This is a genomic window from Leuconostoc sp. C5 (assembly GCF_056530425.1).
Window position 1 is genome coordinate 1,715,172 of sequence record NZ_CP134351.1, and the last position, 57,671, is coordinate 1,772,842.

At 38.0% G+C, this 57,671-nt stretch carries 59 protein-coding genes and 2 other annotated features (2 of these 61 cut by a window edge); of the genes, 7 read left to right on the forward strand and 52 right to left on the reverse strand.

The window, feature by feature from the left end; all coding sequences use genetic code 11:
• The 6 genes from RHP56_RS08760 to RHP56_RS08785 form a co-directional block, all read right to left on the reverse strand.
• Positions 1 to 46: the start of a DUF956 family protein gene (locus tag RHP56_RS08760; protein WP_002815784.1), read on the reverse strand. The gene continues 314 nt to the left of window position 1, outside the view; only the first 46 of its 360 coding nucleotides appear in the window; it begins with the start codon at positions 44 to 46; the stop codon falls past the left edge of the window.
• A 78-nt stretch (positions 47 to 124) separates the two neighbouring features.
• Positions 125 to 1,039, reverse strand: a complete 915-nt coding sequence (locus RHP56_RS08765) for a PTS system mannose/fructose/sorbose family transporter subunit IID (protein ID WP_011680364.1) — start codon at positions 1,037 to 1,039, stop codon at positions 125 to 127.
• A 14-nt stretch (positions 1,040 to 1,053) separates the two neighbouring features.
• Positions 1,054 to 1,860, reverse strand: a complete 807-nt coding sequence (locus RHP56_RS08770; RefSeq protein WP_011680365.1) for a PTS mannose/fructose/sorbose transporter subunit IIC — start codon at positions 1,858 to 1,860, stop codon at positions 1,054 to 1,056.
• Between the two features lie 39 nt (positions 1,861 to 1,899).
• Positions 1,900 to 2,844 (reverse strand): mannose/fructose/sorbose PTS transporter subunit IIA, encoded by a 945-nt coding sequence (locus RHP56_RS08775; RefSeq protein WP_011680366.1) that lies wholly within the window; start codon positions 2,842 to 2,844, stop codon positions 1,900 to 1,902.
• 252 nt (positions 2,845 to 3,096) lie between these two features.
• Positions 3,097 to 4,056 (reverse strand): type I phosphomannose isomerase catalytic subunit, encoded by a 960-nt coding sequence (locus RHP56_RS08780; RefSeq protein ID WP_462794691.1) that lies wholly within the window; start codon positions 4,054 to 4,056, stop codon positions 3,097 to 3,099.
• 34 nt (positions 4,057 to 4,090) lie between these two features.
• Positions 4,091 to 4,834, reverse strand: a complete 744-nt coding sequence (locus RHP56_RS08785) for a nitroreductase family protein (protein WP_014325098.1) — start codon at positions 4,832 to 4,834, stop codon at positions 4,091 to 4,093.
• A gap of 92 nt (positions 4,835 to 4,926) precedes the next feature.
• On the opposite strand from RHP56_RS08785, the gene RHP56_RS08790 reads away from it, so the two are divergent.
• Positions 4,927 to 5,409: an FUSC family protein gene (locus tag RHP56_RS08790; RefSeq protein ID WP_011680369.1), complete on the forward strand. Its 483-nt coding sequence runs from the start codon at positions 4,927 to 4,929 to the stop codon at positions 5,407 to 5,409.
• 9 nt (positions 5,410 to 5,418) lie between these two features.
• Here the strand turns inward: RHP56_RS08790 and RHP56_RS08795 are convergent, their stop codons facing one another.
• The 16 genes from RHP56_RS08795 to RHP56_RS08870 form a co-directional block, all read right to left on the reverse strand.
• Positions 5,419 to 6,237, reverse strand: coding sequence for an HAD-IIB family hydrolase (locus RHP56_RS08795; RefSeq protein WP_014325099.1), 819 nt, complete (start codon positions 6,235 to 6,237; stop codon positions 5,419 to 5,421).
• A gap of 66 nt (positions 6,238 to 6,303) precedes the next feature.
• Positions 6,304 to 7,341 (reverse strand): lipid II:glycine glycyltransferase FemX, encoded by a 1,038-nt coding sequence (locus RHP56_RS08800; RefSeq protein WP_014325100.1) that lies wholly within the window; start codon positions 7,339 to 7,341, stop codon positions 6,304 to 6,306.
• 6 nt (positions 7,342 to 7,347) lie between these two features.
• Positions 7,348 to 7,998, reverse strand: coding sequence for a redox-sensing transcriptional repressor Rex (locus RHP56_RS08805; RefSeq protein ID WP_011680372.1), 651 nt, complete (start codon positions 7,996 to 7,998; stop codon positions 7,348 to 7,350).
• Positions 7,999 to 8,095: 97 nt separating this feature from the next.
• Positions 8,096 to 9,112 (reverse strand): tRNA (adenosine(37)-N6)-threonylcarbamoyltransferase complex transferase subunit TsaD, encoded by a 1,017-nt coding sequence (gene tsaD, locus RHP56_RS08810; RefSeq protein ID WP_011680373.1) that lies wholly within the window; start codon positions 9,110 to 9,112, stop codon positions 8,096 to 8,098.
• The gene (gene rimI, locus RHP56_RS08815) at positions 9,105 to 9,515 is read right to left on the reverse strand and encodes a ribosomal protein S18-alanine N-acetyltransferase (RefSeq protein WP_011680374.1); all 411 of its coding nucleotides are present in this window, start codon (positions 9,513 to 9,515) and stop codon (positions 9,105 to 9,107) included. The genes tsaD and rimI (RHP56_RS08815) overlap by 8 nt, the downstream gene beginning before the upstream one ends.
• Positions 9,493 to 10,050 carry a ribosomal protein S18-alanine N-acetyltransferase gene (rimI, locus tag RHP56_RS08820; RefSeq protein WP_011680375.1) on the reverse strand — a complete coding sequence of 186 codons (558 nt, stop codon included), beginning with the start codon at positions 10,048 to 10,050 and terminating at the stop codon, positions 9,493 to 9,495. The genes rimI (RHP56_RS08815) and rimI (RHP56_RS08820) overlap by 23 nt, the downstream gene beginning before the upstream one ends.
• Positions 10,034 to 10,744, reverse strand: a complete 711-nt coding sequence (tsaB, locus tag RHP56_RS08825; protein WP_011680376.1) for a tRNA (adenosine(37)-N6)-threonylcarbamoyltransferase complex dimerization subunit type 1 TsaB — start codon at positions 10,742 to 10,744, stop codon at positions 10,034 to 10,036. Before tsaB ends, rimI (RHP56_RS08820) begins: the two co-directional genes overlap by 17 nt.
• A 116-nt stretch (positions 10,745 to 10,860) precedes the next feature.
• Positions 10,861 to 12,576: a phosphoenolpyruvate--protein phosphotransferase gene (ptsP, locus tag RHP56_RS08830; protein ID WP_011680377.1), complete on the reverse strand. Its 1,716-nt coding sequence runs from the start codon at positions 12,574 to 12,576 to the stop codon at positions 10,861 to 10,863.
• Between the two features lies 1 nt (position 12,577).
• The gene (locus RHP56_RS08835) at positions 12,578 to 12,847 is read right to left on the reverse strand and encodes a phosphocarrier protein HPr (RefSeq protein WP_002815800.1); all 270 of its coding nucleotides are present in this window, start codon (positions 12,845 to 12,847) and stop codon (positions 12,578 to 12,580) included.
• 259 nt (positions 12,848 to 13,106) lie between these two features.
• Positions 13,107 to 14,597, reverse strand: coding sequence for a carboxypeptidase M32 (locus RHP56_RS08840; protein ID WP_048592403.1), 1,491 nt, complete (start codon positions 14,595 to 14,597; stop codon positions 13,107 to 13,109).
• Between the two features lie 150 nt (positions 14,598 to 14,747).
• Entirely contained in the window at positions 14,748 to 15,761 is a 1,014-nt protein-coding gene (locus RHP56_RS08845; RefSeq protein WP_102753435.1) for an L-threonylcarbamoyladenylate synthase, read from the reverse strand.
• Positions 15,758 to 16,750 (reverse strand): peptide chain release factor N(5)-glutamine methyltransferase, encoded by a 993-nt coding sequence (gene prmC / locus RHP56_RS08850; RefSeq protein WP_102753434.1) that lies wholly within the window; start codon positions 16,748 to 16,750, stop codon positions 15,758 to 15,760. Before prmC ends, RHP56_RS08845 begins: the two co-directional genes overlap by 4 nt.
• On the reverse strand, positions 16,747 to 17,817 hold the full coding sequence (gene prfA / locus RHP56_RS08855) for a peptide chain release factor 1 (protein ID WP_059442331.1): 1,071 nt from the start codon (positions 17,815 to 17,817) through the stop codon (positions 16,747 to 16,749). The genes prmC and prfA overlap by 4 nt, the downstream gene beginning before the upstream one ends.
• Before the next feature lie 89 nt (positions 17,818 to 17,906).
• A complete protein-coding gene (locus RHP56_RS08860) occupies positions 17,907 to 18,509 on the reverse strand; it encodes a thymidine kinase (RefSeq protein WP_025268476.1) in 603 nt (200 codons plus the stop codon).
• Positions 18,510 to 18,723: 214 nt separating this feature from the next.
• Positions 18,724 to 19,635, reverse strand: coding sequence for an NlpC/P60 family protein (locus RHP56_RS08865; protein WP_102753433.1), 912 nt, complete (start codon positions 19,633 to 19,635; stop codon positions 18,724 to 18,726).
• Positions 19,636 to 19,741: 106 nt separating this feature from the next.
• Entirely contained in the window at positions 19,742 to 20,359 is a 618-nt protein-coding gene (locus RHP56_RS08870; protein WP_102753432.1) for a non-canonical purine NTP pyrophosphatase, read from the reverse strand.
• Between the two features lie 247 nt (positions 20,360 to 20,606).
• Between RHP56_RS08870 and RHP56_RS08875 the strand changes: the two genes are divergently transcribed.
• Together RHP56_RS08875 and RHP56_RS08880 are read left to right on the forward strand one after the other, a co-directional pair.
• Entirely contained in the window at positions 20,607 to 21,965 is a 1,359-nt protein-coding gene (locus tag RHP56_RS08875; RefSeq protein ID WP_102753431.1) for a Mur ligase family protein, read from the forward strand.
• A complete protein-coding gene (locus tag RHP56_RS08880; RefSeq protein ID WP_050884427.1) occupies positions 21,965 to 22,696 on the forward strand; it encodes a type 1 glutamine amidotransferase in 732 nt (243 codons plus the stop codon). The genes RHP56_RS08875 and RHP56_RS08880 overlap by 1 nt, the downstream gene beginning before the upstream one ends.
• Before the next feature lie 42 nt (positions 22,697 to 22,738).
• Here RHP56_RS08880 and RHP56_RS08885 read toward each other — a convergent pair whose 3' ends face one another.
• From RHP56_RS08885 to RHP56_RS08895, 3 genes are all read right to left on the reverse strand, one after another.
• Entirely contained in the window at positions 22,739 to 22,912 is a 174-nt protein-coding gene (locus RHP56_RS08885) for a hypothetical protein (RefSeq protein ID WP_002815813.1), read from the reverse strand.
• Between the two features lie 84 nt (positions 22,913 to 22,996).
• Positions 22,997 to 24,841, reverse strand: a complete 1,845-nt coding sequence (locus RHP56_RS08890; RefSeq protein ID WP_102753430.1) for an APC family permease — start codon at positions 24,839 to 24,841, stop codon at positions 22,997 to 22,999.
• Positions 24,842 to 24,970: 129 nt separating this feature from the next.
• Positions 24,971 to 26,101: a PTS sugar transporter subunit IIC gene (locus RHP56_RS08895; RefSeq protein ID WP_011680387.1), complete on the reverse strand. Its 1,131-nt coding sequence runs from the start codon at positions 26,099 to 26,101 to the stop codon at positions 24,971 to 24,973.
• Between the two features lie 431 nt (positions 26,102 to 26,532).
• Here RHP56_RS08895 and RHP56_RS08900 point away from each other — a divergent pair, with 431 nt between their 5' ends.
• Positions 26,533 to 27,528 (forward strand): AI-2E family transporter, encoded by a 996-nt coding sequence (locus tag RHP56_RS08900; RefSeq protein ID WP_014325110.1) that lies wholly within the window; start codon positions 26,533 to 26,535, stop codon positions 27,526 to 27,528.
• A gap of 34 nt (positions 27,529 to 27,562) precedes the next feature.
• Here RHP56_RS08900 and metE read toward each other — a convergent pair whose 3' ends face one another.
• The 12 genes from metE to RHP56_RS08960 all read right to left on the reverse strand — a co-directional run bounded on the left by metE (position 27,563) and on the right by RHP56_RS08960 (position 41,912).
• On the reverse strand, positions 27,563 to 29,863 hold the full coding sequence (gene metE / locus RHP56_RS08905) for a 5-methyltetrahydropteroyltriglutamate--homocysteine S-methyltransferase (protein ID WP_102753700.1): 2,301 nt from the start codon (positions 29,861 to 29,863) through the stop codon (positions 27,563 to 27,565).
• A 167-nt stretch (positions 29,864 to 30,030) separates the two neighbouring features.
• Positions 30,031 to 30,924 (reverse strand): methylenetetrahydrofolate reductase, encoded by an 894-nt coding sequence (locus RHP56_RS08910; protein WP_002815819.1) that lies wholly within the window; start codon positions 30,922 to 30,924, stop codon positions 30,031 to 30,033.
• Positions 30,925 to 30,944: 20 nt separating this feature from the next.
• On the reverse strand, positions 30,945 to 31,067 hold the full coding sequence (locus RHP56_RS08915; RefSeq protein ID WP_002815820.1) for a hypothetical protein: 123 nt from the start codon (positions 31,065 to 31,067) through the stop codon (positions 30,945 to 30,947).
• Positions 31,068 to 31,154: 87 nt separating this feature from the next.
• Positions 31,155 to 31,423 (reverse strand) — a binding site (T-box leader).
• Positions 31,424 to 32,140, reverse strand: a complete 717-nt coding sequence (locus RHP56_RS08920; protein WP_011680390.1) for a gamma-glutamyl-gamma-aminobutyrate hydrolase family protein — start codon at positions 32,138 to 32,140, stop codon at positions 31,424 to 31,426. It abuts the feature before it with no gap.
• Between the two features lie 8 nt (positions 32,141 to 32,148).
• Positions 32,149 to 33,744 (reverse strand): peptide ABC transporter substrate-binding protein, encoded by a 1,596-nt coding sequence (locus tag RHP56_RS08925; RefSeq protein ID WP_048592417.1) that lies wholly within the window; start codon positions 33,742 to 33,744, stop codon positions 32,149 to 32,151.
• A gap of 113 nt (positions 33,745 to 33,857) precedes the next feature.
• A complete protein-coding gene (locus RHP56_RS08930) occupies positions 33,858 to 35,150 on the reverse strand; it encodes an O-acetylhomoserine aminocarboxypropyltransferase/cysteine synthase family protein (RefSeq protein WP_014325114.1) in 1,293 nt (430 codons plus the stop codon).
• Positions 35,151 to 35,343: 193 nt separating this feature from the next.
• On the reverse strand, positions 35,344 to 36,471 hold the full coding sequence (locus tag RHP56_RS08935) for a 5-methyltetrahydropteroyltriglutamate--homocysteine S-methyltransferase (RefSeq protein WP_042252339.1): 1,128 nt from the start codon (positions 36,469 to 36,471) through the stop codon (positions 35,344 to 35,346).
• Between the two features lie 424 nt (positions 36,472 to 36,895).
• Positions 36,896 to 37,372 carry an S-ribosylhomocysteine lyase gene (locus RHP56_RS08940; RefSeq protein WP_002815828.1) on the reverse strand — a complete coding sequence of 159 codons (477 nt, stop codon included), beginning with the start codon at positions 37,370 to 37,372 and terminating at the stop codon, positions 36,896 to 36,898.
• 201 nt (positions 37,373 to 37,573) lie between these two features.
• Positions 37,574 to 38,701, reverse strand: a complete 1,128-nt coding sequence (locus tag RHP56_RS08945) for a vitamin B12 independent methionine synthase (protein ID WP_025268485.1) — start codon at positions 38,699 to 38,701, stop codon at positions 37,574 to 37,576.
• Between the two features lie 51 nt (positions 38,702 to 38,752).
• Positions 38,753 to 39,892 (reverse strand): trans-sulfuration enzyme family protein, encoded by a 1,140-nt coding sequence (locus RHP56_RS08950; protein WP_011680396.1) that lies wholly within the window; start codon positions 39,890 to 39,892, stop codon positions 38,753 to 38,755.
• Positions 39,889 to 40,998, reverse strand: a complete 1,110-nt coding sequence (locus RHP56_RS08955) for a trans-sulfuration enzyme family protein (protein WP_011680397.1) — start codon at positions 40,996 to 40,998, stop codon at positions 39,889 to 39,891. The genes RHP56_RS08950 and RHP56_RS08955 overlap by 4 nt, the downstream gene beginning before the upstream one ends.
• Positions 40,995 to 41,912: a homoserine O-succinyltransferase gene (locus RHP56_RS08960; RefSeq protein WP_102753611.1), complete on the reverse strand. Its 918-nt coding sequence runs from the start codon at positions 41,910 to 41,912 to the stop codon at positions 40,995 to 40,997. Before RHP56_RS08960 ends, RHP56_RS08955 begins: the two co-directional genes overlap by 4 nt.
• 54 nt (positions 41,913 to 41,966) lie before the next feature.
• Positions 41,967 to 42,265 (reverse strand) — a binding site (T-box leader).
• 155 nt (positions 42,266 to 42,420) lie between these two features.
• On the opposite strand from RHP56_RS08960, the gene RHP56_RS08965 reads away from it, so the two are divergent.
• On the forward strand, positions 42,421 to 42,747 hold the full coding sequence (locus RHP56_RS08965) for a thioredoxin family protein (RefSeq protein ID WP_050884419.1): 327 nt from the start codon (positions 42,421 to 42,423) through the stop codon (positions 42,745 to 42,747).
• 93 nt (positions 42,748 to 42,840) lie between these two features.
• Here the strand turns inward: RHP56_RS08965 and RHP56_RS08970 are convergent, their stop codons facing one another.
• The 11 genes from RHP56_RS08970 to RHP56_RS09020 form a co-directional block, all read right to left on the reverse strand.
• Positions 42,841 to 43,698: a S1C family serine protease gene (locus RHP56_RS08970; RefSeq protein ID WP_010280582.1), complete on the reverse strand. Its 858-nt coding sequence runs from the start codon at positions 43,696 to 43,698 to the stop codon at positions 42,841 to 42,843.
• Between the two features lie 91 nt (positions 43,699 to 43,789).
• A complete protein-coding gene (locus RHP56_RS08975; protein WP_010280580.1) occupies positions 43,790 to 45,088 on the reverse strand; it encodes a sensor histidine kinase in 1,299 nt (432 codons plus the stop codon).
• Positions 45,069 to 45,770: a response regulator transcription factor gene (locus RHP56_RS08980; protein WP_011680398.1), complete on the reverse strand. Its 702-nt coding sequence runs from the start codon at positions 45,768 to 45,770 to the stop codon at positions 45,069 to 45,071. The genes RHP56_RS08975 and RHP56_RS08980 overlap by 20 nt, the downstream gene beginning before the upstream one ends.
• A gap of 80 nt (positions 45,771 to 45,850) precedes the next feature.
• Complete coding sequence (locus RHP56_RS08985) at positions 45,851 to 46,216, reverse strand: type II toxin-antitoxin system PemK/MazF family toxin (RefSeq protein ID WP_002815839.1); 366 nt, start codon at positions 46,214 to 46,216, stop codon at positions 45,851 to 45,853.
• A gap of 38 nt (positions 46,217 to 46,254) precedes the next feature.
• Positions 46,255 to 47,376, reverse strand: coding sequence for an alanine racemase (alr, locus tag RHP56_RS08990; RefSeq protein WP_011680399.1), 1,122 nt, complete (start codon positions 47,374 to 47,376; stop codon positions 46,255 to 46,257).
• A complete protein-coding gene (gene acpS, locus RHP56_RS08995; protein ID WP_002815841.1) occupies positions 47,373 to 47,783 on the reverse strand; it encodes a holo-ACP synthase in 411 nt (136 codons plus the stop codon). Before acpS ends, alr begins: the two co-directional genes overlap by 4 nt.
• 70 nt (positions 47,784 to 47,853) lie before the next feature.
• On the reverse strand, positions 47,854 to 49,140 hold the full coding sequence (gene dltD / locus RHP56_RS09000; RefSeq protein WP_102753610.1) for a D-alanyl-lipoteichoic acid biosynthesis protein DltD: 1,287 nt from the start codon (positions 49,138 to 49,140) through the stop codon (positions 47,854 to 47,856).
• A 4-nt stretch (positions 49,141 to 49,144) separates the two neighbouring features.
• Positions 49,145 to 49,381, reverse strand: coding sequence for a D-alanine--poly(phosphoribitol) ligase subunit DltC (gene dltC, locus RHP56_RS09005; protein WP_010292689.1), 237 nt, complete (start codon positions 49,379 to 49,381; stop codon positions 49,145 to 49,147).
• Between the two features lie 70 nt (positions 49,382 to 49,451).
• Positions 49,452 to 50,660, reverse strand: coding sequence for a D-alanyl-lipoteichoic acid biosynthesis protein DltB (gene dltB / locus RHP56_RS09010; protein WP_102753609.1), 1,209 nt, complete (start codon positions 50,658 to 50,660; stop codon positions 49,452 to 49,454).
• Positions 50,653 to 52,182: a D-alanine--poly(phosphoribitol) ligase subunit DltA gene (gene dltA, locus RHP56_RS09015; RefSeq protein WP_050884413.1), complete on the reverse strand. Its 1,530-nt coding sequence runs from the start codon at positions 52,180 to 52,182 to the stop codon at positions 50,653 to 50,655. The genes dltB and dltA overlap by 8 nt, the downstream gene beginning before the upstream one ends.
• Before the next feature lie 14 nt (positions 52,183 to 52,196).
• On the reverse strand, positions 52,197 to 52,337 hold the full coding sequence (locus RHP56_RS09020; protein WP_002815850.1) for a teichoic acid D-Ala incorporation-associated protein DltX: 141 nt from the start codon (positions 52,335 to 52,337) through the stop codon (positions 52,197 to 52,199).
• A gap of 145 nt (positions 52,338 to 52,482) precedes the next feature.
• Between RHP56_RS09020 and RHP56_RS09025 the strand changes: the two genes are divergently transcribed.
• Both RHP56_RS09025 and RHP56_RS09030 read left to right on the forward strand, forming a co-directional pair.
• Complete coding sequence (locus RHP56_RS09025; RefSeq protein ID WP_050884412.1) at positions 52,483 to 53,679, forward strand: PTS transporter subunit EIIC; 1,197 nt, start codon at positions 52,483 to 52,485, stop codon at positions 53,677 to 53,679.
• The gene (locus RHP56_RS09030) at positions 53,669 to 54,505 is read left to right on the forward strand and encodes an alpha/beta hydrolase (RefSeq protein WP_042252365.1); all 837 of its coding nucleotides are present in this window, start codon (positions 53,669 to 53,671) and stop codon (positions 54,503 to 54,505) included. The genes RHP56_RS09025 and RHP56_RS09030 overlap by 11 nt, the downstream gene beginning before the upstream one ends.
• 22 nt (positions 54,506 to 54,527) lie before the next feature.
• Here RHP56_RS09030 and RHP56_RS09035 read toward each other — a convergent pair whose 3' ends face one another.
• The 4 genes from RHP56_RS09035 to rpoC all read right to left on the reverse strand — a co-directional run.
• Positions 54,528 to 55,079: a sigma-70 RNA polymerase sigma factor region 4 domain-containing protein gene (locus RHP56_RS09035; RefSeq protein WP_011680405.1), complete on the reverse strand. Its 552-nt coding sequence runs from the start codon at positions 55,077 to 55,079 to the stop codon at positions 54,528 to 54,530.
• A 38-nt stretch (positions 55,080 to 55,117) separates the two neighbouring features.
• Positions 55,118 to 55,867, reverse strand: coding sequence for a 23S rRNA (guanosine(2251)-2'-O)-methyltransferase RlmB (gene rlmB, locus RHP56_RS09040; protein ID WP_010287895.1), 750 nt, complete (start codon positions 55,865 to 55,867; stop codon positions 55,118 to 55,120).
• Positions 55,864 to 56,271 carry a Mini-ribonuclease 3 gene (locus RHP56_RS09045; protein WP_102753796.1) on the reverse strand — a complete coding sequence of 136 codons (408 nt, stop codon included), beginning with the start codon at positions 56,269 to 56,271 and terminating at the stop codon, positions 55,864 to 55,866. The genes rlmB and RHP56_RS09045 overlap by 4 nt, the downstream gene beginning before the upstream one ends.
• 215 nt (positions 56,272 to 56,486) lie before the next feature.
• Positions 56,487 to 57,671: the 3' portion of a DNA-directed RNA polymerase subunit beta' gene (gene rpoC, locus RHP56_RS09050; RefSeq protein ID WP_011680407.1), read on the reverse strand. 2,478 nt of this gene lie beyond the right edge of the window; the window shows 1,185 of its 3,663 coding nt (coding positions 2,479–3,663); the start codon falls outside the window, past its right edge; its stop codon occupies positions 56,487 to 56,489.

A 57,671-nucleotide genomic window follows, 5' to 3' on the forward strand; every position in this document is an offset into this window, starting at 1 on the left:
TGCCTTGCGTTGTATATTCTGCTTTTGCGTTTAAAGACTGTACCATGAATATGTTCCCCTATTATTTTCTATGTACCATTAAAAGTGCTTGCCAGATTGACAAGCACTTTTAACATGAATGCTATTACATTATGTTTAAGGCATGCATTACGATACCAAAGATAAAGATACCAATAATCATAACGATTGGTGATACTTTTTTCTTCAACAACCACATTGCCAAGAATGTCAGTAAGAGTCCCATCAACCCAGGAATCAAACTGTCTAAGTTACTCTGTAACGTATTAGGGGCTAACTTTGTCAATGATAATCCGGAAGCTTGCTCACCTAAGATCTTCTGCAACTGTGCGCCGGTAACATTCCCATTTGGGAAATTAATGTAGGCACCCTTTGCCAACTTCTTTGCTGGCAGTTCAAGAATAAATTTGATCGATACCCAGCGCTCAACCAAGACAGCCAAGATGAACATACCAAGTATTGAAGCACCCTTTGTAATGTCCTTCAATAACCCACCAGACAAATCTTGCGTAATGGCACTTCCAGCTTTATAACCAAATTCTTGTGTATACCACAAGAATGCCATACGAATAATGTTCCAAAGAACAAAGAATAAAATTGGTCCCAGAATATTACCACTAATTGCCAATGATGCGCCCAGTGCACCCAGAATTGGTCGGATTGTGAACCAAAAGACCGGATCACCAATACCTGCCAAAGGACCCATCATACCAATCTTAACACCCTGAATAGCAGTATCATCAATTGGCGCACCATTGGCACGTTCTTCTTCCAAAGCTAATGTCACACCAAGAATAGGTGAAGCAACATAAGGATGCGTATTGAAGAATTCCAAATGGCGCTGCAAGGCTAGCGCACGATCTTCTTTTGACTTATACAATTTTTTGATCGCAGGAATCATGGAATAAGCCCATCCAACGTTTTGCATACGTTCATAGTTCCAAGAACCTTGGAGGAATTGTGAACGCCATGCAACTGACATACGATCTCTTTTAGTTAATTCAATTTTTCTTTCAGCCATCATCTTGCCCCTTTCTAGTACTTGTTCAAAATGTCGCCGACTGGATCACTACCACCGCCGCCATTTGAACCGTTACTGTTACCACCCATTTTTGACAAGTTGATGTAGATCAAAGCAAGTGCAACACCAATTGCTCCTAACGCGATCAACGTTAGTTCACTAACAGCTGCTAACGCAAAACCAATAGCGAAGAATGGCCATACTTCACGAGTTGCCATCATGTTAATAACTAATGCATAACCAACGGCGACAACCATTCCACCACCTATAGCCATGCCACCAGTTAACCATTCTGGCATAGATGTCAAAGCTGCTCTCACTGCCGCAGCAGGTACAGCAATTAAAATAGCAGCAGGTACAGCTATACGTAGACCTTGTAGTACAAGTGCAAATAGATGCAAGCGTTCAATAGTACCAATTTTTCCTTCTTTAGCAGCAGCATCAGCTCCGTGAGTCAATCCAACCGCAACAGTACGAACAAGCATTGTCAGGAACAAACCAGCAACAGCCAAAGGAATAGCTGAAGCTACGGCCACTGAGATTCCTGTACTAGAGAAATCGCCACCTTTAACCATAATGATTGAGGAAGCTACTGAGGCCAAGGCCACATCAGGGGCAACAGCCGCACCAATATTAGCCCAACCTAAGGCGATCATTTGCAATGTACCACCTAAAATTATACCCGCTGTCAGATGACCAGTTACTAAACCAATTAGCGTGGCTGAAACTAGCGGTTGATGAATTTGAAATTCATCCAGAATACCTTCCATACCTGCAAAGAAGGCAATGATTACGACTAAAACTATCGCAATAACAGACATATTAGACACCTTTCTTAATTAAACATTTTACATGTCAAATTATTTAACATTTGCTTTCTTGATTAAATCAAACAAGTTAGCCTTACTATCATTAGGCACTTTTCGAACATCAAATTCAACGCCTAAGTCGCGTAACTTTTCAAAAGTGGCAACATCATTTTTATCCATAGACAAAACTTTGTTGACCATTGTTTTTCCTTCTGAATGTGCCATTGAACCAACATTCAATGACTTAATCGGTACGCCACCTTCTACAGCAGTTAACACATCTTCAACCGTTTCAAACAGCAGGAATGCGTCAACACCACCAAAGCGATCGTCCTTAGCCACCTCAATCATTTTACTGATTGGTACAATATTTGCGCGCACATTGTTAGGCGCAGCTTGTTGGATCAAGCTCTTACGCAGCTCATCCTTGGCCACCGCATCTGAAACAACAATAATACGATTTGCTTTTGAATCAGGTGTCCAAGCCGTGGCCACTTGCCCATGAAGTAAACGTGTGTCCAAACGGGCTAGCTTAATATTGATGTGTCCTTCTTTTAAGCCAACAATTTTTTCGGAGGTTTTAGCTTCCGTTTCTTCTTTGGCTTCTGGAACTGACTTCACACCATCCTTAGCAACAGGAACCAAATACGTAGCCAATCCAGCGGCTGTATCTTGGCTCAAACGGCCAGCATAGGCTTCAATTAACATTGGTAAATTCAACCCTGCAATGATAGCCATTTTTTCTGGATTTTGCTTCTGAATTAAACTAGCGCGGTTAAATGGTGATCCTCCCCACAAATCAACTAAAAATAGGATTTGATCATCATTATTAAACTTCGCCAATGCCTCCTGGTAATGCTTATCTAAATCGTCTGGCCCTTCGTTAGGCAAAAATGTAACAACTTCAACATTTTCTTGTTCACCGAAAATCATTGAACCTGACATCAGTATGCCTTTAGCAAAGTCTCCATGACTGGCAATAATTAGATTAACCATCCGGTTATCTCCTTCTCATTAAAATACTTACTATATGATTATAACGGAACAAAACAGTTTTGTAAACGCTTTCAAGTAAGTTTTTTGTTACCGTTTACATATTTAATTATAATCCTAGTTTACCAAAAAGTACAAGCTTTCACTTTTTCTTACATACCTTGTATTTTCTTTTCATAAAATAGTTTTTCAAAAGGTAAATTGTGATGAAAACTAATGAAATAATAACTTACAATCTAGCGACATCTTCTAAATTCATCTCACAAATACGTCTTTATTTGTTGTTGTAGGTGTGACAAAACTGCGTATGAGCGTCATATCACCATTTAATCGATAGTTTTTTGCATCACTCAATACTATAAAACTATCACCTTTTTTGATTTGATCGGCATCAATAAAACCGGACCCTTCGATCACCGTAAACAGTTCATAATGGTGAGTTAGTTCAAACAATGATGGGCCGCGAACCAACAACTTATCTATGGTAAATTTTGTTGCTACTACCAAACGTTCAATGACAGTTTGGTCAACAATCGTGGTATCTTGAATTAAGGTAGGATCTACATGAGGTACAGTAGTGACTGCTAAGGCCTCTTCAATTTGAAGCGGACGCTTTTCTTTTGTGGCGGCATCAATTCGATCAAAGTCGTAGAATCGATAAGTTGTGTCAGAACTCTGTTGTATCTCAAGAGCAATAATACCAGCCCCTAAAGCGTGAAATGTACCAGAAGCAACATAAAAGAAATCTCCCTTCTGCACTGGAATTGTGCGTAATAACTTTTCCCATTCTTTTTGATCAACCATCTTTTTAAGTTCATCTCGTGTTTTCGCATGATGACCATAATATATTTTAGAACCTGGCTTTGCATCTAAAATATACCAACTTTCTGTTTTGCCAAATTTTTCGTGAGACTGTTTATCATTCGGATGAACCTGAATTGATAGATTTTCATGGGCATCCAAAATTTTCACTAATAGTGGAAATGCTTCATCACGTCCATGACCACCAAACAATTCTGGATGATCTTGCCAAACTCGACTCAATCCTTGACCTGCTAATTTCCCGTTAATTACAGTAGATTGTCCATTGCCATGGGCAGCAATTGTCCAAGCCTCCCCAGTGTGATCACTCGGGATTTTATAATTAAAGTCTTCCAAGGCGCTTCCACCCCACATCTTTTCATGTAACTCTGCTTGTAAATGTAATATTGTCATAATGTAATCGCTTTCATTTTTATTCAAAAAAATTTTATTTTAGGTTAAATCCTTTATCTTTAGCATACTGCGTCAATAATGGTGTTGTTTTTCGTTCACGAGTTAACATTCGGGCATTGTTTTCTGTCCAAGAACGTTCAATACCTCGATTCGCATAATATTCAACCATCACTTTATTATACGCGGAAACTGCCTCTTCTAGCTGTACTTGATTATAGCGATCTTTCATCAAAAATCCGCTTTCACCAAGTTTTGGCTTAATACCAGGATTATCCGCCGGATGACCAATTGAAAAGCCCATCACTGCTTTCACATAGCGTGGCAAGTTGAGATGCTCTTCGTAAATTTCAAAGGCCCCTAATGCACCAGCCATGGTCACACTACCTAATCCCAGCGATTCAGCAGCGACTTGAGCCCGTCCAAGAGCAATGCCGGCACTCACAATACCACCTTCAAGTAATGCATAGCTCTGTATGTTCTCTTCTGCCTGGCGGCGCTGCTCATTGTTTAAGCCTATTAAATCTTTATTGTAGTCAACTGTTACAACAAAGTATCTTGCCGCAGTTTCAATATATTTCATGCCTACCTTAGTGGTAATATCAGCTTTTATATCTTGTGATGTAATTTCTATAAAAGTTACTGGTTGGTAATTATTCATATTAGGCCCAGCAGTTGCCGCACGAATAATTTCTGAAACCTGTTGATCAGAGACCATTTCATCTGTAAAGGAACGTATGGACATATGTTGATTAAGCACATCTAAGGTTGGGTTAGACATAGTAAAATCCTTTCATGAAACCAAATAATATTCATAACTAGATAGTACCATAAAATTATGATAAAATAATAAAATATTAATTGGAGAAATTTATGCAATTCGGGAAGTTTCGATTAGGATTACGTACATTAAAGACTGCTCTAGCCGTTATGCTAATCATCACGTCATTTTATTTTTTTAATCGTCCGCCTTTTGTTGCGTGTTTAGCGGCAGTTTTTGCACTGCGAGAAAGTTGGGATAAAACGCTCAACTTTGCCAAAGTACGGTTGATTTCTAACACAGTCGGTGGTGCTTTTGCGCTATTTTATTTCATTGTTCACCAACAAACACATCAAGCTGCCTGGGTTTCCATGATTCTTTTACCTCTACTTGTTATTGTTGTAATTGTTTTATTAGATGGCTTCAACTACAATAGTGGTGTTATTGGGGCCATGGCTGCCTTATTAATGATTTCATTAAACATTCCAGCTGGTGCAACCATAGTTTATGTCATTGATCGTATCATTGATACTTTCATCGGCGTGGTCATAGCAATCGCGATTAACCGATTCTGGTCACCAAAAAAAGCGACGTGAGCCGCTTTTTTAAATACCTAAATATTGCTCAATTGTCTTCAAAACGCCATCGTTTGTGTTCACATCGACGGCTTTTTTAGTTACTCTTTGTTGCATAAACGGCTCCGCATTAGGCATCACGAACCCATTTTCGTATTTAGTCAGCATCTCTAAATCATTGCCATTATCGCCAAACACCATTACTTCACTATCTAAAACATTGTAGTAATCTTGCAAAACTTGTAGTCCGGCTGCCTTATCCACACCTTTTCCTAAAACATCAACAGAGCCAAATCCTGACCCAGTTGCATGCAATTCGTTGCCAAAAATATTTCTCAGCGCAGACACATGTTGATGCACTTCATTATTTGGCCACACAAAAGTAATACCCAAAATGTGATCATCAACTTGCATTAATTTTTCAACTTGCTTGACGTTGGGATAAAATTGAAAAACCATTTCCGCGACTTGACCTGTCGCATGGTTAGACACATATGTTCCTTTATCACCTGTCATGATAATAATGTTTTCCGCTGACTCCGGATTTTTAGCATTCCAGTCAATGACCTTTTCTAATTGATTAGCTGACAAATGTACTGAATACAATTGTTGTTCAAATGTTGATACAACTGCACCATTGGAACCAACAAAATCCATTTCAAAGCCATTATTAATTGTTGGGGCAAACAATTGTTGTAGATTTTTAACTTGACGCCCTGAAGCCGCAACAAAACGCATATCGCGTCTCTCCATAACTGATAAAACGCGTTCAAATCTAGCTTGACTATATTCATCATTTGCCGTTAAAAACGTGCCATCCATGTCTGACGCAATTAATTTAATTGACATTACTTGTCTCCTACTCGTAAATACTATCTTTCAATTGTACCAAAAAAGCGCCGTTAAGCGCTAATTTCATTCAAATTGTTTAAGATATTCTTGATAACCAGATTCATCAATTACCCAATCTAGTTCACCAATGTACTCAGCATGGGGATCATGGTAAGCAAATTCATGCTTAAATTTGTACAATCCATCTGAATTATCAAATTCACCAATGCCACCAAAATCGTACTCAACTTTGCCTAATTCAAGTCCCCATTTGAGCATTTCGTATTGGATAGCAGCAGGCGCATTATGCTTTCCAAATTCACGGTATGAACCAGCGTACATGTACCAAATCTCATCGCCATAAGAGAATCCAAGGCCACTGGCAATAACTTGATCTTCATAATGCGCTAGATAAACACGGAATAATCCCGTACCAGCCCATAATTTTTGCATTCGTAAGAAATAGTCAATTGGTCGATGGGTAATGCCATGGCTCTTCGCCATCGACACATATGTATCAAACAATGCGCGAATGTCTTCTTCACTATCACCACTTGTAACAGTAACCCCGTCACGAAAAGCACGACGAATATCATTTCTGACTTTCGGCTTAAAATGAAGCATTAACTCATCTTCATTTGTAATGGGCTTAGCCCCTTCACCGCGACCATCATAGTACAAAACAACATTCTTACGTGGTTGAATGTTCCCATGCATATGCTTAACTTGTTTATTTCTTGTTTTAAATCCAGCATCAAGATACTTTTGATTTAATGCATCAGAATATGACACCTCAGGATCCATACGTACCAAAAATACATTATCTGGCAAAGCCGTCAATGCTTCATTAATCATTGACTTAATCAAGTCAATGTCCTCAACATCAGCTACTGGCCCTCGGCCAACATAAGCTAATAGTTTTCCTGGTACTGCTTCGACGGTTAAAACAGACATAGCGGCATCAATTTTTCCGTCAGTTTCGTGGTAAACATAAATGTGTCCCCAGTTAGATTTCAACTCTCCCCACAATGGATCTTGTGTTACTTGTCCACGGGGATTTTCACGAACGAATTGCTGATAATCAGTTACTTTTTTGGAATCATCTAAATTTAAAATAGTCATGTGAAATTATAGTCCTGTCGTAATTGAGCCGTAGTTTTCGATGAAATAAACTAACGTCTGTAATTCATTTGTTAAGTCAACGTTTTGCACACGAACACCAGTTGGAACAGTCACACGTACTGGTGTAAAGTTCAAAATACCTTTGACACCCGTTTCGACTAACTGGTTGGTAATTTCTTGTGCAACACCTTGTGGAACCGTTAGAATGGCAATATTGATACGTTGTGCTGTTATTTGCTCTTGTAACTCTTCCATTGAATAAATTGGTACACCTGACAGAATTGTGCCTGTACGCTTTTCGTCTGCATCAAATGCTGCTGCAATACGCATATTTGATGATTGATGGAAATTAAAGTTTAATAAAGCTTGTCCAAGATTACCAGCACCAATTAAAGCCACATTAATTAAGCTGTCTTGGTCCAATACATTGGCGAAAAAATCTAAAAGCGCTTTGACATCATAACCGTAGCCACGCTTACCTAGCGCACCAAAATATGAAAAATCTCGACGAATTGTTGCCGCATCGAACTTAATAGCTTCACTCAACTCTGAGGAAGAAATCCGTTCCTTGCCAGCATCATGTAAAAATGTTAGATAACGAAAATATATAGGTAGCCGCTTAGCAGTTGCACGCGGTATTTTAGGTTGTTGAGTCATAATTATCTCCATTAATTAAACTTGTGAACTTTTGCATAACTAGTATACCATATATAAAAAGGTTTTACCAAAAGATAGTGATGTTTTCACAATGATGTCAGGATTGTAACAATTCAAAATCCAATCCCGGATCCGTGTTTAAATCTAAATCAGCAAAAATATTTTTCTTGTAATTCCAATAACCCGCAGCACCAATCATTGCTGCATTATCCCCTGTATACTGCATCGGAACAGGGATAAATTCTGTCTTTGGAAAATCGTTTAATAGCATAGTCAATTCTTCACGTAATTGAGAATTTGCGGCGACACCACCAGCTAATACAAAACTTTTAACAGGAAAATTTTCTAATGCTCGTTTTGTCCGACCAATTAATGCATCAACAACAGCATTTTGAAAGCTAGTCGCCAAATCATTCTGATTGATTGTTTCCTCTTTTTGATTGGCGTGATGCACATAATTAATTACCGCACTCTTCAAACCAGAAAAACTAAAATCATAGTTATCTTCATGTGCCATGGCAGTTGGAAATTTAATGGTTGGTTGGCCTCTATGAGCCATCTCATCAATTGTCTTCCCAGCAGGATACGGCAAATTTAATAGCCGCCCAACTTTATCAAAGCTTTCTCCAGCTGCATCATCACGTGTTTCGCCAATGACTTCAAATTGGTTTTCTTCACGCATCAATACAAGTTCAGTATGTCCACCAGAAACCATTAATGCCATCGCTGGATATTTAATTGGCTTGTTAAAATTTGCCGCCGCAATATGACCTGCTAAGTGATTAACTGGAATAACTGGCAAACCATGCGCCAGAGCAAATGTTTTCGCCCCCATTAAACCAACTAATAAAGAGCCGACTAGTCCCGGCCCATATGTCACAGCAACCGCATCAAGCGCTTTGGGTTCTACATGAGCCGTGTTTAAAGCATCATTTAGTACCCGAGTAATCCATTCAATATGATGTCTACTGGCCACTTCAGGAACAATACCACCAAAGCGTTGATGTGAATTAATTTGGGTAGCCACACTGTTGCTTAGCACAATGTGACCGTCTTCAACAATGGCGACACTTGTTTCATCCGCACTTGATTCAAAGGAAATTATTTTAGTCAATTTTTTTCTCCATCATAATTGCATCATCACCATTTCTATAATATTTTTCACGACGATAATACTCTGTAAATCCCAGCTTTCTATATAATGCTTGGGCGCCACCATTTTGTGCAGATACTTCAAGCAAAAATCGAGTAACTTGCTTCATATTAAAAATATGTTTAAAAATGTTCTGTGCCACACCTTGTTTTTGATAATCAGGATGTACTGCAACACTAACAATTTCAGCTTCATCAAGTATTGTCGTGACACCAACAAAGCCACCATCCCCGATAAAATAAGCTGTCCTGGGACTAGCTAAATCATGTTCAAAAACGCTTTTGGGCCAAGGGGATGATCCAAAAGCAGCATCGGCTATATGCCATATCAAGTCAATATCTTCAGTTGTTGCTCGTCGAATCATCAAAGTGTAATGCCATCGATACCGCATCTTCGCGATTATCGAGGTAATATCCTTTCTTAATACCTGTTTGCTTATAGCCCAGTCGTTCGTACAATGCCAGTGCGCCCAGGTTGGACACTCTGGCCTCCAGAGTCATTGATGACATACCTGTTTTTTTAGTAAACAATTTTAACTCTTGCATGAGTATCGTGCCCAAGCCGCTATTTTGCCATACCGGTAGGACAGCTATATTAGTAATGTGCATGTCATGAATGTCAGTGCGCAAAGCAGCACCAGCAAAACCAACAATTTGACCACGCCGTTCAATGACTAAATACAGTCGGACATGCGGACGTGACAGTTCACTCACAAAATCACGTAAAAGCCATGGTGCTGAACCATTATAAACTGCTTCTTCAATTTTTATTAGCATATCGATGTCTGACATCGTAGCTCGCCTTAATAAAAATGTTGTCCCTTGGACATCAACGACTTTTTCGGTATATTTTGGCAAACTATTTAATAAATGCTTTGATTTTCTAAATTTCAAAAACATAGTTTTCTGGTTTATCCTCACCAGGATGAGCAGCAATCCAGTTCAGCTCTGCTTGCGTTTTGCGTAGATAATTTGGATTAAAATCCTGAATATTCTCTGTAGGTGTTTCTTGCAATCCAAGTGTTACAATACCCACCCCATCCGGTAAACTCTCTTCTGGTGACAAAATTTTTGCGCGCTCACCAAAAAGCGTTTGCATTTCATCGCTAAATTCTGAGGTGTCACCCAGAAAAGTAATTGGTTCGTCCTTTGCTTCCAAAAAAGCAAATAAATTTGTAATTGGCTGATGAGATTCAGTAAATATACTCACACCATTTTGATATACACCAGCAAAAACGTTTCTATTGCGGGCGTTAAATAATGGTACCACTAGCCCGTCAGCTTTAACTTGTTCCGCTAAAATTGCTAAGCTAGATACACCACATAATTCAGCACCCAAGGTATCGGCTAAAACTTTTGCCACTGTGACACCAATTCTTAATCCCGTAAACGATCCTGGCCCTTGAGCCACAACAACACGATCAATATCTTGTAGTGTCCAATTTTCAGCAGCCACAATATCTCGAATGGCTGGTAGCAACTGAATGGAATGGTTACGTGCTACATTGGTAGTGAAAACGTTTTTTACGCTATTATGTTCTGCCAAACTCACTGTTAGTGGTTGGTTACTTGTATCAAATGCTAAAATCTTCATAAGTTTAATTTTATCACAAATAATAAAACTTGAATGAGAATTGTTATATTTATTAGTAATCATAAAAACCGTTATAGAGCACACAAAAAAAACGCCAATGGCGCTTTTTCTAAATATTACTTTGTTGCTTCCTTAACTAACTCAATCACTTCGTCATTCGTTTCAACGTCCAATGCTTTTTCAGCCAACACTTTCATGTCAGCTGTATTGAGCTTTTTCATCAAGGAACGAGTTTGCAAAACAGATGGTGCACTCATTGAAAACTCATCTAATCCCATACCCACTAATAGTGGTACTGCCACAGGATCACCAGCCATCTCACCACACATTGCGACAAACTTGCCTTCTTTGTGTGCAGCTGAAATCACAGTATTAATTAATCGTAAGATAGACGGATTATATGGTTGATACAAATACGCCACACGATCATTTCCACGATCCGCAGCCATTGTATAGGCAATCAAATCATTCGTACCAATGGAGAAGAAATCAACTTCTTTGGCAAATTTATCGGCTAAAATTGCTGCAGCTGGAATTTCTATCATAATGCCCAACTTAACTTCACCCGTAGCCACACCCGCTTTTTCAAGCTTTTCACGTTCTTCAAGGTAAATTTTTTTAGCAGCACGGAATTCGCTTAATGTTGCAATCATTGGGAACATAATCCATAAGTTGCCAAACGCAGATGCCCGTATCAATGCACGTAATTGCGTGCGAAAAATATCAGTCTGATCCAATGAAATACGAATGGCACGATAACCTAAGAACGGATTCTCTTCTTCAGGTAATTTCCAATAATCAAGATGCTTGTCGCCACCAATATCCATCGTACGAACTGTAACGGGCTTGTCACCCATTTGTTCGACAACAGATTTGTAAGCCTCAAACTGTTCATCTTCGGTTGGTAAATGATCAGATTCCATATACAAGAATTCTGTTCGATACAAACCAACGCCTTCAGAACCATTGTCTAAAACAGCTTGCATATCTTTTGGTGCGCCAATGTTAGCACCAACGATAAATTCTTTACCATCAGCAGACACTGATTTCTCATCTTTTAACTTAGCCCATTCCGCACGTTGTGCGAAATAATCGGCTGCCTTTTTTTGATAAGTAGCAAGTGTATCGGCATCAGGATTAACAATTACATCACCTGTCAAGCCATCAACAATGACCAAATCACCACTAGAAACCTCAACTGTTGCTTTTTCAGAACCAACCACCGCTGGAATTTCCAACGTACGTGCCATAATTGATGCGTGAGCTGTTCGACCACCAAGGTCAGTTAGAATACCTTTTACGAACTGACGATCTAGTTGCGCTGTATCGGAAGGAGTTAAATCCTTTGATACAAGAACTACTTCTTCATCAATTAGTGCTGGATTAGGCAAAGAAATGTTCAATAAATGTGACAAAATGCGCTTCGTTACGTCGCGAATATCTGCTGCACGTTCTTGCATATATTCATTATCCGTCATCGCATCAAACATACTGATGTACATATCTGTGACTTCTTTGACAGCTTGTTCAGCGTTAACTTTGTCATCTTCTATTTTTTGTTTAATTGCACCAGACATTTCTGGATCAGCCAAAACCATTAGGTGTGCTTCGAATACTTCAGCCTCTGCAGCACCTAAACTTTCGGTTGCCTTTGCCTTTATCAATTTAACATCATCACTAGAAGCCTTCAAAGCATCGTCGACACGTGCTTGTTCAGCCGCCACATTTGTTACTGTTGTCTTCTCAAAAGACAAATCCGGATCAACTAACAAGTAGGCTTTAGCAATTGCTACGCCGTTACTTGCCGCGATTCCTTTGAAGTTTTTCGTCATTTTATTCTGCTAGTCCTTCTGTAGCCATTGCTTCAGCAATTGTTGTCATTGCTGCTTCTTCATCAGCACCCTCAGTCTTAATAGTAACATCGGCTCCTTGACCAACACCCAATGACATTACACCCATGATTGACTTCAAGTTAACATCCTTACCTTGATATGACAAAGTAACATCTGAAGCAAACTTTGAAGCTGCTTGTACTAACAAAGTTGCTGGACGTGCGTGAATACCTGTTTCTGCGATGATATGAAAGTCTTTTGATTGTGCCATGTTTAAAATTCTCCTTTGTGCTGTTAATCAGCTTCTGAATATAGTTTATCAAAGCGCTTACAAAATATCAAGTAGAATATTGCACAAATCATTGTTATATCAAGCACTAAAGCTAGAAATGCCTATTTACCGGCTTTTTCAATGAAAACGTTTACATTGATTTTGCGTCCTCTTTTCTGAAAAATAGATTGTTCATACTTGAAACAACTTATATCCACAATAAAAAAGCGTTAAACATCATCAGTTCAACGCTTTTTTCTCACTTAAAATTTTCATACAGGCCATTAACAAAGTCTAGCCAGTACTGTGGATTTAGAGGTTCTCCCGTAGCATCTTCCAATACTTTATTAGGGTCTACAGCTCCACCATATTGCCAAACATGCTCCTTACGCCATTCAAAAATTGGTGAATAATCTCCCGATTCAAAGATAGCTTTAAAATCTAACGTCTTTGTCATGGTTGCTCTAAATTGAGCTGCATATAAATGACCGAGTGCATAACTTGGAAAGTACCCAAATGATCCGCCCGCCCAGTGAATGTCCTGTAAAATACCAGTCAAATCATCTGGCACTTCTAAACCAAGATATTCTTTATATTTCTTATTCCAGAGTGCTGGCAAATCACTTATATCAACGTTATCGTTAAAAATTGCTTTTTCAATTTCATAACGAATAATGATGTGCAGTGGATAAGTTAGCGGGTCCGCTTCAGTACGAATCAGTGTGGCTTCAGTTTTTAACCACGCTTGATAAAATTGATCAAAATTAATATCATCAAATGTTGGTGCCACAATTGCTTGTAACTTTGGATATTCAACTGCCCAAAATTCTTTTGATCTTCCAACCATAACTTCATTAAACAACGATTGTGATTCATGAATACTCATGCTGATTGGCAAAACTGAACGTACATCATCATACTTAGAATCAACATTTTGTTCAAAGAGTCCATGGCCTGCCTCGTGGAGAATGCCTAGAACTGCCATTTGAAAATTATTTTCGTCCCAGCGTGTGGTGATACGAGCATCATCACGATTCAGAGCTTCCATAAATGGATGGATAGTATCGTCTAGCCGGCCCTTATTTAGGTTGTAACCCAATCTTTGTGCAGCCGCCATAGCATACTTACTTTGTTGTACCTTAGTGACCTTACGACTTAAAAATTCATCGTTAGGTATCGAATCATTGGCTGACAATTTGTGACGCAATGTTGTGATACCATTCTTAACTTGGTCGAATACTGCATCCAATTTTTCGACAGTTAATCCTGGTTCATATTGATTTAATAAAACATCGTATGGTGTTTTTTCATTTTTTTGCCATAGCGGAATGAATTGCTTCAAATAGCTAATAATTCGTTCCAAATATGGCTGATAAACTTTATAATCATTAGCCTCACGCGCTCTTGCCCAAAAATCTTGTGCTTCCGAAAGTGTTTTCTGAAAAGCAATAAAATCTTTTTCAGGAATATTGCCTGTCATATCAAAATCTTTACGTGCCTTTTGAAGCACAAGATGACCTAGACTATCTAATGATGAATCGTCAGCTTCCAAATCTTCTAATATCTTTTTTCGAGCACTTCCAGTTGAAACTTGAAATAACTTTTCAGCTAAATATGCGTCCATCTCTGCACGAAAATGTCCCGCATCCTTTGGCATCCCCGTCAAAGCATCCCAACCTGAAAGTGCAGCTATTTGTGTCAAAATAGTCTGCTCTTTAACTGAATCAAATAAATCATGTTGTGTCGTCATACATAGCTCCTATTAGAATATTTTTAGTTAATAATCATTTTATCATTTCATTTGAAGAAATGTGTCATCATTGATCATTATTTAGAAAACTGTCTTAATTAAAAATAAAAAAGAAACTAGACCTATTAGCAGATTTAGTTCCTTTTATTTTTAGTTTTGAAATTCCTGATTTCCCGCTGCTTTACCTAAACGATTATTAAAGGCTTTACCAATACCAATCGGCGGCATCTTTTGAACGTAAATCGTGGTTATCTGACTATCATCATCGTAAAAACGTAACCCAGCAAATAACTGTTCAGTAGCCGTTTCTAAGGTATTTCCTAATGACCACGCCTGATGATTCGTTAATGCCATTTTTTTAATCATATCATCTTTGGCCATTACAACATCATTTGGTGCAAGTACTTGCTTTAATTCTAAGGCATCTAATTCGTCAAACATTACGACATTTTTGTCTGGGGCATAGTGGCGATATTTCATGCCCGGTGCCTTAGGTGTTACATTACTCGCAACAGATTCTGTACTAGTTGCATCAATGACCTTCATTTGTAAGACTTCTTCAAGTTGTGGTTGGGTCACTGCGCCTGGTCGTAAAATAATCGGTGTCGATATTGACATATCGACAACCGTTGACTCAACACCTACTTGTGTTGGTCCATCATCAACAATTCCGGCAATTTTATTTTGCATATCATGCCACACATGCTGTGCTGTTGTTGGGGATGGCTTTCCTGATGTATTTGCACTTGGTCCCACAATTGGTACACCAGCAGCACGAATTAACGTACGTGCCGCGTCGTTAGCAGGTAAGCGAAAAGCAACCGTCTGTAATCCACCGGTCACCAACATGGACACCTTTCCTGGTTTGATAGGTAGGATAATAGTTAACGAACCCGGCCAAAAATGGTCCATCAATCCCCTAGCTTGGTCAGAAATAGTTACAAATTCATCCAATTGTGCAGCGTCTGCTACGGTCATAATCAAAGGATTGTCAGCAGGTCGTCCCTTAGCGACAAATACCTTTTTAATTGCTGATTCATTCGTTGCATCGGCTCCCAGTCCGTAAACTGTTTCTGTTGGAAAAGCAACTACTTCGCCGTTTTGGATAAGTCGGCTAGCTTCTTCAATATCATTTTTTGTGGTTTCAAAAATTTTTGTTTTCATTTTTCTACTCGAATCATGCGATCAAGACCTGAAAAATCTTGTCGCAAAGTTATCTTAGCTTTAGGCAATGCCGCTTGTAATAATTGCTGTACTGCCTTTCCTTGCTTATAACCAATTTCAAAATACGCACGGCCATGTTCAGTTAAATGTGCATCTAATCCACGCGCAATTTTTTCGTAAATTGCTAACCCATCGTTTTCAGCAAATAAGGCTGTATGCGGTTCGAATGTTAACACACTGTCATCCATCTCATTCTCATCACTATTAGAAATATATGGTGGATTACTAACAATAAGATCAAATTTCAATCCGCTTAATGCGCTAAAAACATCGCTTTCAACGAAATGTAGATGTGATAAATTAAAACGTTGCGCATTCATCTCAGCTACCGTCAAAGCATCTTGAGAAATATCTGCCGCAAACCCTTTTACTCGGTCGTTCTCAAGCATTAATGTTTCGATAATAGCCCCACTACCAGTACCAATATCTAACACAGAAACCGGATGTTTAGTATTACCAGCATCTTTCAAAATCCATTCAACCAGTTGCTCGGTTTCTGGCCGTGGAATCAACACACGTTCATCTACCATAAATTCACGTCCATAAAATGGTGCATGACCTAAAATATATTGTGGCGGCTTATTTTTAACTAATTCTGATACCCAACTAGGCCAAAGTGCGGCTAAAGCTGCCGGCATTTGTCGTGACATATTTGCTCGCAGCATACCATAATTAACATTCAGTGCCCCACTGAGAAGAAAATCAATATTATTCTTAGCATCGTCTGCTGGCATACCAACACTGGTTAGCTCTGAGATGGCCCATTTTTTGGCCTCAAGCAATGAAATTTTCACTGTGGCTGGATTAACTGGCTTTTTGATGTCGTCCCATTCAAACCATTTTGGTGTATTTAATTTGCTCGAAAGTACTTTTGGATCTGGTTTGGATTTTTTAAACTGATCTGGCGTTTCAAAATGTTTCCCAGTCATTTGTTTAGTTCCGCCAACTTTGCTGTTTGATCAGCAATAACCAATGCATCAATAACTTCGCCAAGTTCACCGTTCATAATACGATCCAACTTATTAAGTGTTAGACCAATACGGTGATCTGTTACACGATTTTGCGGATAGTTGTAGGTTCTGATTCGTTCCGAACGATCACCAGTTCCAACCGCTGATTTCCGCTGTGCTGCATATTCAGATTCATTTTGTTGTGCATAAAAATCATAAACACGACTGGCTAACAGCTTACGTGCTTTATCACGGTTTTTAATTTGCGTTCGCTCTTCTTGCATCTTAACCATAATACCAGTTGGCTTGTGAATTAAACGAACCGCTGTTGACACCTTATTGACGTTTTGTCCGCCAGCACCACCTGAACGGAAAAATTCCTCTTCCAAATCTGATTCATTTAGTTCAAAATCAATTTCTTCAAACTCTGGCATGACACCCACTGTAGCTGTTGATGTATGGACACGCCCTTGCGTTTCGGTAGCCGGAACGCGTTGCACACGATGAGCACCAGACTCGAATTTGAGTTTAGAATAAACATTGTTCCCAGTAATCATGACAGCTACTTCTTTGTAGCCCCCCACCTCGGTAGTGCTTTCATCAATAATGCTCATTGACCAATTTTGACGTTCAGCATAACGTCGATACATATCCAACAAGTCCGCAGCAAACAGTGATGACTCATCTCCACCAGCTGCCCCACGTATTTCCATAATAATGTTTTTATCATCATTTGGATCCTTAGGTAGCATCAATATTTTTAACTGTTCTTCCAGTTGTTCTTTTTCAGGTTTCAAGGCACTGAGGTCTTCCTTAGCCAAAGGCGCCATTTCAGCATCGCCCAGCAGTTCCTCTGCATCCTGAATATCTTGAATAACTTGTTTATAGCGTGTGTAAACTTCAACAGTTTGACGTATTTCGCCCGCTTCCTTTGAAAGCTTCATGTAATGTTGACCATTATTCATGACTTCCGGATCAGCCAGTTGTTCATTGAGCTCATCATAGTGATCTATAACGGTTTGTAGTGATTGAAATATAGGATCCATTTTACTCTCCAATAATTGTTTTTAGTGGTATTCAGCCCAAAACATCTTGTTTCTTATGTACAAGACCAAAGGTCTTTTGATGAATTGAATTATTTAACCGGAAACATCTCAGTTATTTTATCTAAATCAGGCTTAAACCAATGATGACGACATGTAGGAATATAGGCTTCATCCCCGCCAATAAAAACTTGCGCACCTTCCCGTTGTGGCTTCCCATCAACAATACGCAATTGCGTTGTCGCTTTTTTACCGCAAAATGAGCAAATGGTTTTCATTTCCTCTAACTTGTCAGCCAGCTCTATTAAACGTTTTGATCCTTCGAATAAATGATTGAAGGCATCTTGCTTCAACCCAAAAGTCATTACCGGAATGTTCAAGTGGTCAACCACATAAGCTAGCTGATCAACTTGTTTAGCAGCGAGAAACTGTGCTTCATCAATCAAAACTACTGCTAAATGATCATCTTTCATGCCCTTGATCAAATGGTATAGATCATCTTCTGGTTGGACTGCCACAGCCTCTCTAGAAAGACCGATGCGACTAGCAACGACGCCAACACCAGCTCTTGTATCCATAATTGGTGTCATCAGCAACACCTTGCGCCCTTGTGATTCATAATTATGCGCAACCTTAAGAATTTCAATAGACTTTCCGGAACTCATTGCGCCATATTCAAAGAATAATTGTGCCATATTTTTACTGTGCTTACGAGCAATCGAAAACACGATTCTCCTTTTGATTAACTTAAAAAAGTCCGTGTATATCATAAAAATGATAATATTTATAATCAACATTATTTGTCTAAACGAAAATGTAGACAATACTAATAATATTATAGCAATATTTACGACAACAAAAAAGCCACGATTATGTGACTTGAGCAGACAAAGCTATTATTGATAAAAATCATTCGCTTGTTTCACGACGAACCGTTCCTGGCTTCAACAAATCGGCCCATGTCAGTGTTTTAGACGTTTTATAATTGACCAACTCATTTAAACGGCTAATGGCTACACCATTAGTGGGCGATGAATCATGCAGAATAAAACCATTACCAAGGTAAATTGCAGCATGGAGACGGTCTTCAGTATAGGTATTTGGCGTCACCAGCACATCACCACGCTGCATATTAGACCATTCAACTTCTGTACCAGTTTGTGCTAATAAAGTTGTTGACGCTGCTGATTGCACAACTAACGGCAAACCAGCCTTTCGATAAAACCAAGCAATGAAGGAAGAACAATCAAATTCGTTTTTAGCTACAGAACTATCAGTACGACCGCCACCATAAGAATAGGGGCTTTTGCCAACTAAAGTCATACCGCCTGAAATAACTTTTTCAATGGTTTCATTGTCACTTTTAACAGACGCGGCAATTTTTTTGTATGCTGTGACAGAATTATTCACGCCATTTTTATCAAAATAATAATAATAGCCATCAATTTTTTTCAAACCATACACCATTTCACCAGTTTGAGGTGAAAAGTAGTATTCTTTTTTACCGATGGTTTGTAGTCCAGTCAACTTCTTTTTAGTTGTATCTGAAATCAAAAATGTTTTCCCTAAGGTAGTCGTCTTTAAAGTAACTTTTTCACCACTAATTGTTGTGAATTTTTGTGATGTGCTCTTCAATGGCGTTGCTTTCAACACTTTTTGTGGTAATGCTTTTATATTATCCGGTAGGTTGATAACGTTTGTTCTGACCGCATACGTTCCGGCTAAACTAATAATGACAATAGGTACTGCCACAGTCCACCAATGCTTACGCCGTGCATGCTTTTTTGATTTTGATCTTGATACTTTCTTTCTTGATTTCATTTATCTTAGTTTCCTTCATAAATAAGCAGCTTAAACTTCGTCTTCAGTTTAACAAACGGATCTTATAATAAGATTAAATAATTTTTGAATCCTAGAAAGTTACTGATTACTTATGAACCAAACTTGACAATTCACTAGGTTTTAATTGTGCCAATAACTTTTTTGCAGCACGCCCACGATGTGAATAAGATACGCGAACGTCGATTGGCATTTCCGCAAAAGTCTGACCATTTTCAGCTTCAAACAAGGTATCAAATCCTACCGAAAACTGACCTCGTTCTGCCAAAGCTAACTTAGTTCCGCCTCGTCCGATTGCGCGCTTCACTTGATCATCCGGTGTTAATAAGACAAATAAAGCCTCTAAATAAGCACTTCGATCCATCTCTGATGCATACAACCCTAATAAATATTCATCTTCTTCCTGGATAGATTTAAGTCCCAAACTTTTAAATTCGCGAGCAATAGTTAATCCAAATCTGGCTGGGAAAGCAGCAAAATACGCACCTGTATCATCAGCTAAAATCCATTCTTTTGGCAAAAATTGCTTAATAAAACGTGCCTTAGCTAAAGCATTTTCATATTGATCATCAGTAGTTTCTTCTGGAAAAGTTTTTTCACTCATTATCGAGCGATAATTGATCACTTGGACGCCAAACTCAGCAAATACTTGTTGAATCTCCCGTGTTTTAGCTGAATTGTTAGATGCGATTACTATTTTTTTCATTATGACACCTTTCCAAAATAAATCCACGCTACTATATTATTGTAGTCAGCAGATTATGGCTGATTTTCCGTCTGTTATCTCGTTTTCATTTTACCATGACTAGGGAAGAACGTTTTAGTTAGGCTGGTACCCTACTGTAAAACATCCTTCAAAATTAAACTTTACAAGTATCTATGCAAACATTGTATGAAATTCCCCACCGCGCACTTGTTCATGGTAAAATTAGAATCATGAAAGTGGGGATATTATGACAGTTAAAAGTTCAATTGCACGCGTCACAGCAAAAACTTCGTACTGGTTTTTACGAAATATTTTACATCGTGGTGGAACCAGTTTACCCGGTAAACTAGCTGTTTCGATTGATCCTGACATTTTAAAAACAATTCAACAAGATTTTGATTTGATCATTGTCACTGGAACCAACGGAAAAACACTCACGACCGCCTTGATTACTCGTGTCTTACAAGCTGGTGGCTATCAAGTCATCACCAACCCTTCTGGGTCAAACATGATTCAAGGTATTACCGGAACTTTAGTGACAACCAAAGTAAAAAAATCACCTAACGGTAAAAAGCCACTAGCCGTACTCGAAGTTGATGAAGCCAATGTTGAAAAAATCACGGCAGCAATCCAACCAAAAATGTTTGTACTAACCAATATTTTCCGTGATCAGATGGATCGCTATGGTGAAATTTACACAACTTACGAAAAAATTGTTACTGGAATTAAGAATGCACCTGAAGCGCTTGTCCTAGCCAATGGCGATTCACCTATATTTACTCGCGGTAATTTCACCAACACGCGTCGTTATTTTGGTTTTGATCACGTTGTGCCAGCAGATTATAATCCTGATGTTGCACCAATTAACACTGATGGTATTTTGTCACCAACCGATAATTCTGTACTCCACTATGATTTTATTACTTATGCTAATTTGGGAAAATATTTTAGTACAACAGACAAGTTTTCGCGCCCCAAGTTAAATTATCGCATCACTGGTGTGGATCATTTAACACCACGATACTCAACTTTTAGCATTGACAACACACCATTGCGCATTGAAATTGGTGGCTTATATAATATCTACAACGCCCTAGCAGCTTTCTCAGTCGGACGAGAATTTGGTGTGACTCCTGAACAAATCAAAAAGGCATTTGAATCAAATGCTCAAATTTTTGGGCGTCAAGAAACCATTGATGTTGACGGTAAAGATGTGATCATCGTTTTGATTAAGAACCCCGTCGGTACTAATTCAGTAATCGACATGATGCTCACCGAAAAAGATGAATTCTCTCTTTTGGCGCTGTTAAATGCAAATTACGCAGATGGCATTGATACTAGTTGGATTTGGGATGCTGAATTTGAGAAATTACATGATACAAAAATACAAGCCGTAGCCACTGGTGGCGAACGTTATAAAGATTTACGCGTGCGTTTAAAGATGGCTGGTTTTACAGACCAAGCCGTTTATGAAGATCTCTCAGAAGTCGTGACGGCTATCAAGTCACTGCCAACAAAAAAAGTTTATATTGCTGCTACTTATACGGCAATGCTGCAATTGCGCGAACAATTAAGCGCTAAGGGCTACATCAAAGGAGGTTTCTAATGGCTGATTATGATATTTCTGTGGCTCATTTATATGGCAACCTAATGAACACCTATGGTGATTATGGTAACATAATCGCCTTAACCTATTATGCTAAGCAAATTGGTGTTGCCGTTGATTACCATTTGGTATCTCTTGGGGATGAATTTAATGCTACCGCATATGATTTTGTCTTATTTGGTGGAGGACAAGATTATGAAGAGACTATTGTCGCCCATGATTTGAAATCTAAAGCGCAACCAATCCAAGATTATATTGAAAATGATGGTGCATTGTTAGCCGTCTGTGGTGGTTTTCAATTGTTAGGTAAATATATGCTCATGGCTGATGGAACAAAAGTCGATGGTATCGGTGTAATGGATCACTACACCACCAATATGCATGATGAAAAATTGACAACGCTAAAAGACGAGCGATTAACCGGTAATATTGTGATCAAAAACAACGAAACTGGTGAAACCTACCATGGATTTGAGAATCACCAAGGACGTACTTTCCTAGGTGAAAGCGAACGTTCATTAGGTACTGTTGTTTCCGGTAATGGTAATAATGGTATGGATAACACCGAAGGTGTTATTTACCGCAACGTCTACGGCTCATATTTCCATGGACCGATTTTCACACGCAACGGTAATTTAGCTAAGCGTGTCTTAACAACAGTCTTAAATAAAAAGTATCCGACTATTGATTGGCAAGCAAAGTTAAATGTGATTGAAACAGAGACATTTTAATAACCATAAAAAAGCAACAGCTGTCCGAACAGTTGTTGCTTTTTAAATATTTTTGTCCTGATTATTTAGTTTCTGATGTTCTTCGGCTTGTTGCTTCTTAACCTTAGTAACTTCTCTATGGTACCAACGCATAATCATGACCAGACCTACTGTTGAAATCAACATGGCAATGACTACCCAAATAAAAAATAGAATTAATTTTGTGTCTTGTGACATTATTATAACTAACACAGATTACCATACAACCTGCATTTTTCCTTTCAAATTGCTATATGTACACAGCCACTAGGCTGCATTAGTTTATTCTGATAAATGGTAATAATACGTTGATACCGAAATATCCTCACGAGCAGCGAAAGCAGCGCGTAAACGAAGTGAATTTTGGTTATGCAAAATATTTTGCCATGGTTGTTTTGGTACAAATTGTGGAATTAATACTGTTACTGAATGATTGCGCTTTTTTGCTTGTTTAACTACAGCATCCACAAAGCTCAAAGAGGGCTTAACAATCGATCGATAAGAAGAATGGATATCAACATAACGCACATCAGGAAAATCTAATTTAAATTGGGTTGATGTTTTCAACTCTTTTTTGGGGTTAACATCAAAACTAACATGCATAGCCACTACGTAATCACCAACAGATTGCGCGTAATCAACGGCCTCCATAGTTACCTTCGTAATATTTGAAACTAAAACAATAACTGTTGCGCCGTCGTAATGGTGACGCTCAGCATTATCATTTTTAAGATATTGTAAACGTAATTGTTTACCAATACTCATATAATGATGTTTAATTTTCAAGAACATAAACAAAATCATTGGCATAATGAAAAGGTATGGCCAAACATGTTCAATTCTCGTTGCAAAAAGTGTGATAACTAAAACGGCAGAAATAAAGGCACCAATAAAATTGATAATCGCCTTAACCACCCAATTTTGTGGTTTACTACGCCACCAGTGAATAATCATACCAGATTGCGATAATGTAAACGGTACGAAGACACCAACAGCATATAGTGGAATCAAAGCATCTGTTGACCCATGAAAAATCATGATAAGCACAATTGCACCAAAGGCCAACGATAGAATACCATTAGAATATCCCAACCGATCACCCCTATCCATATAAAGATGTGGGAGATATTTATCACGAGCTAAATTTAATGCAAGCATTGGAAAGGCAGAAAAGCCGGTGTTGGCAGCAACAGCTAAAATCATTGCTGTTGCAAATTGTACAATATAAAAACCAACGTGATAACCACCAAATGTTATCGCAGCAATCTGTGATAATACGGTCGACTTACTATTTGGCGTAATACCTAACCAGTAACTCAAAAATGTGATACCACCAAAGAAAGTCGCCAAAATAACAGCCATTGTTGCTAATGTTGCGGCCGCATGCTTTTCTTTTGGTTTCTTAAAATTAGGTACAGCGTTAGAAATTGCCTCAACACCTGTCAAAGATGATGATCCGCTTGAAAATGCACGCATGAACAAAACCAACGATAAACCACTAAAACTTGTGCCAATTTTTGCGGCTGCATGATATGGCAATTGCCCAGTCAACGCCTGGAACACACCCCAAGCAATCATACTTACCATCACTACAATGAAGAAATAAACCGGTACCATCAAAAAATTAGCGCTTTCACGTAACCCACGTAAATTCATACCAGTTAGCAATAAAACAATAATAATTGACAATGGCACCGTAAAAGGTAGCGTAGCCGGAAAAGCGGCTGTGATCGCATCGGCAGCAGCTGAGGCGGAAACAGCAACAGTCAACATATAATCAACAAGCAATGAGCCACCAGCAATTAACCCCGCTTTTGCGCCCCAATTCTCACTGGCTACTGCATAAGCGCCACCACCTGACGGATAAGCATGGATAATCTGCCGATAACTCATGACAATAGCAGCTAATAATACTAAAACAAGCAATGCAATTGGAATTTGTAACCATAATGCCACTGCACCGGCAGCCAATAAAGCAGTTGTAATTGACTCAGTACCATAGGCTACTGATGACAAAGCGTCAGATGATAAAAGTGCCAGTGCTTTGGTTTTAGATAATGATTGACCACCCTCATCAAGTGTCTTCAACGGTTTCCCAATCAATGTTCGCTTAATATTTTCAAACATATCATTTCTCTCAATACAATTATTTATTACTCAACATATTCTACGCTATTTTGTGTAGTAAAAAAAGCCGTCTATGTGACGACTCGATGACATTTGCATTGATTGTCTGTTTCTAAACTTTAGTTATATTTATACCACATCAAGATGCAAATCGTTCTTCTTGGTTTTGCCAAGCTTTTTCAAGACATAGTAGAATACTAGTCCTGCAACAGTTGGTACAACAGCTCCGAAGACGATCATTAGGACAAAACCACGTGGATCTGATGTTGCCAAAGCAATTGGGGCGATGAAACCATTCAAGCCCAACCCGGCGATTGCATAAGGGACCTTGAAGTTGAAGATTCCAACGGCAAATATGGCTGAGACACCTGCAATTAATGCTGGTCCAAATAACAATAAGGGACTTTTTAATAGATTAGGGAATTGCACTTTGGGCGTAACGATGATTTGCGCCAGGTTAGCACCCAAATCGTTTTGCTTCCAACCCATTGCTGTGTACATTACAAATCCTGCCGTTGTACCAACTAATGCGGCACCACCTGATAAGGGATCTAACATAACCGCAATGGCCAAGGCCGCTGATGAGGCCGGTGTCATCAAGAATAGGAACCACACAACAGCAACCACGAATGCCCCTAAGAATGGATTAATCTTCATCGTCGAAGCTAATTCTTCAGATACCCAGTTTAAGAATGGTGTCGTGACAGACGCTGTTGCTAAGCCAAAGAACGTTCCCGCTAATACGGCACCCAATGGTACTAACATCATATCTAATGGTGTTTTACCTGTTAACCAGTTACCAACAAGTACGGCCAATAGCGCTGCAAGAACAGCAGAAACTGGTTGACCAGATGTCATCACTAGTGAACCCGCAGCTTGATCAGCAACCCAGCCAGTAGCAGTATGTGTTGCTGGTGAAACAGCTGATGTAAAGTAAACAGCGTTTGATCCAACTGTTGCAGCGATTAATGCAGCACCTGTTGTCAGGATATTTGCACGCATCATCATAGCAATACCGACGCCTAGAGCTGGTGCCAACATTTTTTGGCCCATCAACCCAGCCTGGATTAGCGGTGTGTAATGAAAGATATTTCCTATTGATGCCATTAAGAGTCCCATACCAAGGACAGCTAAAATGGCGTTTGAAATTCCTTGTGAAACATCAAAGACAACTTCACTTACTTTACGTGGTTGTTCTTTCATATCACTTACTGTTTTGGCCTCTTCTTTGGCCGGTGTTGTAGACAATGGTGCATCCATGGTCTTATCCTCCTGTATTATCAACAATAATTGCTCTCCCCATAATTATTTGTACAATTATGGTAAAACTATAAGAAAAAAGGAAGCGCTAGATAAACTAGCGCTTCCTAAAGTATGTCGAAAAAATTCAACAACTCCACGCCAGCCTTTCTTCAAGGCTGGCATCAAAAAGTAGACCAACCTCGAAGTCAAATAATAATGACGACGTTGATCTTAATGACTTGTGTGAAGTTAGTTGAACTTAAACTTTTCATAAGAGTTTTTTCCTTTTAGTTAATAAAATTATTATGACATGACAAATGTAAAATGTCAATAGTCTAATTAAATTAATTTAAAACACATTTATAGAAAATGTTTTATTTTTATAAACGTAAACCATTTCCTCTAATTTTAGATATAATAGGTAATACAATTACTTAGGGGGAAGTTACATGAATCTACTAGAAACTATTCAGAAAAGAATACCTTATCGTTATGGTGTTTTGTTAGCGATTATTCTTCTGATTTTTGCTTTAAAACAGTTTATGTCTTTACTGTTATTAACAATTATATTTTCTTACCTAGCTATGAGTGTTGCTAAGCCATTAGCTCATTTTTTGAAAATATCTCGGGCTCTATCAATTGCGTTAGTTTACATTATTTTTATCAGTGTCGTGTCATTAGCCATCCAACACGGTGCTGCTACGCTAATTGAGCAAATCAAGAGTATGATTACTTTAGCCATGAATTGGAATTGGCAAGACAATGCACTGTTGCAAGATGTATACAAAAACGTTAATCAATATACTTCTATGTTTAATAGTAAAGATTTAATTTCTGAGAGTTTATCACAATTAAATCATATTGGACACGTGATTTATCAATTAGTGTTAGCTTTACTATTTAGTTTTATATTTAGTATGACTTATCCAAAATTACGTTTATGGAGCATGAATTTTTTACATAGTCCATTCAAAAAATTTTTTGGTGAGTTTTATATTATCGTCCACCGTTTTATTATTATTTTAGGTAAATTGTTTGAGATCCAACTCATCATTTGTACCATCAATACAGCACTGATGTTCTTAGTGCTATTGTCATTGCATTTCCCCTATTTATTAGGATTTACTATTTTAATTTTCGTGTTGGGATTGATTCCTGTATTTGGGGTCGTTATTTCATTGGTACCTTTGACTATCACTGCTTTTATTATTGGTGATTGGGATACCGTGATCATCATTGTAGTTGCTGTTGCTTTAATACATCTGTTCGAGTCTTACTTCCTACATCCTCACCTAATGTCTCAGAAAACACACATGCCAATTTTAATTATCTTATTAAACTTAATTATCATGGAACATTTTTTTGGTGTCTGGGGGCTAATTATTGGATTGCCCATTTTGACTTTCTTACTTGATTTTTTCCAAATACAAAAATTCAATCATTAAAAAAAGATGAACCTTGCGGTTCATCTTTTTTATTCTACTCATTACTAGATATCTCAGAAAAGACTAGGTTACGCGCATCTTCCAGATTTTGCAATGCTTCAAGGGTTTGCTTTTCATTACGTGTTTTCAAACCGCAATCTGGATTGACCCAGAACTGATTATGATCAATAACTTTCAAGCCACGGCGGATATTGTCCGCAATTTCTGCAACTGAAGGAATACGAGGTGAATGAATGTCATAAACACCTAACCCAATTTGCTTATCATAATGTGCATCTTCAAAAGCTGAAATAATTTCACCATGTGAACGCGAAGTTTCAATGGAAATCACATCAGCGTCTAATCCAGAAATAGTGCTGATAATATCCTCAAAATCTGAATAGCACATGTGTGTGTGAATCTGCGTCTCATCACGCACACCGGTTGTGGTGATTTTAAATGAATAAATTGCTTCGTCCAAATAATCTTGCCAATTACGTTGTTTCAATGGTAGCCCTTCACGCAAAGCTGGTTCATCTACTTGAATAATCTTAATACCAGCCTTTTCCAAATTAATAACTTCTTGACGCAAAGATAAGGCAATCTGATTCTGAACTGTAGCCCGTGGGATATCATCACGCACAAATGACCAATTAATGATTGTTAATGGCGCAGTTAACATACCCTTCACGGGTTTATTAGTTTGTGCTTGTGCAAAAGCTGACTCCTTCACAGTAATGGGCTCAACATAATCAACATCTCCAAAAATAACTGGTGGGCGAACACCACGTGAGCCATAAGATTGAACCCAACCATTTTGTGTGGCAAAGAAACCAGCTAATTTTTGTCCAAAGTATTCCACCATATCAGTACGCTCAAATTCGCCATGGACTAGAACATCTAGATCAATATCTTCTTGTAGCTGTACCCAACGCTTGGTTTCTGATTCAATGAAATCATTGTATTGTTCATCAGACAGTTCACCCTTACGCCAGGCTGCACGCTTAGCTCGTACATCGGCTGATTGCGGGAATGATCCAATTGTAGTTGTTGGCAACAATGGCAGGTGCAAACTACCTTGTTGCTTCTTAGAACGTTCTGCATACTTTGAATCGCGCTCGAACCGTTCTTGTGATAAATGTTGTATGGCTTCTTGCACTACTTTGTTATTCCGAGCTTGTGAACTATTCAATGCCTCCAGAGCAGCGGCATTCTGTTCAAATATTGCCGTCACGTCATCGCCATTCAACTTTTTAGTTAAAGCAACTAACTCTTGCACTTTCTCGTCAGCAAATGCTAACCCACCAAACAGTTCAGGACTTGCCTTAGTTTCATACTTTTTAGTAATGGGTACATGAAGCAACGTATTGGAAGGCTGTAACCATAGTTTTGGTGCTAGCGTACGTAGTTCTTCAGCAAAATTAGCTTTTTCTTGCAGATTAGCCGTCCAAACGTTGTGCCCATCAATTATTCCTGCTGCCAATATTTTGTCTTCTGGAAATCCAAACTTGCGAATATTATCGAAATTTTCACCGTGACCATGAACGAAATCTAATCCGATTGCTTGTACGGGTAATTTAGTGACTGCCTGATAAGGATCAATTGAATCAAAATACGTTTGCAATTCAATGTTTAATTGCGGTGCCACCTCATTCAAATACTCAGTAGCACGTCGATATGGTTCCACGTCAGCTTCATCCGCTACTTTGACTAGCGTGGGTTCGTCTAGTTGGATCCATGTCACACCAGCTGCTTGTAGTTCCTTAAATACTTGTCCATAGAGTGGTAAAATTTGTTCTAATAATTGATTAATGTCAGATGAAGCAGATACATATTCGCCTCTCAACTTACCAAGCTTGATCAATGTCACAGGACCAACAATGACAGGCTTACCATTGATATCTAATTCATCTTTAGCTTCCTGCCAATACTTTAGCCAGCGATTTTCTAACAAACGTGGGGTTGTATTATCAAATTCAGGAACCGTGTAGTGATAATTGATATTAAACCACTTTGTCATATCTGCAGCCACGTTGTCTTTGTTCCCACGAGCCACTGCAAAATATTCATCTAACGTTAAGGGACAATCATAACTACCAAACCGAGTGGGAATTAAGTTAAAAGCAGCTATCGTATCTAATACATGGTCGTAGTTTGAATTGTCCGCGACAGGAACAATATCCAAACCAAATTCAATTTGTTTTTTTAAATTAATTAAACGTAGTTTTTTAGCAGTTTCATTAAACTGCGCTTCATCTATTTTACCTTGCCAATAAGATTCAAGTAGTTTTTTCCACTCACGGTGTTCGCCTAGTCGTGGATAACCTAAGTTTGATGATTTTACTGTATTTGTCATGTTTTTCTCCTCGTTTTAAATAAGCTGGTAATTGACAAATAACTTCATTTAAACCTATCAACAGAACCACTACCGGTAAGAAAAACAGCCGTTAGAATTTTATTAGCATGCAAGTAATAGACTTTTCGACATGTTACTTTCATGAGCTTCTTCTTTCGTTTATTGCATCAAAGCGTTAATATTTTTGATTGAATGTGCCTATTAATTTCTGGCAACATTATCTTCAAAACATTTGGTTGATTCATCGCATACAAATGAATACCGTCAACCCCATGATCTAACAAATCATGGATTTGCTCCAATGCATATTCAATTCCAGCCTGTTGCAAGGCTTCTGGTTGATCTTCATATTTATGAACAATCTTTGCCAAGCGTGCCGGTAAAGATGAACCAATCATATAAGTGATACGTTCGACTTGCGCACGACTAATGATAGGTAAAATACCAGCAGAAACTGGTACCTTAATATAATTTTCCTTCAGTGCCTCTTGCATGTTATAGAAAACGCCATTATCGAAAAATAGCTGAGAAATTAGAAATTCTGTACCACTAATTACTTTTTCTTTAACCCCAGTTACACTAATTCCTGTCGTTGGATTATCAACATGTCCTTCTGGATAAATTGCTGCACCAATATCAAACCGTCCGTCTTTTTTTATCTCTTTAATTAGATCTTTTGCAAACGGATAATATTCATTCACATAATCTTTTGTCGGTGTGTCACCGCGAAGTGCAAATATGTTTTCAACGCCCGCTACGCTTATCTTTTCAAGATTTCCCTTTAAACTACTCGGTGTTTGGTTAATACCAGTGAGGTTGTGTAAAGCTGTTATACCGCAATTCCTTTCGATATATTCCGCAATCTCTTTGGTCCTTTTATGATTACTACCGCCGCCTGCACCGTATGTCACACTAATATAATCAACGCCAGTTTCTTTTGGATTTACTTCTTGTAACGTTTTATACAAAGCGTGTAGTCCATCTTCTGTTTTTGGCGGAAATATTTCAAAAGACAGCACTGGAGCTGACTTCTTTTTATAAATGTCCGTAATTCTAGTCATAGATATCCTCTCAATTTTTACTACCAAATCAGTGAAAATTGAGTTAATATAACCGCATCAACGGCCCCACTGCCATTTAAATAAACTGCCGTCGTCATTTTATCAGTGTGTAAATAATAAATTGTTTGATTATTTACGCGCACAATCTTCTCTCCTTGCTAATTAAACTCACCTTAGCAAACTCTCTACTCTTAAAACATAAAAAATCCCGCAATCCGAAAAAATTCAGATTGCGGGACGATTCCTCGTGTTACCACCCGTTATTCGTATGCTTTGTTGCACACCTTAACTTCAGTCTTCCAATACAGGATTAGAAAATCAAAACAGCTATAACGGGCTTTCCCGGCCATATTTTACGTCGCTTTGATTTCAAAAATCTTACCACGCTCACTAAAGCGAAACTCCAAGACCATCTTCATGATATGACATTACCTGTTTTCACCAAACACAGGCTCTCTATAAATGCATTAATCACTACTTATCTTTTCTTCGTATAAAACTATTCAATCTTTGCCACAAATGAATCAAACAATTCTTGAGCATCTGGATTGTCCATCAGTAACATTTCTGGATGCCACTGTACTGCATAAATACGTCGTGAGTCATCAGAAAATGCCTCTACAACGTTATCTGAACTCGTGGCGTCCAGCTTCAACCCATCTGCCAATCTTTTCACTGCTTGATGATGAAAAGAATTAACAAGTGATTTTTCATCAAAAATATCACTCAGCCAACTTTGACGTTGCAATACTATATGGTGTGTTGGTACATACCATTTTGTCGGATATTGATTATGCTTTACTGACAAGCCGTCATACTGACTACCTAAATCTTGGTACAAAGTGCCACCCAGTGCAACATTAATAATTTGCAATCCACGACAAATACCTAGAATTGGTTTTTCTTGTTTAAGCGCTTCGATTACCAGCGCCACTTCAAAAGCATCACGTCGATCATCGGTTTCATGTAAATTAATATGTGGATCTTCACCAAAATACACTGGTGAAACATCTTGACCGCCTGCTAATAACAAAGCATCAACTGAATCGATGTATGCCTTAGCCAACTTTGTATCACCAATTGGAAACACGATAGGTAGCGCATTCGCACCGCTAATACCATCAATATAATTTTTTTGGATATAATCGACATAATTGGTGCCAAAATGAGCATTCGCATGAACAAGATTATTACTTGGTATACCTACTTTTTTCATCTTTGCACTCACTTTGCATACTTATAGTTCTGATAACCAATCAAAGGATAATCTAAGTTTTTAACCGATGAGCGTAATAAATGAACATTGGATACTTGATACAATGGCGTAACACCATTTAAATCATTATTCAACTTGGCTGCTTGTTGTTCCAACTTATAACGGGCGTCATTGGCCTCATGTTGCTCAGAAACCTTGTTGATAATCTTCTCATATTCCGAATTAGTCCAATTTGTAAAATTAATTGCCCCCTTCGAATAAGCTATATCCAAGAAATCAATGGGATCATTATAATCTGTTGACCATGTTAAAGTTCCAGCCTGAAAATCATGACTCTCAAAGGCGGAAATTTCAGCATTTAATGGCAATTGCTTTAGGTTAATTGTAACATCAGGCAACGTTGCTTCAATACTCTGTTTCAAGTAAACACCTAATGCCTTATAAGCATCGGTATCAGCTGTATTAAGCGTAATTGTAATTTTTTGTTGATTTAATTCTGATTGCGCTTGTTTCAAATACTTTTGAGCCAATGCCTTGTTATAAGGTAGTGACAAGTTCGCATTGAAATCTTTACCGTCTACTTTTACTTCACCACTTGGCACAATTGATTTGGCAGGTGTTGAACCATCAGCCAACGCTGATTTTGTTAACTCCTTGCGGTTTATTGCTAAACTCAAAGCTCGCTTGAGATTTGTATTGCTGACTGTCTTATCATCAGCATTCCAAACAATAAACGCCACACGTCCCTTTTGTGTTGATTTAATATCAGTAGCATGGCTCTTCTTCAAATCCGTTAAAATACCACCAGATATTTCTGCTTCGTCGACCTTCTTTGCTAGATATTGTTTAGAAGCTAGCGTTGCATCAGTGACTTGAGTAGCCTTAATGGTATCATAATGAACATTTTTAGCGTCAGCATAATACTTATTTTTGACAAATTCCCAAGTCGTCGATGATTGATTCCATTTTTTTATCGTATAAGCACCATTTGAGACACTCGTCTTAGCTGTTTGGCCATACTTGCTACCATACTCTTTTAGTTTATCTGAATTAATTGGATACAGTTGGTTAGCCAATATAAAATTAAAATAAGGGACTGGATGAGATAGTTCGATTTTCACCGTGTATTTGTCTGGTGCACTAATACCAAGCTTATTAACGTTTTCTTTATTATTATATACAGCATCATAACCAGCAATATCTTTAAAATGGTTAGCACGAGTAGATTTTGTAACTGGATTTACTTGACGTTTAACTGAATTAACAAAATCAGATGCCGTTACTTGTGAGCCATCAGACCACTTTTGGTTCTTCTTGAGCTTAATTGTATAAACCTTATTACCTTGGGTTGGTTGAACTATTTTTTGAGCGACCCCCGGAATAATTTTGCCATTAGCAGATGTTGTATAAAGCCCCTCAAGTGTTTGCACTTCTGCCCAATTCGCACCAACTTGATCAGCTAGATTTGGATCCAATGTTGAGATGTTGTTTTGAACAGCAACTCTTAACGTATGACCTTTCGCTGATTTTGACGGACGTGTTGCAGCATAAATGCCAGCAACTGCGATAACAGCTACTGCACCAATGACTATTTTTTTATTCATATTCTCTCGCTCCCAAATACATTAATAGTGTCATTTTAACATGCCTATGACTTAATAAAAGCAATAATCACTATCAAATGCTGTTAAATCTCTCCCATAGTAGTAAACACTACTTATTTAACATATGATAACGCTTCATCTAAAGCGTTAATTAAATCATCTACATTTTCAATACCAATTGAAATACGTATCAAATCCGGTGTAATACCTGCTGCTTGCAGCTGCTCATCATTTAACTGGGCGTGTGTTGTTGATTTTGGATGAATAATCAAAGACTTAGCATCCCCAACATTAGCCAATAACGAGAAGATATCTAAGTTATTTATCAATGTTTCTGCACCAGCTTCGCCAGCTTTTAAGCCAAATGTGAAAATCGATCCAACACCGTTCTTAAAGTATTTGTCAGCGAGTGGCTTGTATGGAGAATCATCTAATTCTGGATAACTGACCCAAGCCACTTTGTCATTATTATTCAAGTAAGAAACAATTTTACGTGTGTTTTCTACATGGCGCTCAACACGCAAGGATAGTGTCTCTAATCCTTGCAACAGATAAAACGCTGATTGTGGTGATAATGTTGCCCCTGTATCACGTAAATGTTCTGCACGGATTTTAGTTACAAATGCGCCACCTTTTAGATCAGACCAAACAATACCGTTGTACGATGGTGTTGGCGTGGTGAAATCAGGATAGCGTCCTGAGGCCTCGTAATCGAAATCTCCTTTTTCAATCACTACCCCACCCAATGTTGTACCATGTCCACCAATAAACTTAGTGGCTGAATGAACAACTACATCAATGCCGTATTCCAGCGGACGAGTCAAAAATGGTGTCGCAAAAGTAGAATCCACAATAGAAATAATACCATGTTTTTTCGCAATTGCTGCAACGGCTTCAAAATCAATAATATTTATTTTTGGATTTCCTAAGCTTTCGAAGAAAATAACTTTTGTATTATCTTGAATGGCCTTTTCAAAATTTTCAGGATCATCTGGGTCAACAAATGTTGTATCAATAGATAATTTCTTCAATGTTTCTGAAAACAACTCGACCGTGCCACCATATAGCGTTGATGCGGCAACAATATGATCGCCAGCTCCAGCAACATTCAATATTGCAGCGGTAATTGCCGCTGCACCAGAAGCTAACGATATAGCCGCTGTACCACCTTCGAGCGCTGCAACTCTTGCTTCAAAAGCTGAATTTGTTGGATTGGTTAACCGCCCATAAATATTGCCAGCATCTGTTAAAGCAAATCGCCCAGCAGCTTGTTTAGCATCCTTAAAGACAAAAGAAGTTGTCTGATAAATTGGTACAGCACGCGCACCTGTCGCTGAATCTGGCTCTTCTTGGCCAGCATGAAGTTGTAGTGTTTCAAATGCGTATTTTTTTTCTGGATTAGTCATAGAATATTTTCCTCATGTAAGTTATTTTTATGCAACATTTAATAAAATTATTACTGATACCACATTCGTGTTTGCACTAAACCACAACCAAGAAGTGTACTTAATGCTCGTGTTGTCTCAAAAAATCGATTAGGCGTTGTTGCTTGCATTTTTCTACTCCTTACAAATATCACATCATATATGATGTATTCATCTATCCCCAAACTTCATCGAGGATTTCTTTAACAAGTGCTAACTTAGCCCATTGTTGTTCTTCTGTTAAAATATTACCTTCTTCAGTAGAAGCAAATCCGCATTGTGTTGACAACCATAAACGATCCAATGGCAAATATTTTTCCGCTTCATGGATTCGCTTAATAATGTCTTCCTTCTTTTCTAACTCACCCGTTTTAGTTGTAATCAAGCCGAGAACAACTTTTTTATCCCCTGATACTTTAGCCAAAGGTTCAAAGCCACCTGCTCGTTCTGAATCATATTCTAGGAAGTAACTTGATACATTTTCTTGACCAAATAATTCATCAGCAACCGCATCATAACCACCAGAAGCTGCCCAATCTGAATGATAGTTTCCGCGACAAATATGTGTGTTAATGGTTAAATCTTCTGGTAAGTTAGCAATTGCACCATTGTTCAAGTCTAAATACAGCGCCTTTAGTTGTTTAACATCAAAGCCGGATCCAGCCATTTTTTCCCAGAAATCAGCATCTACTAACATGCCCCATGTACAGTCATCTAATTGAACTGTTTTAGCACCTGCTTCATACAATGCAATAATCTCTTCATGGTAAACACGCTTAATATCTGCAAAAAATTCTTCATCAGAATCATAGAAGTTCGATACAACATCAGCATTTGTACCACGAACTAGTTCTGCATAAAATTGAGATGGCGCCGGAATTGTAATTTTGGCTTCTACGCCCGCTTCATCAGCAAGTGCTTTGAGAAACTTAAAATGCTTAATAAATGGGTGTACATTGGCGTCAAAGCTCAATTTACCATTCAAACGTGCTGAATCATCACGTGTTTCCTCATGAGCGAAGAAGTAGCCTTCGCCGTAGCTTAATCTTTCAACGCCACCAAATCCCCAGAAATTATCCAGATGCCAATATGAACGACGGAATTCGCCATCTGTTACTACTGCTATTCCAGCAGCCACTTGTTGATCAACCAAATGTGCAATCGTTGAATTTTCAACACCTTCAAGTTCTTCTTGTGTCAATTTACCAGCTTCAAAATCTTGCCGTGCTTGTTTTAATTCAGCTGGTCGTAGAAATGAACCAACATGCTGAAATCCTAGTGCCTTTAGTGTCTGTGTTGTCATAATTTTTCCCCTTGTACTTTTTGAATTTTAGTAGTGGTTACAAAACAACAAAAAAGTCCCGCAGTCTAATTAATTTAGACTGCGGGACGACTCGTCGTGTTACCACCCGGTGTTTATGTGTCGACAAAAAGCCTACACACCTCAATATCAATCATCTTTATCATGCTTCGAGAACATCTGTACATGATATTGAGAATTGATGTCGCTATATCGGGCTCTCCCGGCCATTGCTTGCGTCGTTTCAACAAATGAATCAGCGTGCGTTCGCAATAACAGTAACTCCAAGACCATTTTCATGTGTTCGCGTTGTCTACTTTCACCAAATGTAAACTCTCTTTTTAACGCTACAACACTACTTATCTTTTCTTTGTTAAAATAATCATACTATATTATAATAATTTGTCAATACTTTTTTCATTAAACGTTAAACAATTTTACGTTCAAACGCATCACTGGAAATACCTTGTGCCAAGATGATTTTTGCCCATTCCTTAGCTGAATGTAGACTATGATCTTTATAGTTACCACAACTTTCGATTTCTGCTGCGGGCACTTCGGTTACTTCATCACTAACAATTTTTTCCAATACTTTTTTGAAAACTTTAGCTAATGTTTCCGAATCGTAATTTACCCATGAGATAACATGAAATCCAGTACGGCATCCAAATGGTGACATATCAATAATGCCATCAATTTCATCACGAACAAGGCCTGCAAATAAATGTTCTAGTGTATGCAATCCACCCGTTTCAATCGATGTTTCATTAGGTTGTGTTAACCGCAAATCATAATTAGTAATGCTGCCGCCATTAGGACCAGCTTGTGTTTCAATCACACGCACATACGGTGCCTTAACCTTTGTATGATCCAAAGTAAAACTTTCAACAACTGTTTCTGACATTATTTTTCTCCTTCAAGATAAGATAATGGCTTAATGACTTTCGTCTTTGTGCCATACTACTTCTTAGTGACATGCTGTTGGAACGTTTTTGCGCGGTACAACGTTGCCAACATTTTATCTGTCTTATGATCTTTATTGTTAGCCGCGGTTACTATTATATTAACATTTTACAGGTGTGATTGTTAACACATGTGTTCATTCTCAAGCAAGTTGCTCATCAGCAATATGTTTGATCAACGCTAATTTTTTCCATTGATCAGGAATCGTTAAGATATTTCCCTCTTCCGTTGAAGAAAATCCACATTGTGTTGATAGAGCCAAGTTAGACTTAGGCACATAGTTTGCTGCCTCGTCAATTCTGGCAACGACTTCATCAACATCTTCCAAATCTGCTGACTTAGAAGTTAACAATCCTAATACAATTTCAACATTTTGACGATTATTGTATATTTCTTTCAAAGGCTCAAATCCACCCGAACGATCATTATCATATTCTAAGAAAAAGGCATCGTAGTTTAGTTGACCTAGATACTTTGCAATTGGCTCATAACCGCCTTCAAACAAATAAGTCGACTTAAAGTTACCACGACAAATGTGTGTTGCTAATTTCAAGTCCTCTGGTAAGCCAGCCAATGCCTTATTAATTACATAAACATCATCGGCTGCTGTTTTTTCAAACTTTGCACGCTCCTCGGGATTGTCAGCATGACCGTTTAACTGCGCTATCAAGTATGCCCAAGTTGTATCATCAATTTGTACATAACGCGCGCCTAGATCATAGAACTTCTGCAGTGTATCATGATAAGCTTGAGCTAAATCGTCTAAAAAGTCTGACCATGAATCATAATATTTTGACCATAAATCAGAACGGTGATCGCGATTAATAATCAAACTCGGTGATGGGATTGTTTGTTTTGGCTCCACCCCTTCAGGTGTCACTGACTTCAAATATTCAAAATCCTTAAAGAATGGGTGGTCTAAATTAGCATGAACTTTCCCATTTAAACGAACATTAGTTGATCGCGTTTTTTGACCGTGAAACTTGTACGAGTCATTTTGATCATAAAACTCAAATCCACCTAGTTGACCTAAAAAGTCTAAATGCCACCATGAACGATTGAATTCCCCATCAGTGACAGCTGATAGACCAACCTTGACTTGTTCATCAACTAGATTTTTAATTTCATCATGTTGAACTTTTAGTAAATCATCATGCGAAATTTCGCCTTGTGCGTATTGTTCACGCGCTTTTTTCAGGTTTTCTGGACGTAAGTAAGATCCTACTTGATCAAAATGATAATTTAATTTTTTTGTTTCTGTAGTTGTCATGTTCTTCTCCTTAAACACCGGTATTTTAATACCTACACGTAATCTATCAAGCTAAATTAAGGCTAATGCACTATCCAAATCTGCAATCAAATCATCTGCATCCTCTAATCCAACCGAGAAGCGTAGCAAACCAGGTGTAATACCGCATTTGGCCAACTCATCCACGTTTAACTCTGCGTGGCTCATTTTTGGCGGGTAACTAATAATTGTTTCCACTGCTCCTAAACTAACCGAAAATACTGGGATATGTAAGGACTCCACTACTTTCTTAGCATTTTCTTGACTGCCTACATCAAAGCTCAACACCGCCCCACCATTTTTAGCTTGTGAAGCATGAATTTCATAGCCTTTATGTGTTTTTAACCCTGGGTATAAGACATTTGATACTTTTTCATGAGCCTCTAAATGCTCAGCTATTTTATGCGCTGATTCACTTGAATGCGTCATACGAACACCTAGTGTCTTTATGCCACGCAATAACAGCCACGTATCAAAAACGCTAAGCGTTGCCCCGACCGCATTTTGAATAAAATAAACTTGGTCTGCTAATTTTTTATCATTAACTACGACAGCACCAGCAAGAATATCAGAATGTCCTGCCAAAAACTTTGTTGCCGAATGAACCACAATGTCAACACCTAGATCCAAAGGCTTCTGCAAGAATGGTGATAAAAATGTGTTATCAGCAATTGTAAACAACTGATGTTTCTTTGCGATACCAACTACCGCTCGAATATCAGTAATGTTCAAAACTGGGTTTGAGGGTGTTTCAATATACAATGCTTTGGTCTCTGGTTTGATAGCCTGCTCGATTGCTGCCAAATCGCTAAAGTCAACAAAGTCGTGTGTGATACCCCAGCGTGGCAAAACATCTTCTAAAACTCGAAATGTGCCGCCATAAACATGTTTACTAACAACAATATGATCCCCAGCTGATAAGGTAAACAGCACACTACTAATTGCTGCCATTCCAGTACTAAAAAGGTACCCGTACTTTCCATGTTCAAGCTGCGCTAATGCTTTTTCACCCGCGTCACGAGTGGGATTTCCAGAGCGAGCGTAGTCATATTCTCCAAATTCATCAAAAGATTTTTGACTAAAGGTTGAACTTAGTTGAATCGGTGTATTAATTGCACCTGACAGTGGATCATTTGTTGTTGCTGCATCAATAATATTTGTCCAATCACTCATCGCTTTGCTCCTTCAACTGCTTGCCTTAAATCTGCCAATAGGTCCTCTTTATCTTCTAATCCGGCACTCACACGCACCAATTGATTGGTAATACCCAAGTGATCACGCTGCTCTTGACTCATATCGTGATGTGTTTGCACCGCAGGAATCGTAATTAGCGTTTCTGGACCACCCAAGCTTTCCGCAAAAGACCCGATTTGTAATCCTTTCAAAAAAGCATCTACATCATAATCGTTTGACAAATAAAAACTCAACATTCCACCAACACCAGCATATAAGACTTTATCTATACCGGGAATACACGGTAATTTTTTGGCTAAATATTGACCATTTTCATTGTGGCGTTGCATCCGAAGATGCAACGTTTTCAAGCTACGTAACAATAACCAAGAGCTAAACGAATCTAAAACCTGTCCGCGTGTCGTCAGTGATATTTCTAATTTTTCAGCTAAATCATCACTATTAACAATTACTGCTCCAGCCAAAATATCATTATGTCCACCAAGATACTTTGTGGCGGAATGAACGACAATATCCGCGCCAAGTGTCAATGGCTGTTGAAAAATAGGTGTTAAGAAAGTGTTATCAACAGCAATTAAAATATCAGGATTGATGCCTTTTACTTTTGCACTTAACTTCTGAATATCGATTACTTTCATCGTTGGATTAGATGGTGTTTCCAACCAAACAAGTCGCGTGGTTTCGTTAATTAAGGTCGAAATGTCATCCACCCCATTCCAAACATCATAGCTCACGCCACTCTGTTCAACAATGGCATCGAAATAGCGATATGTGCCGCCATATAGATCATCCGAGGTAACAAAATGGTCACCATTTTTAATCAATGACGCAAACAAAAGATCAATCGCTGCCATACCAGAGCTGGTAGCAAATGCCTGCACGCCCTGTTCCAAATCCGCTAACTGCTCTTCCAATATTTGACGTGTGGGTGTTTGTAAACGTGCATAGTCAAAGCCAGATGATTCACCCAAATTGGGATGTCGATAGGCCGTTGAAAAATACAATGGACTAACTACTGCCCCTGTTTTAATGTCATCACTGCCGTTACCGCCCTGTGCTAATAATGTATCAATTTTAATGCTCATAAGTATTTACATTGCGAGGTCCCTAGACCCAGCTTGTTCCTCTCTTGATTTAATGTTGGTATTGTTGATCTTGATGAAATCATCTTTTCCATCAACAGTTCCCCCCAATTTACAAAAAATTTTTCAGCATAAGTCTGCCATGTATTGGTTGGTTTATTATTATAAAAATAGTTCTTAGGCTTAATTGTGTTTGGGTCAATTGCTATATCACGAAGATATTCGTTCTCTAAAGTCTCAGTGTCGTATTCGAAATGTCCAGTAATGTAGGTTGAGTTTACATGTTCATCCCTCAAAATAAATGCGCCCAAAATATCGTCACCAGCAACTTTCAAGCGTCTAGCCACACCAAAATTTGGTACCGTAAAGTAACGAGATTGTGGCATACTAATGTTTTCCAAATCTTTTAATAATGAATGACGTTTAAAAATTTGGCTAGCTTGAAAGACGCCCGAAATTTTTTCTGACAAGGCTTTAACAGGAAAGTTTCTCTCTGCATAGCCAGCGCCATACGCTGCCCAACATGCAAATAGACTTTCAGTTACATGTGTTTTTCGCCATTCTAGTAAATGACGAAATTCATCCCAATAGTCGATTTGTTCAAATTTCATGCGATCCACTGGCGCACCTGTAACGATCATGCCATCGAATTTTTTGTGCCAAATATCGTTGAGTGTGACATAGTTAGTCATAATTGCATCCGTGTCGTGGCGAATTTCATGCTCACTTGGTACTGCAAATGTTACTCGCACATTGATAGGTAAATGACTCAACAATCTTGTGAACTGCTTTTCAGTCTGTAATCGATTAGGCATTAAGTTGACCAAGAGTATATTGATAGTCGGTTCTAATACTTCAAAACGACCGATTACAAAGCTTTCACGCTTCAACAAACCGTTATTTAATATAACACTCATACGTTCCCTCCAAATTCTTAAAAAATAAAAAACGTCCCGTAGTATCTAAAGATACTACGGGACGTTAATTGACGTGTTACCACCCGGTATTTATGTAAACATTGCAAGTTTACACCTCCAAACGTACGCCAAAAAATTTCGTCGAGAACATCTGTGAAAGCTTTGGTTTATACGTTGTCCAGTAACGGGGACGCCCGATTTCAACTTACCGCGTAACACATATGAGTGTTCGCTTGCTCGTATCCGTAAAAAACTCCAAGACCATTTTCCAACTAATTATCTTACCCGCTTTCACCAAACACGAGCTCTCTAACTAAGATTCAAAGATGTACTTATCTTTTCAACGTTTATATTGATTATTACTATAACTTTTAATTTGATATATGTCAATAGTTTTTAATATTTCTCATGGTATTTTTTTATATCTTCTTTCATCTCGGTTTTATATTCAGCATTAAAAACTACTTTATGGTACAATTCTACTAGAATTTAGTGAGGTAAATAAATTATGTACGAACCAACACATAACTCAAATGAAGCTGTTGAGGAACATATAAACAAGCCCGGTCGTCATGTCATGTTTCTTTCTGCAGATTGGTGTGGTGATTGTAAAGCCATAAAGCCTTTTATTCAAACTATCAAAGATGAAATTACACAAACTGCTGAATGGTTTGATGCTGATAGAGACGAAAATATTGATGTCGCAACAAAACACAACATGCGTGGTATTCCATCTTTTGTTTTGTTTGAAAATGGACAAGAAATTTCACGCATCGGACACGGCGAACGCCTAACACCAAAAGAAATCGTAGATTGGTATCATTCAACACTTTAGTTTTAATGCCAAAAATAGCCCATAAATATCGCAAGAAATTACTAAACTTGTGATATTATGGGCTCTTTCTATATTGCGTTAATATGTTAGTTACTACTTTTCAGTATTCTTAATAAATGTCTGAACAATATCTGCTGGAATAGCAAATCCCATGCCTTCAACACTCGTACCGTCCGTAGAAGAAGCTATTTTAGACGAGTTAATACCAACTACTTGACCTTTTAGGTTAATCAATGGTCCACCAGAATTACCAGGATTGATAGCGGCATCTGTCTGAATAGCAGTAGTTGCTGAAGAACCCGTTTCTTCAGCAGAAAGTGTGCGGCGTGGGGCTGAAACAATACCGCTAGTCAAAGAAGTAGCATAATCAGAACCCAAAGGAGAGCCGATTGCTAAGACCTGTTGACCAGACTGCAGTTTTTTGGCATTACCAAAGGATGCTGATGTTTTGATATCTGTGGTTTTTGCCTTTAACAGAGCCAAATCTTTGCTTGAATCTGTGCCAACGATAGTTGCTTGAATTTTTTTACCGCTAGCGGTAATTAATTGTAATTCATCAGAATCAGCTACCACGTGATTATTGGTAATAATATACGCATAGCCACCAGAAATTTTATAAACAACACCTGAACCCTCTGATGCTGTTTCCAATTCAGAACTACTATCTTGCTGATTTTGCTGGAAATATGATGACCAACTACTGCTTGACGATGTTTTCTGTAAATTCTGAACGGTAACCACAGCGTTTTTCACTTTGTTATAAGCCGTTGTTGCCGTATCACTACTTGTGTAAGCTGTTTTGGCAATAGTTGTTGTACCAGCTGAGTTGCTTGTTTTTGTTGTATTTGTACGTTGCTGGAACCAAGAATCTGGTTGCAATCCAGAATAGACAACAAAACTTGCTACCAATGCCGAAACTATAGCAACGATAATTAAAGAATGCTTTTTCATAACTCGCCCTTTCATATGTGTACATTATTGCTTTTCTGACAAAATCCACACCCTATTATATCCATAATAATGACATAAAGTAAATTAAACATTAAAGGGGTAAAATGACTTTAAAAACAGTACCTTGCGGCTGATTATCTGCTACTGTTATTTTACCACCGTGAGCATGAACTACCCATTCAGCAATCGATAATCCAAGTCCGGTACCACCAGTTTGACGATTACCAGTTTTGTCTTCACGATAGAAACGATCGAAGACATGTTTTTTAGCCTCATCACTAATTCCTCGACCGCTATCAGCAATGGTGAGGACAAACTTTTTCTTTTCAATACCTGCTTTCACAGCAATTGTCGCACCAGCATCTGAGTACTTCAATGCGTTATCAAGTAACAAAACTAGTAACTGATGAATTCGTTTCTGATCTATAAAGATCGCTTGATTTACATCAACCTCAAGTGTCACAGCTTTCTCTTCAAACTCTGCCATTTCTTGATATGGTGTAATAATGTTTTCTAAGAATTGCTTGACATCCGTTGATTCTTTTTCAATGGTGGTCATATTAGACCCTGTTTTTGCTAACGTTAACATATTATTTGTTAAAGAATTTAACCGTCGCACTTCAGAAAGCGATAAAATAATAGCATTTGACTGATCACGAACCGTTGATTCCGGTTTTGTCAGCATTGTCTCTAGCTTACCTTGAATAACGGCCATAGGTGTCCGTAATTCATGAGCCGCATTATTAACGAAGTCTTGTTGTTGTTGCCAGGATTTTAATATTGGTTTCATATTTCGCCGAGCAATTAAATATGATACTATCACTAACAAAATACCAAAAAGACCAAAGGACCAGAACAATACTTTCTTAAAATTATTCAAGTTATCCATGGTGTCTGTAACATTAACCGTTACCATACCATGGACTGCAATTTGATTATAGCCCTTAGCAGCATTTTTCTTGAACTGAAAACCAATGATTCGGTAATAATTACCATAAAATTTATAGGTATTGGGTTTAACCGTCATTGTTGCTTTATCAAATTTGATAGCTTGTTGTAGCGCTTTTTGCAAAGCTGCTTGACGTGTATCCTCCGTATTGCTATCAATTATCAACTTACCATTTTTGTCAAATAACCATGTTTCTGTTCGCGTGCTGGTATTATTATACAAAGGTTGTGGCTTCTTGACATCCTTGTCAGAAGTTGAAAGTAAACCATTACTATCATACATCGAAAGCGTCTGATTGATTGCAGAATCCGCACTGTTAAAGACCGTTCGAGTGTATGATACGAAAATGACACTAGCTAAAATTGAAAATATAACAAAAAAGCTGGCGAGTAACCAGATAAATCCACGTACTTGCTGCTTTTTATTGATTGCGTTCGGCATCCTCTACCTCTAGAATAAACCCTATATTACGTAGGGTCTTAATTAAATTATTTTGTCCAACGGCTTCTAATTTTCGACGTAAGTTATTCAAATAAATATTAACAACGTTAATTGTCGTATCTGAATCAATACCCCATACGCGATCAAAAATTTGATCACGAGTGACAATAATATTTTTGTTTTGTGCAAGATAAGTTAAGATATCAAATTCTTTACCGACTAATTTAACCGGTTGACCATGCACTTGCACACCGCGATTTTCTAGGTTAATCATCACATCCCCAACCGCTAGCGTATTATCCTCAGAATAGACCCCTGAACGGCGCAAAAGTGCCTTTACACGAACAAGTAATTCCTCTCGATGAAAGGGCTTCGTTAAATAATCATCAGCACCAACATTGAAACCTTCTATTTTATCATCCAGTGAAGTTTTTGCTGTTAAAATCAAAACTGGCGTTTCAACATCATTTGCGCGCAAATTTTTGATCAACTCTAAGCCAGTTTCGCCAGGTAGCATGAGGTCAGAAATAATCAGGTCATACGGTGCTTCTTGCGCCTCAAATTCACCATCAAGTCCATCTGTAACAGCATTGATATCTGCAAAGTCCTGCAAAAAACCAACAACATTATCTGCTAGATTGACATCGTCTTCGATTAATAGTATTTTAATTGCTTTTGACATTTTCATATTCCTGTTTACCTGTTTTATTACATTTATTATACAAATCGTAGGTTAAAAATAAGTTAAATATAGTGACAACTTTACTTCAACCCCACACTAATCCGCAAAGCATGTGCCACAAGTTGCATTTCATTTGAAGAAGCATTTATATGTGCAATTTTGTCACGTAAGCGGCGCTTATCTATTGTTCGCACTTGCTCTGCCAAAATGACTGAATCTCTTTTCATACCGCTCATATGTTCAGGTAATAATACATGTGTTGGCAACTTCGGTTTAGAAATTTGGGACGTTATCGCAGCGACAATAGTTGTAGGGGAATTGGCATTTCCTACATCATTTTGAATAATCAAAACGGGCCGCACCCCAGCCTGCTCAGAGCCTATTCCTTGCTTTAGATCGGCGTAAAATACGTCACCACGCATAACTGCTTGATGTTCTTCTGTCATAATATTCTCACTTCTATGTACGCGTCGTGAGACGCTTTTTAATAAATTCTAGGCAACCGAGCACCAAAATTTGTTAGTATTTCATGCGGAATCGTCTGAGCATATTCCGCAATCTCTTCTACCGATATTTGATTCTCACCTTCAAGGCCAACCAAAGTTACAGTTTTTCCAACAGGGTATTTCTGCTTTAATGTTATCACAATCTGGTCCATTGTGACACGTCCAATTACATGTTCAATATGTCCATCGACCAAGACCTTCATACCACTCATGCGACGCAGATAGCCATCTGCGTAACCTATAGGCAAAGTAGCTATCCATTGTGGTTTCTCTGCCGTATATGTTGCACCATAACTTACTGACTCGCCAGTTGTCAATTGATGTACTGACCCCAACTTTGATTTCAATTGTAGGGCTGGTTTCAAGGGTAAGGGCATCTTTTTTTCAGGGGCACCAGGATTATACCCATAAAGCACAGAACCGACCCGGATCGTATCCGTATAAATTTCATCATGATGCCAAATCGCAGACCCTGAATTTGCTAAATGCCAGTACTGTTTAGGAATACCAGCTGATTGTACCCACTGATAAAAACGCTGGACTTGTTCATCATAATAGTTTTGATTATTATCATCAGCTGTGGCAAAATGAGTAAACACACCAGCCAATTGAAACTTTTCAGTACCTTGAATCAGATGATACATGTCTTCAACAGCACTTGCTGAATGAGCACCCATTCGACCCATACCAGTATCAACAGCTAATTGAACATCTAGTTTCTGCCCATCTTTGATGTAATTTACTGCCTCATCAAGCCATTCAGTTGTTCCAACAGCTGGTGATAAACGATTTTCCACCATAACTTCTGTTTGGGTAACATCTTGGACACCAAGTAGAAAAATATTTATTTCTGCTTGGGGATAATATTTACGCAGGTCAACACCTTCACCAATCGTCGCTACCGCAAAATCATAGACACCCACCTCAAATAAAGCCCCCACAACTTGTTTTGCACCGTGTCCGTAAGCATTGGCTTTAACCACAGCAATCAATCTTTGTGCGCCCGCATGCCTCATAATTAATTTAGCATTGGTCTGAATTGCCTTTAAATCAATATCTAGCCATGTCGGCCGTAAACATAATATATCATTGTCTGTCATGATAATACTCCTCGTTTAGGAAACAGCTTTATACTCATTTTTTCCAGCAGTGTCAAACGTTCAATAACAACAACCGTATTCACTTGATCACCGCTATGTGTGATTGCAACATAGGTATGATAGGGGAAGTTTTTCACTTTCATTACAGGTCGACCATTTGGCTCATTCAAAATTTCAATATCTTGCCACTGAACTTTCTCACCGATTCCATAGCCGGTGGCTTTTGAAAAAGCCTCTTTGGCAGAGAAACGTCCGGCAATATATTCGTTTTGGTGCTTACCTTTTCGCTCGGCCGCTGCAGCACGTTCTGCCGGCGTCAAAATGAGTGTTATAAAACTCTTCTGACGCTCGACTATTTCTGCAACTCGACTGATCGCTTCTGTGTCATTTCCAATTCCTATAATCATGGTTCTATTGTAACAAAAGGTCAAGTGTTGACAAAGTTTTTTTGCCTACACTTAACCCTTTTGACCCCTATTATTTAAAGTTTTTAAGATTTTTGTCTGTTGGTATCAAATTTTGCCATTTTTTGGATAGATAATTATCATTGATATGATATGTTGGTTCTTGATAACCTCGTGCAAAAAAGGGCTTTATTTTCGTATCAGCAGCTACCCATCCTCGCCATCCCATATGGATGGTGTCCTGCATAAAGTACTTATGTCCACCATCATGAGAAAAGTCAGCAATTTGGTTAAAGCCTTGTGACTTTAACTGTTTTTTTACTTTATCCACACTCTGATAATATCTTTTTGTACTCAGCCCAGTATACTTTGACCACCTTTTATTAACAGGCTGAATAATGAACAAAACGTCAGTATGCTCTTTTGCAAACTCTTGTAATACAGCCTGAAAGTCGGAATACTCATCAGACTGTCGGTAATCAAAATGACTTTGAGAGTTTTCCAGCTTCTTCAAACTTGGTTTGACTCGCATTCTGAAAAATGAGTTTTTTATGCCAAATTTATTATTACCAGTTTGCTTCTTCGCAACTCTCATCGCTTCCCGCTCTAACAACGATACATTATCAGTTTTTGGTAACGACTTTAGTGCTGGTTCAACTTGCTTATCCCAATTATTAGATACTGCAAAATTTGAGAATAGTTGGTCTTCGCGCAATAACATTCTATTTCGTAACATTAGCAAGCTCCGATCAGTTTCTGACAAAGGCTCATTATTTTTAATCTTTGTAATGAGACGAGCATAAAAGCTATTGTCACTAATTTGTTTTTGTTCCAATAATCGTTTCGCAATAAATCGATCAGTTGCACTAATTGTCTTAATGTTTCGTAACCAGTTAACGGTCTGCAACGGTGAGTAAAACTGTGGAAATGCCCACTTACTATCACGTTTGGTAAACCACTGTTGCGAAATAATAAATACTGCCTGCTTTTTATGCAAAGCCGGTGTCATTTCTTGCATCCCCAAGTAATGCGAAAGAGATTCTGTTCCAGCCTGACCAAGCAAAAATGGCTGATAATTACGCTTATACTTTGCTGCCAACACCGTTGGATGCATTGTATCCAAACGGAGGAGTTCGCTTGACCCAAAGAAAGGGACATAATTTGTCTTTGAATTACTAAAGGCCGCCATTTTGACGCTTTCGCCTTTAAAAACATTTTTAGAAAATGACACAGACGCTTTTTGAATATCTTTATTTGATAAATAATTTAATGAAAATGGTGCCAAAAATAGTGCAGTAACCATGACGAATGCCAAGATTACTGGACCAAATATCCACCATAGCCCCCGTTTTTTCAGCATTTTTTTATCCAATCAATGATTCAACTTTAGCAACTACCTTGTTTGGTGTGTTCCATTCATCACGATTAAATTCAGAGACAGGTGCTTGAATATTGAACTTACTTTCTAAATCAAGCAATAATTCTACCGTTGCCATTGAATCTAGCAACCCATTCTCAAAAAAATCATCGTCCATTTGGTCAGAAATGTCTTCACCAATAATTGTGTTTAAGATTTCTACTATTTGTTCTTTCAAGTCCATTATTTTTTCCCTCGATTTCTAATACTATCATTTATATAATAGCTATTATTTTCTATTAGTTTTCTTTACACTAACGTTGGAACCAGATTTTGTCTAACAAACCACTGAATAGTAAGAAACTAATCATTACTACGTTGAATGTTATCACAATCGCTAACACATTCGTAAATTTATTATGCGGTACGTGATGCTTTTTCTTATAGCGTAACCACATATCATTGACAACAAGACCAACACCATGAAACAAGCCATAAGCGATATAGTACCATTTCAATCCGTGCCAAAATCCCATAATCAACATATTAATGATATAAGCCACGTTTGACGTTGTGACTCGACTTTTAAACCATTTTTTCTTCATCATCAGAAACACGAGTCTCATAAAGACAAAGTCACGGAACCAAAATGATAAAGTCATATGCCAACGATTCCAAAACTCTTTTAAGTTTCTGGACAAAAATGGTAAATTAAAGTTCATTGGCACTTCAATTCCCATCACATACCCAGTTGCTACAGCGAACATTGAATATCCAGCAAAGTCAAAAAATAAATTCAAACCGTAAATATACATATACGCTATTATCCACCATGACCATCCGCCTTGAGCGTGTGCAGAAATAATCGCCATACGCTCAACATTTGGCATTAATACCGTTCCCAAAGCATGAGACACGATGAATTTATACAAAAAACCAATGAAAAGGTATTTGACAGCTTTGCCAAGCATTTCTAGATACTTATCGCGTGTCGGTGCTTTCTCAACATCTTTCACGAAACGACGGTACCGATCAATAGGACCTGACGAAATTGTTGGCATAAACAGCATGAACCGCAAGAAAAGCCAAGGATTAAATTCTTGAATCGAACCATCACGTATTTCCATCACCATACCAACTGAACGGAATGTCAAATACGAAATACCCATAAATCCGAGTAAGGTTGTCACTTGCAACCAATTAGCAACTGGTGCAACCTTAATTAATACTAGTGGCAAGATAGCTAAAATAGTTGTGACATAAAACACCCAAGCTTGGTTGTACTTTTTACGATACAAAGTATAGGCCCAAACAAGCAGCCATTGCCAAATCATGTAGATAATTAATGCGATACCTTCATGGTATTTCTCACCATCAAACATCAAGAAAATAAAGACAAGTGAGACCAGCACTTCATACCAAGCTATACGCTTTCCAAAGTATAAACCAATGGCTAGAGGCACTAGAGCCAACAATAAAATAATGAAGTACTGCGGATCTGCATAGGGTTGTAGATTAAGCATTGCCATTCACCTCAGCAATCAACCCTTTTAAATCAATTTTACCATTTGGTGTTAATGGCATTGACTCGCGATATATAAATCGACTCGGCATCATATAAGGCATCATAATGTCTTTCATGCCATCTTTAATTGCATTTGTTAACAACATAGGTTTAGAAAAGTCATTTTCTTTGGGCACCACAATGGCCAACAGCTGCTTAACTTTACCATCAGCGTCATAACGTGGAACAGCGACTACTTGTTCTATCCATTGACTTTGTTGTAATTGTTGCGCAACTTCTTCCAATTCAATTCGGAACCCATGTAATTTGATTTGAAAATCACTACGTCCTTTATAATGCAACAAACCATTTTCATCAACTGTTGCTAAATCACCGGTTTTATATGCCTGTTCACCGTTAAATTTCGTAAAAGCGTCATTTGTTTTTTCAGGGTTGTTCAAATAACCTTTGGAAACCGAAGGGCCAGAAATCACAATTTCGCCTTTTTCCCCAGAAGAAACTTCTTGGTCATTGCTATCTTGAATACTAATTAACGTATCTTTCTTTACGTACCCAATTGGCATTTTATCGTAGTTTTCGATGATTTTCTTGGTAATGCGTATACTTGAAACAGCAACTGTGGCTTCTGTCGGCCCATACGTATTGTATATTTTCACCTTTGGAAAGCGCGCTAGTAACTTCTCTGCTGTCGTACGTGTTAGTACTTCGCCACAAAACAAAAACACCTTCAAATTTGGATTGTTCGCTTGATTAAATTCTGGATCCAGAAGGGCAACATCAGCAAATGATGGCGTCGACACCCATGTAGTTAAATCTAACTTTGGTAAAGTGGCAAATAATAGTTTAAAGTCCTCAGCTACTGATTTGGGTAATGCTTTCAAAGTCCCACCCGTAACAATTGTGGGAACCCAATCCATCACTGATAAATCAAAAGAATATGGTGGCTGTGATAACACATTACTGCCTTCTTGCCAGTCAAATGTGTCGCCGATCATCCAATTAGTAAAGCTTAGTAAATTATGATGTGAAATTTGAACGCCCTTTGGACGCCCTGTTGTCCCAGAAGTGAAAATAATATAAAAATTATCATTTTCTTGAACAGAATGTGTCAATTCATAAGGTACATTCGTAGAAAATATACGATCCAGATGTTGTTTATCAATCATTAAAATATCTGAAATTGATGTTGGTAACTCATCAATAGCTAAGATCACTGCAGGCTTAGCAATTTCAATAATATCTGTCAATCTTTCCTCTGCTGAATTAACATCAACTGGAATGTAGGCATGCCCTGATTTAGCACTGCCTAAGAAACTGGCAATCATTTCAAATTGCTGCCCACCATACACCATAACTGGCGCTTTTTCCGGCAAATTTAGTTCATCTAAAGCATGAGCTAAACTATCAGATGCTTTTTTCAGTTGCTCATAAGTATGCTTTTCCCCCAGTTCATCATACGCAACTTTTTTAGGCTGCGTTGTCGCGATGAGATCAACCTGTTTTAACACATTATCAATCATGTGTGCTCCCCCATTTAAAATTCATTGTAAAGAAAATGTCCTTCCCCAACGCCAGAATAGCCGTATAAGTACAAAAGTGATAAAATGATTAAGAAATAAAAAACAGTACGCCCAACAAAATTAATAACTGGATGTTGGAAAAAATGCTTTAACATTCGCAGTAACCCCCGTATAAATTGTCTCTTTAAAAGCTATTTATTTTAACTTTAAAGTATCGTCAATAATATAATGAACCTTATTATAACATACATATTTCAGAATGTTAAATTTATATATCAAAGAATGGAACGATAGATTACTATGATTAAAAAATGTTTCTCGCTTATTGTTAAACTAGACAATATTGTATTAAAAAACCATGTTTTCCAAGCAATATTCTCAGCAATGCGACAAACACTCCCCGTTCTGGCAATCGACGTTTACTTGCGTCTGTTGTTCGTATTATTTTTAGCACCGAATGCTTTATTCCCTGTCATTTTTAATATCAATTTAAAAATAACAGGCCTGCAAATAATTCTTTCTATTTTGGACGTCGTTATTCTCATGATTTTTGCCGCTGCCTTGACAAATAAATACCTAATCTACCGCGGCATAAAAAATAACATATTACCAATATTAACCAATTTTTTGGCCACCTACCTCCTTTTCACTGTCAATACACAGGATTTTTCACATAATGTTTCACAATATTTAGTGGTCACCGTATTAACTTTGCTCAGTAGTGAATCCTATTATCAATACCAAAGACTCTTTCGTAAAACCCTACAACCTTATTCGGCAAGATTTTTAGTTTGGTCCGCTTTTATCCTTGGCCTCTATTTTTTGGTTCAACCGTATGTTCAACAAACTACGTTACAGTTACTAATCAGTAGTATTTTGTCATCTAATTTCTTCACAACATTCGTTGGTCTCCTACTAGTAGGAGCATGTGCACCAGTTTTGTATTGGTTAGGCATTGCATTGCCGAACGAACTAACTTCCAATCAAACAACAATTAATGCTGTCGTCAAAAATTTAGATGTTATTTTGAAAAATACTCACGCGACATTGCCATACCCTGAAAATCTCTATAGTGTGTATGGTACGTTTTCATTACTTGGTGGCATTGGCAATACACTAGCAATTAGTTTTTTACTTTTATTTATGTCATCAAAAAGAAAGCAAAATTTAGGACTGTTATCCGTATTCCCTAGCTTATTCAATAATAATCAATTGCTTTATTTTGGATTACCATTATTCTTAAGACCTCTAATGTTGGTTCCTATGATTTTGTCTAGCGTAGCAGGCACCTTGGTTGGCTATGTAGCAATTGCCACACATTTGATAAAGCCGGCTTCCCTAGTGATACCAAATAATGCTCCTAATTTATTAACTGCATTCTTAGGAAGCAGTAAATTATCTTCCTTAATTGTGGTAGCAATAGTCTTTGGGTTGACGGTATTGATTTACAAGCCATTTATCGAACTTGATAACGCTGAGGTACAAAATGAGAAATAAACTAATCATCTTATCCAGTTTCATATTATTAATAGTAATTGGTATTTTTAGTCATAGTTGGGTTGTCCACACTCGTACCACACAATCGAAAATACAAACATCACATATGTCACCAATTATTCTAATTCCGGGTTCAAGTGCTTCAGTCAATCGATTTGATAGTCTATTAACTAAGCTCAACACTAAGAGCCAGCGACACGATATTTTAAAAGTTTGGGTCACTAAAGATGGTAAATTGGTATACAGTGGCAAAATTCGATCTAGTGATGAGCAACCATTTATTGTCGTTGGCTTTCAAAACAATGCTGATGGTTACGACAATATTAAAAAGCAGGCTAAGTGGCTAAATACTGCTCTTATTGATTTACAAGATCGTTATCATTTCCATAATTTCCAAGGAATTGGCCACTCAAACGGCGGGCTCATTTGGACTAGATATTTAGAAAATTACTACAGTTCTGATAGTTTCAATATGGCAACTTTAATGACGCTAGGTACCCCCTTTAACTTCTCTGAGTCCTCATCACAACGTCGCACAGTCATGTTAAAAGACTTTATTGAAAAAAATACCAAATTACCCTCTAATTTGGTTATGTATTCGATAGCTGGTACTGAAGATTATACAGATGACGGAATCGTTCCAGTTCAAAGTGTTTTAGCCGGAAAGTATATTTTTCAAAAACATGTCAAATCCTATACTCAAATTACTGTTTCTGGAGATGATGCGCAACATTCAAGTCTCCCAGAAAATACAGAAGTTGTGAAATTAATACAAGAACATATACTTAAGGAAAACACTAATAATAACTTTCGAAAACCACAATAAAAGCAGCCCAGATGGGCTGCTTTTATTTTATAGCAATCTCTTGTATGATCTTTTTTAAACGATATTGCATTTGCTCAAATCGTCTTTTTTCACTATCTTCAATATCATATTTAAGTACCCCTATGATTTGTAATAGTGCTTCTTTGAAAGCAACGGATTCAGCCATATTTATTTTTGAAAGTGATTCACGCAATGCAAAAATATGCTCTGGATTATATGTGTCAGTTCCCACATTAATAGTCGTTAAATCGTCATCCATAGCCAGCATTTTATAGTTAAATTGCGCTTTTTCAGTGTAGTGATGACGAACTAAATCAGTAGCCCTATTTGATAACGCCGTAATAAAATAAGTCGAAAATTTAGCCCGTGGTCGATTACAATCATACTTTTGTACACACTTCATCAGGATTTCTAATCCCTCTGAATACCAATCATCCTGTTTCATTCGACCGCTAATCTTTCGCGAATGCACATCAAATATAGCCGCTTTCAAATGTTTAATCAATACATTATACGCAAATTCGTGCCCCCTTTGCGCCGCGATAACTGCTCCAATTAATCTATCTGTCCCCAATTATATACTCCCGCCATATTAGTAGTTTAATCAACTACTTATAACGGATTTCGTGAATTATATCCTTGATAAATCAACAAACTAGCAGCAACACTAGCATTCAAACTCTGAACATGCCCCACCATTGGAATCGTGACCATACCATCAACTTTTTTCTTTAATAATGGCGAAATGCCTCTCCCTTCATTACCAATAATCAACGCTACCGCGCCATTTGCATCCCAACGGCGATAATCATCACCAGCCATGTCTGTTCCAAAAACCCAAACATTACGCTTCTTAAGCTCTTCCACTATATTTACTAAGTTCGTCACTCGAGCAACAGGAACATGTTCAATGGCTCCAGTAGATGTCTTAGCAACGGTTGCCGTCAGTTGAACTGCCCGACGTTTTGGAATAATAATACCGTGAACTCCAGCTGCATCAGCAGTACGCAAAATAGACCCTAAGTTGTGTGGATCTTCAATGCCATCTAAAATGACAAAAAATGGTGCTTCGCCTTTTTTGTCAGCCTGTTCAAATAAATCATCAATTGACGCGTACTCAAAGGCCGCCACACTTAAAACAACACCTTGATGATTACCACCATCGGTTAGCTCATCTAGTTTTGACTTTGGTGCCTGCTGAATAACCAACTTCTTCTTCTTGGCCAATTGCGTAATTTCGTTACGAATTTTGTCTTGTAATCCTGTTTGTAGCCAAACCTTATTTATTTCTTGCGTGCTTTTTAACGATTCAACACTGGCATGATGCCCGTAAACGAATTCTGTTGATTCTGTTGGTTTCATTTGTTTGTACTCCCTGTCTCCACCTGTTCAAAAATCCATGTCATTAGTTCTAAGATGCGCTCATGTTGTTCAGACATATACAAATAACCAAATAATGCTTCAACACCTGTTGAAATTCGATACGTAATGGCATCAGTATTTTTTGCTTTTGTATGTGACTTAGCATTACGACCACGTTTGAAATAATCTAATTCATCATCGGTTAGGATATTGCTTACCATCATTTGCTCAAATAACGCAGCATGCGCTTTCGCGGAAACATAATGTTTACTACGTTTTTGTAGTTCATTTACTTTTGTTAAGCCTAAAGACAATAAGTGCCGTCGTACTTCTAGTTCATAGATTGCATCGCCAATATAAGCCAGCGATAATCCGTTCATTTGTCTGTAATTTAAATTATGCATAATTCAATTATACGCAATTATATTGACTTGCGTACAAATTTCAATAAATGTTCTGCAGAACTATTTAAGTTTACCTATTTTTAATGAATATGAGAAGCTCTTTGGCATAAACGGTATCATTTTTGGCATAATATGCACATTTGTTTTAAAAATACTTTTTTTATAATTAAAAAAACACTTATCATATATGATAAGTGTTTTTTAATACTATGCTTTTAGTTGTCAAATGTTTTTGCAACATCGTCTAACTTAGGAATATCTGAAGCTTCTTCGCTTTCAGACTCAGGTTGAGCGATAACATCCCCGACAACTTTACTCTTGATCTTACGATATTCAGCCATACCAGTTCCGGCAGGAATAATCTTACCAATAATAACGTTCTCTTTCAAACCAACAAGTGGATCGTTTTTGCCACGAATAGCAGCATCTGTCAAAACACGTGTTGTTTCTTGGAAGGATGCGGCAGATAAGAATGAATTTGTCTCAAGCGCAGCCTTAGTAATTCCCAACAGAACTGGACGAGCAGTCGCTGGTACTAAGCCTTCAAACAAAGCTGGTTCGTTAGCGCGCTTGAAATCAGCGATATCCATTAATGTTCCTGGCAACAAGTCTGTTTGACCTGGATCCATGACACGGATTTTACGTAACATTTGACGAATCATTACTTCAATATGTTTGTCAGAAACTTCAATACCTTGCAAACGGTAAACCTTTTGAATTTCAGTTAGCATATATGATTCTGTTGTCAAAGTGTCTGTAACAGCTAACAACTCTTTAGGATCAATTGGTCCTTCGTTGATAGCCTCACCACGCTTAATTTCGTCACCTTCACCAAAACGCATACGTGTTGTCAAAGGTAATGTATAAGTTCTTGTATCAGTTTCGCCTTCAATTGTAACTGACTTTGTGCGGTCTGCAGGATTTTCTTCAATCACAGTAATTGTACCCGTAACTTCAGAAATTTCTGCACGTCCCTTAGGAATACGCGCCTCAACAATTTCTTGAACACGAGGCAAACCTTGCGTAATATCATTACCACCGGCAACTCCACCCGTGTGGAAGTTACGCATTGTCAATTGCGTACCTGGCTCACCGATTGATTGTGCAGCAACAGTTCCAACGGCTTCACCAACTTCAACTTCTTCACCAGATGCTAAGTTTCGACCATAGTCAAGCACTGAAACACCGTGTTCCGTTGTTGATGTAAAGACTGAACGAATAGTTACTTCTTTAATACCAGCATTCACAATCTTCTTGGCAACATCTTCATCAATCATTTCATTACGTGAAACAATCTTTTCATCTGTTTCAGGGTCAAATACAGACTTCATTGCATAACGACCGAGAATACGATCGTACAATGGTTCAACCACAGATGTGCCATCCATAATTGCTTGAAC

What these genes read in the sequence shown, in the direction of transcription:
- RHP56_RS08765 (WP_011680364.1), bottom strand. Translation starts at nt 1,039, where the DNA reads ATGGCTGAAAGAAAAATTGAATTAACTAAAAGAGATCGTATGTCAGTT.
- RHP56_RS08770 (WP_011680365.1), bottom strand. Translation starts at nt 1,860, where the DNA reads ATGTCTGTTATTGCGATAGTTTTAGTCGTAATCATTGCCTTCTTTGCA.
- RHP56_RS08775 (WP_011680366.1), bottom strand. Translation starts at nt 2,844, where the DNA reads ATGGTTAATCTAATTATTGCCAGTCATGGAGACTTTGCTAAAGGCATA.
- RHP56_RS08780 (WP_462794691.1), bottom strand. Translation starts at nt 4,056, where the DNA reads ATGACAATATTACATTTACAAGCAGAGTTACATGAAAAGATGTGGGGT.
- RHP56_RS08785 (WP_014325098.1), bottom strand. Translation starts at nt 4,834, where the DNA reads ATGTCTAACCCAACCTTAGATGTGCTTAATCAACATATGTCCATACGT.
- RHP56_RS08790 (WP_011680369.1), top strand. Translation starts at nt 4,927, where the DNA reads ATGCAATTCGGGAAGTTTCGATTAGGATTACGTACATTAAAGACTGCT.
- RHP56_RS08795 (WP_014325099.1), bottom strand. Translation starts at nt 6,237, where the DNA reads ATGTCAATTAAATTAATTGCGTCAGACATGGATGGCACGTTTTTAACG.
- RHP56_RS08800 (WP_014325100.1), bottom strand. Translation starts at nt 7,341, where the DNA reads ATGACTATTTTAAATTTAGATGATTCCAAAAAAGTAACTGATTATCAG.
- RHP56_RS08805 (WP_011680372.1), bottom strand. Translation starts at nt 7,998, where the DNA reads ATGACTCAACAACCTAAAATACCGCGTGCAACTGCTAAGCGGCTACCT.
- rimI (WP_011680374.1), bottom strand. Translation starts at nt 9,515, where the DNA reads ATGATTCGACGAGCAACAACTGAAGATATTGACTTGATATGGCATATA.
- rimI (WP_011680375.1), bottom strand. Translation starts at nt 10,050, where the DNA reads ATGTTTTTGAAATTTAGAAAATCAAAGCATTTATTAAATAGTTTGCCA.
- tsaB (WP_011680376.1), bottom strand. Translation starts at nt 10,744, where the DNA reads ATGAAGATTTTAGCATTTGATACAAGTAACCAACCACTAACAGTGAGT.
- ptsP (WP_011680377.1), bottom strand. Translation starts at nt 12,576, where the DNA reads ATGACGAAAAACTTCAAAGGAATCGCGGCAAGTAACGGCGTAGCAATT.
- RHP56_RS08835 (WP_002815800.1), bottom strand. Translation starts at nt 12,847, where the DNA reads ATGGCACAATCAAAAGACTTTCATATCATCGCAGAAACAGGTATTCAC.
- RHP56_RS08840 (WP_048592403.1), bottom strand. Translation starts at nt 14,597, where the DNA reads ATGACGACACAACATGATTTATTTGATTCAGTTAAAGAGCAGACTATT.
- RHP56_RS08845 (WP_102753435.1), bottom strand. Translation starts at nt 15,761, where the DNA reads ATGAAAACAAAAATTTTTGAAACCACAAAAAATGATATTGAAGAAGCT.
- prmC (WP_102753434.1), bottom strand. Translation starts at nt 16,750, where the DNA reads ATGACTGGGAAACATTTTGAAACGCCAGATCAGTTTAAAAAATCCAAA.
- prfA (WP_059442331.1), bottom strand. Translation starts at nt 17,817, where the DNA reads ATGGATCCTATATTTCAATCACTACAAACCGTTATAGATCACTATGAT.
- RHP56_RS08860 (WP_025268476.1), bottom strand. Translation starts at nt 18,509, where the DNA reads ATGGCACAATTATTCTTTGAATATGGCGCAATGAGTTCCGGAAAGTCT.
- RHP56_RS08865 (WP_102753433.1), bottom strand. Translation starts at nt 19,635, where the DNA reads ATGAAATCAAGAAAGAAAGTATCAAGATCAAAATCAAAAAAGCATGCA.
- RHP56_RS08870 (WP_102753432.1), bottom strand. Translation starts at nt 20,359, where the DNA reads ATGAAAAAAATAGTAATCGCATCTAACAATTCAGCTAAAACACGGGAG.
- RHP56_RS08875 (WP_102753431.1), top strand. Translation starts at nt 20,607, where the DNA reads ATGACAGTTAAAAGTTCAATTGCACGCGTCACAGCAAAAACTTCGTAC.
- RHP56_RS08880 (WP_050884427.1), top strand. Translation starts at nt 21,965, where the DNA reads ATGGCTGATTATGATATTTCTGTGGCTCATTTATATGGCAACCTAATG.
- RHP56_RS08885 (WP_002815813.1), bottom strand. Translation starts at nt 22,912, where the DNA reads ATGTCACAAGACACAAAATTAATTCTATTTTTTATTTGGGTAGTCATT.
- RHP56_RS08890 (WP_102753430.1), bottom strand. Translation starts at nt 24,841, where the DNA reads ATGTTTGAAAATATTAAGCGAACATTGATTGGGAAACCGTTGAAGACA.
- RHP56_RS08895 (WP_011680387.1), bottom strand. Translation starts at nt 26,101, where the DNA reads ATGGATGCACCATTGTCTACAACACCGGCCAAAGAAGAGGCCAAAACA.
- RHP56_RS08900 (WP_014325110.1), top strand. Translation starts at nt 26,533, where the DNA reads ATGAATCTACTAGAAACTATTCAGAAAAGAATACCTTATCGTTATGGT.
- metE (WP_102753700.1), bottom strand. Translation starts at nt 29,863, where the DNA reads ATGACAAATACAGTAAAATCATCAAACTTAGGTTATCCACGACTAGGC.
- RHP56_RS08910 (WP_002815819.1), bottom strand. Translation starts at nt 30,924, where the DNA reads ATGACTAGAATTACGGACATTTATAAAAAGAAGTCAGCTCCAGTGCTG.
- RHP56_RS08920 (WP_011680390.1), bottom strand. Translation starts at nt 32,140, where the DNA reads ATGAAAAAAGTAGGTATACCAAGTAATAATCTTGTTCATGCGAATGCT.
- RHP56_RS08925 (WP_048592417.1), bottom strand. Translation starts at nt 33,744, where the DNA reads ATGAATAAAAAAATAGTCATTGGTGCAGTAGCTGTTATCGCAGTTGCT.
- RHP56_RS08930 (WP_014325114.1), bottom strand. Translation starts at nt 35,150, where the DNA reads ATGACTAATCCAGAAAAAAAATACGCATTTGAAACACTACAACTTCAT.
- RHP56_RS08935 (WP_042252339.1), bottom strand. Translation starts at nt 36,471, where the DNA reads ATGACAACACAGACACTAAAGGCACTAGGATTTCAGCATGTTGGTTCA.
- RHP56_RS08940 (WP_002815828.1), bottom strand. Translation starts at nt 37,372, where the DNA reads ATGTCAGAAACAGTTGTTGAAAGTTTTACTTTGGATCATACAAAGGTT.
- RHP56_RS08945 (WP_025268485.1), bottom strand. Translation starts at nt 38,701, where the DNA reads ATGACAACTACAGAAACAAAAAAATTAAATTATCATTTTGATCAAGTA.
- RHP56_RS08950 (WP_011680396.1), bottom strand. Translation starts at nt 39,892, where the DNA reads ATGAGTGATTGGACAAATATTATTGATGCAGCAACAACAAATGATCCA.
- RHP56_RS08955 (WP_011680397.1), bottom strand. Translation starts at nt 40,998, where the DNA reads ATGAGCATTAAAATTGATACATTATTAGCACAGGGCGGTAACGGCAGT.
- RHP56_RS08960 (WP_102753611.1), bottom strand. Translation starts at nt 41,912, where the DNA reads ATGAGTGTTATATTAAATAACGGTTTGTTGAAGCGTGAAAGCTTTGTA.
- RHP56_RS08965 (WP_050884419.1), top strand. Translation starts at nt 42,421, where the DNA reads ATGTACGAACCAACACATAACTCAAATGAAGCTGTTGAGGAACATATA.
- RHP56_RS08970 (WP_010280582.1), bottom strand. Translation starts at nt 43,698, where the DNA reads ATGAAAAAGCATTCTTTAATTATCGTTGCTATAGTTTCGGCATTGGTA.
- RHP56_RS08975 (WP_010280580.1), bottom strand. Translation starts at nt 45,088, where the DNA reads ATGCCGAACGCAATCAATAAAAAGCAGCAAGTACGTGGATTTATCTGG.
- RHP56_RS08980 (WP_011680398.1), bottom strand. Translation starts at nt 45,770, where the DNA reads ATGTCAAAAGCAATTAAAATACTATTAATCGAAGACGATGTCAATCTA.
- RHP56_RS08985 (WP_002815839.1), bottom strand. Translation starts at nt 46,216, where the DNA reads ATGACAGAAGAACATCAAGCAGTTATGCGTGGTGACGTATTTTACGCC.
- alr (WP_011680399.1), bottom strand. Translation starts at nt 47,376, where the DNA reads ATGACAGACAATGATATATTATGTTTACGGCCGACATGGCTAGATATT.
- acpS (WP_002815841.1), bottom strand. Translation starts at nt 47,783, where the DNA reads ATGATTATAGGAATTGGAAATGACACAGAAGCGATCAGTCGAGTTGCA.
- dltD (WP_102753610.1), bottom strand. Translation starts at nt 49,140, where the DNA reads ATGCTGAAAAAACGGGGGCTATGGTGGATATTTGGTCCAGTAATCTTG.
- dltC (WP_010292689.1), bottom strand. Translation starts at nt 49,381, where the DNA reads ATGGACTTGAAAGAACAAATAGTAGAAATCTTAAACACAATTATTGGT.
- dltB (WP_102753609.1), bottom strand. Translation starts at nt 50,660, where the DNA reads ATGCTTAATCTACAACCCTATGCAGATCCGCAGTACTTCATTATTTTA.
- dltA (WP_050884413.1), bottom strand. Translation starts at nt 52,182, where the DNA reads ATGATTGATAATGTGTTAAAACAGGTTGATCTCATCGCGACAACGCAG.
- RHP56_RS09020 (WP_002815850.1), bottom strand. Translation starts at nt 52,337, where the DNA reads ATGTTAAAGCATTTTTTCCAACATCCAGTTATTAATTTTGTTGGGCGT.
- RHP56_RS09025 (WP_050884412.1), top strand. Translation starts at nt 52,483, where the DNA reads ATGATTAAAAAATGTTTCTCGCTTATTGTTAAACTAGACAATATTGTA.
- RHP56_RS09030 (WP_042252365.1), top strand. Translation starts at nt 53,669, where the DNA reads ATGAGAAATAAACTAATCATCTTATCCAGTTTCATATTATTAATAGTA.
- rlmB (WP_010287895.1), bottom strand. Translation starts at nt 55,867, where the DNA reads ATGAAACCAACAGAATCAACAGAATTCGTTTACGGGCATCATGCCAGT.
- RHP56_RS09045 (WP_102753796.1), bottom strand. Translation starts at nt 56,271, where the DNA reads ATGCATAATTTAAATTACAGACAAATGAACGGATTATCGCTGGCTTAT.